50 protein-coding genes, 1 other RNA gene and 1 pseudogene (2 of these 52 only partly in view) are annotated in these 57,671 nt (G+C 64.6%); 17 read left to right on the top strand and 35 right to left on the bottom strand.

Annotation, left to right across the window (positions count from 1 at the left end; translation table 11 throughout):
- The 7 genes from LPB04_RS00920 to puuE all read right to left on the bottom strand — a co-directional run.
- Positions 1-1,144 carry the 5' portion of a TonB-dependent receptor gene (locus tag LPB04_RS00920; protein ID WP_193686954.1) on the bottom strand. The gene continues 2,261 nt to the left of window position 1, outside the view, so the window shows 1,144 of its 3,405 coding nt (coding positions 1-1,144); it begins with the start codon at positions 1,142-1,144; its stop codon lies off the left edge, out of view.
- A gap of 529 nt (positions 1,145-1,673) precedes the next feature.
- Positions 1,674-3,191, bottom strand: coding sequence for an amidohydrolase family protein (locus LPB04_RS00925; protein WP_193686955.1), 1,518 nt, complete (start codon positions 3,189-3,191; stop codon positions 1,674-1,676).
- A 218-nt stretch (positions 3,192-3,409) separates the two neighbouring features.
- Complete coding sequence (guaD, locus tag LPB04_RS00930) at positions 3,410-4,729, bottom strand: guanine deaminase (protein WP_193686956.1); 1,320 nt, start codon at positions 4,727-4,729, stop codon at positions 3,410-3,412.
- Entirely contained in the window at positions 4,729-5,841 is a 1,113-nt protein-coding gene (gene xdhC / locus LPB04_RS00935; protein ID WP_193686957.1) for a xanthine dehydrogenase accessory protein XdhC, read from the bottom strand. Before xdhC ends, guaD begins: the two co-directional genes overlap by 1 nt.
- The gene (gene xdhB, locus LPB04_RS00940; RefSeq protein ID WP_193686958.1) at positions 5,841-8,180 is read right to left on the bottom strand and encodes a xanthine dehydrogenase molybdopterin binding subunit; all 2,340 of its coding nucleotides are present in this window, start codon (positions 8,178-8,180) and stop codon (positions 5,841-5,843) included. The genes xdhC and xdhB overlap by 1 nt, the downstream gene beginning before the upstream one ends.
- A gap of 10 nt (positions 8,181-8,190) precedes the next feature.
- On the bottom strand, positions 8,191-9,669 hold the full coding sequence (xdhA, locus tag LPB04_RS00945; protein WP_193686959.1) for a xanthine dehydrogenase small subunit: 1,479 nt from the start codon (positions 9,667-9,669) through the stop codon (positions 8,191-8,193).
- An 83-nt stretch (positions 9,670-9,752) separates the two neighbouring features.
- On the bottom strand, positions 9,753-10,724 hold the full coding sequence (gene puuE / locus LPB04_RS00950) for an allantoinase PuuE (RefSeq protein WP_193686960.1): 972 nt from the start codon (positions 10,722-10,724) through the stop codon (positions 9,753-9,755).
- A 109-nt stretch (positions 10,725-10,833) separates the two neighbouring features.
- On the opposite strand from puuE, the gene uraH reads away from it, so the two are divergent.
- From uraH to LPB04_RS00975, 5 genes are all read left to right on the top strand, one after another.
- Positions 10,834-11,187 carry a hydroxyisourate hydrolase gene (gene uraH / locus LPB04_RS00955; protein ID WP_193686961.1) on the top strand — a complete coding sequence of 118 codons (354 nt, stop codon included), beginning with the start codon at positions 10,834-10,836 and terminating at the stop codon, positions 11,185-11,187.
- Between the two features lie 69 nt (positions 11,188-11,256).
- Positions 11,257-11,814: a ClpP family protease gene (locus LPB04_RS00960; RefSeq protein WP_193686962.1), complete on the top strand. Its 558-nt coding sequence runs from the start codon at positions 11,257-11,259 to the stop codon at positions 11,812-11,814.
- 338 nt (positions 11,815-12,152) lie between these two features.
- Positions 12,153-13,838: a type IV-A pilus assembly ATPase PilB gene (gene pilB, locus LPB04_RS00965; RefSeq protein ID WP_227496573.1), complete on the top strand. Its 1,686-nt coding sequence runs from the start codon at positions 12,153-12,155 to the stop codon at positions 13,836-13,838.
- 8 nt (positions 13,839-13,846) lie between these two features.
- Positions 13,847-15,082 (top strand): type II secretion system F family protein, encoded by a 1,236-nt coding sequence (locus LPB04_RS00970; RefSeq protein ID WP_193688810.1) that lies wholly within the window; start codon positions 13,847-13,849, stop codon positions 15,080-15,082.
- A gap of 68 nt (positions 15,083-15,150) precedes the next feature.
- The gene (locus LPB04_RS00975; RefSeq protein WP_193686964.1) at positions 15,151-15,849 is read left to right on the top strand and encodes a hypothetical protein; all 699 of its coding nucleotides are present in this window, start codon (positions 15,151-15,153) and stop codon (positions 15,847-15,849) included.
- Between the two features lie 63 nt (positions 15,850-15,912).
- On the opposite strand, the gene LPB04_RS00980 is transcribed toward LPB04_RS00975, so the two are convergent.
- Positions 15,913-17,091 carry a pyridoxal phosphate-dependent aminotransferase gene (locus LPB04_RS00980; RefSeq protein WP_193686965.1) on the bottom strand — a complete coding sequence of 393 codons (1,179 nt, stop codon included), beginning with the start codon at positions 17,089-17,091 and terminating at the stop codon, positions 15,913-15,915.
- Positions 17,092-17,309: 218 nt separating this feature from the next.
- Between LPB04_RS00980 and LPB04_RS00985 the strand changes: the two genes are divergently transcribed.
- The 4 genes from LPB04_RS00985 (at position 17,310) to LPB04_RS01000 (ending at position 19,850) form a co-directional block, all read left to right on the top strand.
- Positions 17,310-18,173, top strand: coding sequence for a prepilin peptidase (locus tag LPB04_RS00985; RefSeq protein WP_193686966.1), 864 nt, complete (start codon positions 17,310-17,312; stop codon positions 18,171-18,173).
- Between the two features lie 3 nt (positions 18,174-18,176).
- On the top strand, positions 18,177-18,824 hold the full coding sequence (coaE, locus tag LPB04_RS00990; RefSeq protein ID WP_193686967.1) for a dephospho-CoA kinase: 648 nt from the start codon (positions 18,177-18,179) through the stop codon (positions 18,822-18,824).
- 64 nt (positions 18,825-18,888) lie between these two features.
- Entirely contained in the window at positions 18,889-19,644 is a 756-nt protein-coding gene (zapD, locus tag LPB04_RS00995) for a cell division protein ZapD (RefSeq protein WP_193686968.1), read from the top strand.
- A gap of 17 nt (positions 19,645-19,661) precedes the next feature.
- Positions 19,662-19,850: a DNA gyrase inhibitor YacG gene (locus LPB04_RS01000; RefSeq protein WP_193686969.1), complete on the top strand. Its 189-nt coding sequence runs from the start codon at positions 19,662-19,664 to the stop codon at positions 19,848-19,850.
- A gap of 156 nt (positions 19,851-20,006) precedes the next feature.
- Here LPB04_RS01000 and LPB04_RS01005 read toward each other — a convergent pair whose 3' ends face one another.
- The 4 genes from LPB04_RS01005 to argJ all read right to left on the bottom strand — a co-directional run bounded on the left by LPB04_RS01005 (position 20,007) and on the right by argJ (position 24,064).
- On the bottom strand, positions 20,007-21,308 hold the full coding sequence (locus tag LPB04_RS01005; RefSeq protein WP_193686970.1) for a D-amino acid dehydrogenase: 1,302 nt from the start codon (positions 21,306-21,308) through the stop codon (positions 20,007-20,009).
- Positions 21,309-21,341: 33 nt separating this feature from the next.
- Positions 21,342-21,752 carry an NUDIX domain-containing protein gene (locus tag LPB04_RS01010; protein ID WP_193686971.1) on the bottom strand — a complete coding sequence of 137 codons (411 nt, stop codon included), beginning with the start codon at positions 21,750-21,752 and terminating at the stop codon, positions 21,342-21,344.
- Positions 21,753-21,935: 183 nt separating this feature from the next.
- Positions 21,936-22,814 carry an ATP-binding protein gene (locus tag LPB04_RS01015; RefSeq protein ID WP_193686972.1) on the bottom strand — a complete coding sequence of 293 codons (879 nt, stop codon included), beginning with the start codon at positions 22,812-22,814 and terminating at the stop codon, positions 21,936-21,938.
- 11 nt (positions 22,815-22,825) lie between these two features.
- Entirely contained in the window at positions 22,826-24,064 is a 1,239-nt protein-coding gene (gene argJ, locus LPB04_RS01020) for a bifunctional glutamate N-acetyltransferase/amino-acid acetyltransferase ArgJ (RefSeq protein WP_193686973.1), read from the bottom strand.
- Positions 24,065-24,334: 270 nt separating this feature from the next.
- On the opposite strand from argJ, the gene LPB04_RS01025 reads away from it, so the two are divergent.
- On the top strand, positions 24,335-25,081 hold the full coding sequence (locus tag LPB04_RS01025) for a hypothetical protein (RefSeq protein WP_193686974.1): 747 nt from the start codon (positions 24,335-24,337) through the stop codon (positions 25,079-25,081).
- A gap of 18 nt (positions 25,082-25,099) precedes the next feature.
- Positions 25,100-26,122, top strand: a complete 1,023-nt coding sequence (locus LPB04_RS01030) for a peptidoglycan recognition protein family protein (RefSeq protein ID WP_193686975.1) — start codon at positions 25,100-25,102, stop codon at positions 26,120-26,122.
- Between the two features lie 106 nt (positions 26,123-26,228).
- On the opposite strand, the gene secA is transcribed toward LPB04_RS01030, so the two are convergent.
- Positions 26,229-29,009: a preprotein translocase subunit SecA gene (gene secA, locus LPB04_RS01035; protein WP_193686976.1), complete on the bottom strand. Its 2,781-nt coding sequence runs from the start codon at positions 29,007-29,009 to the stop codon at positions 26,229-26,231.
- Between the two features lie 253 nt (positions 29,010-29,262).
- Between secA and LPB04_RS01040 the strand changes: the two genes are divergently transcribed.
- Positions 29,263-29,733, top strand: a complete 471-nt coding sequence (locus tag LPB04_RS01040) for a DciA family protein (protein WP_193688811.1) — start codon at positions 29,263-29,265, stop codon at positions 29,731-29,733.
- Between the two features lie 160 nt (positions 29,734-29,893).
- Here the strand turns inward: LPB04_RS01040 and lpxC are convergent, their stop codons facing one another.
- The 3 genes from lpxC to LPB04_RS01055 form a co-directional block, all read right to left on the bottom strand.
- A complete protein-coding gene (gene lpxC, locus LPB04_RS01045) occupies positions 29,894-30,829 on the bottom strand; it encodes a UDP-3-O-acyl-N-acetylglucosamine deacetylase (RefSeq protein ID WP_193686977.1) in 936 nt (311 codons plus the stop codon).
- Positions 30,830-30,919: 90 nt separating this feature from the next.
- Complete coding sequence (locus LPB04_RS01050; RefSeq protein ID WP_193688812.1) at positions 30,920-31,762, bottom strand: DMT family transporter; 843 nt, start codon at positions 31,760-31,762, stop codon at positions 30,920-30,922.
- A gap of 116 nt (positions 31,763-31,878) precedes the next feature.
- The gene (locus tag LPB04_RS01055) at positions 31,879-32,382 is read right to left on the bottom strand and encodes a peroxiredoxin (RefSeq protein WP_193686978.1); all 504 of its coding nucleotides are present in this window, start codon (positions 32,380-32,382) and stop codon (positions 31,879-31,881) included.
- Positions 32,383-32,522: 140 nt separating this feature from the next.
- On the opposite strand from LPB04_RS01055, the pseudogene LPB04_RS23945 reads away from it, so the two are divergent.
- A pseudogene (locus LPB04_RS23945) lies at positions 32,523-32,672 on the top strand (sigma factor); the annotation flags it as partial.
- A gap of 220 nt (positions 32,673-32,892) precedes the next feature.
- Here the strand turns inward: LPB04_RS23945 and ftsZ are convergent.
- The 15 genes from ftsZ to mraZ all read right to left on the bottom strand — a co-directional run bounded on the left by ftsZ (position 32,893) and on the right by mraZ (position 49,977).
- On the bottom strand, positions 32,893-34,089 hold the full coding sequence (gene ftsZ, locus LPB04_RS01065) for a cell division protein FtsZ (RefSeq protein ID WP_193686980.1): 1,197 nt from the start codon (positions 34,087-34,089) through the stop codon (positions 32,893-32,895).
- Between the two features lie 149 nt (positions 34,090-34,238).
- Entirely contained in the window at positions 34,239-35,471 is a 1,233-nt protein-coding gene (gene ftsA, locus LPB04_RS01070; protein ID WP_193686981.1) for a cell division protein FtsA, read from the bottom strand.
- An 11-nt stretch (positions 35,472-35,482) separates the two neighbouring features.
- Positions 35,483-36,310, bottom strand: a complete 828-nt coding sequence (locus tag LPB04_RS01075; protein WP_193686982.1) for a cell division protein FtsQ/DivIB — start codon at positions 36,308-36,310, stop codon at positions 35,483-35,485.
- Positions 36,311-36,314: 4 nt separating this feature from the next.
- A complete protein-coding gene (locus tag LPB04_RS01080; RefSeq protein WP_193688813.1) occupies positions 36,315-37,262 on the bottom strand; it encodes a D-alanine--D-alanine ligase in 948 nt (315 codons plus the stop codon).
- Between the two features lie 5 nt (positions 37,263-37,267).
- Positions 37,268-38,665, bottom strand: coding sequence for a UDP-N-acetylmuramate--L-alanine ligase (gene murC, locus LPB04_RS01085; RefSeq protein ID WP_193686983.1), 1,398 nt, complete (start codon positions 38,663-38,665; stop codon positions 37,268-37,270).
- 2 nt (positions 38,666-38,667) lie between these two features.
- A complete protein-coding gene (gene murG, locus LPB04_RS01090; RefSeq protein ID WP_193686984.1) occupies positions 38,668-39,759 on the bottom strand; it encodes an undecaprenyldiphospho-muramoylpentapeptide beta-N-acetylglucosaminyltransferase in 1,092 nt (363 codons plus the stop codon).
- Positions 39,759-40,976, bottom strand: a complete 1,218-nt coding sequence (gene ftsW / locus LPB04_RS01095; RefSeq protein WP_193686985.1) for a putative lipid II flippase FtsW — start codon at positions 40,974-40,976, stop codon at positions 39,759-39,761. The genes murG and ftsW overlap by 1 nt, the downstream gene beginning before the upstream one ends.
- Entirely contained in the window at positions 40,976-42,472 is a 1,497-nt protein-coding gene (gene murD / locus LPB04_RS01100; protein WP_193686986.1) for a UDP-N-acetylmuramoyl-L-alanine--D-glutamate ligase, read from the bottom strand. The genes ftsW and murD overlap by 1 nt, the downstream gene beginning before the upstream one ends.
- 3 nt (positions 42,473-42,475) lie before the next feature.
- Complete coding sequence (gene mraY / locus LPB04_RS01105) at positions 42,476-43,645, bottom strand: phospho-N-acetylmuramoyl-pentapeptide-transferase (RefSeq protein WP_193686987.1); 1,170 nt, start codon at positions 43,643-43,645, stop codon at positions 42,476-42,478.
- Positions 43,646-45,016 carry a UDP-N-acetylmuramoyl-tripeptide--D-alanyl-D-alanine ligase gene (locus LPB04_RS01110; protein WP_193686988.1) on the bottom strand — a complete coding sequence of 457 codons (1,371 nt, stop codon included), beginning with the start codon at positions 45,014-45,016 and terminating at the stop codon, positions 43,646-43,648.
- Position 45,017: 1 nt separating this feature from the next.
- Positions 45,018-46,538 carry a UDP-N-acetylmuramoyl-L-alanyl-D-glutamate--2,6-diaminopimelate ligase gene (locus LPB04_RS01115; protein WP_193686989.1) on the bottom strand — a complete coding sequence of 507 codons (1,521 nt, stop codon included), beginning with the start codon at positions 46,536-46,538 and terminating at the stop codon, positions 45,018-45,020.
- A complete protein-coding gene (locus tag LPB04_RS01120; RefSeq protein WP_193686990.1) occupies positions 46,538-48,313 on the bottom strand; it encodes a peptidoglycan D,D-transpeptidase FtsI family protein in 1,776 nt (591 codons plus the stop codon). The genes LPB04_RS01115 and LPB04_RS01120 overlap by 1 nt, the downstream gene beginning before the upstream one ends.
- The gene (gene ftsL, locus LPB04_RS01125; protein ID WP_193686991.1) at positions 48,310-48,582 is read right to left on the bottom strand and encodes a cell division protein FtsL; all 273 of its coding nucleotides are present in this window, start codon (positions 48,580-48,582) and stop codon (positions 48,310-48,312) included. Before ftsL ends, LPB04_RS01120 begins: the two co-directional genes overlap by 4 nt.
- On the bottom strand, positions 48,579-49,541 hold the full coding sequence (gene rsmH / locus LPB04_RS01130; RefSeq protein ID WP_193686992.1) for a 16S rRNA (cytosine(1402)-N(4))-methyltransferase RsmH: 963 nt from the start codon (positions 49,539-49,541) through the stop codon (positions 48,579-48,581). Before rsmH ends, ftsL begins: the two co-directional genes overlap by 4 nt.
- Positions 49,542-49,548: 7 nt before the next feature.
- On the bottom strand, positions 49,549-49,977 hold the full coding sequence (gene mraZ, locus LPB04_RS01135; protein WP_193686993.1) for a division/cell wall cluster transcriptional repressor MraZ: 429 nt from the start codon (positions 49,975-49,977) through the stop codon (positions 49,549-49,551).
- A 451-nt stretch (positions 49,978-50,428) separates the two neighbouring features.
- On the opposite strand from mraZ, the gene LPB04_RS01140 reads away from it, so the two are divergent.
- Positions 50,429-51,379: an AAA family ATPase gene (locus tag LPB04_RS01140; RefSeq protein ID WP_193686994.1), complete on the top strand. Its 951-nt coding sequence runs from the start codon at positions 50,429-50,431 to the stop codon at positions 51,377-51,379.
- A gap of 64 nt (positions 51,380-51,443) precedes the next feature.
- Positions 51,444-52,145 carry a fumarylacetoacetate hydrolase family protein gene (locus tag LPB04_RS01145; RefSeq protein WP_193686995.1) on the top strand — a complete coding sequence of 234 codons (702 nt, stop codon included), beginning with the start codon at positions 51,444-51,446 and terminating at the stop codon, positions 52,143-52,145.
- Between the two features lie 21 nt (positions 52,146-52,166).
- Here LPB04_RS01145 and LPB04_RS01150 read toward each other — a convergent pair whose 3' ends face one another.
- The 3 genes from LPB04_RS01150 to rnpB form a co-directional block, all read right to left on the bottom strand.
- Positions 52,167-52,691, bottom strand: a complete 525-nt coding sequence (locus tag LPB04_RS01150) for a PH domain-containing protein (protein WP_193686996.1) — start codon at positions 52,689-52,691, stop codon at positions 52,167-52,169.
- Positions 52,688-54,175, bottom strand: a complete 1,488-nt coding sequence (gene glpK / locus LPB04_RS01155) for a glycerol kinase GlpK (protein WP_193688814.1) — start codon at positions 54,173-54,175, stop codon at positions 52,688-52,690. The genes LPB04_RS01150 and glpK overlap by 4 nt, the downstream gene beginning before the upstream one ends.
- A gap of 48 nt (positions 54,176-54,223) precedes the next feature.
- An RNA gene (gene rnpB, locus LPB04_RS01160) (RNase P RNA component class A) lies at positions 54,224-54,575 on the bottom strand.
- 129 nt (positions 54,576-54,704) lie between these two features.
- Between rnpB and LPB04_RS01165 the strand changes: the two genes are divergently transcribed.
- On the top strand, positions 54,705-56,405 hold the full coding sequence (locus LPB04_RS01165) for a thiamine pyrophosphate-binding protein (RefSeq protein WP_193686997.1): 1,701 nt from the start codon (positions 54,705-54,707) through the stop codon (positions 56,403-56,405).
- Positions 56,406-56,439: 34 nt separating this feature from the next.
- Here LPB04_RS01165 and LPB04_RS01170 read toward each other — a convergent pair whose 3' ends face one another.
- Positions 56,440-57,378 carry a hypothetical protein gene (locus LPB04_RS01170; RefSeq protein WP_193686998.1) on the bottom strand — a complete coding sequence of 313 codons (939 nt, stop codon included), beginning with the start codon at positions 57,376-57,378 and terminating at the stop codon, positions 56,440-56,442.
- A 157-nt stretch (positions 57,379-57,535) separates the two neighbouring features.
- Here LPB04_RS01170 and LPB04_RS01175 point away from each other — a divergent pair, with 157 nt between their 5' ends.
- A protein-coding gene (locus tag LPB04_RS01175; RefSeq protein ID WP_193686999.1) for a DUF4261 domain-containing protein crosses the window boundary here: on the top strand, positions 57,536-57,671 show its beginning. Its footprint extends 626 nt past the window's final position; the window shows 136 of its 762 coding nt (coding positions 1-136); its start codon is at positions 57,536-57,538; the stop codon falls past the right edge of the window.

The raw sequence follows: 57,671 nt of genomic DNA on the forward strand, positions 1-57,671 counted from the left end.
GGTGGTCGTCGCTGATGTTCCAGTCGACTTTCAGCAGCTGCTCTTCCGAGGTCAGCTCGCCGCCGGTGGTGGCGATGCTGCCGACGTCGATGCCGTAGACGTCCTTGGCGATCTGCTGGGCGCTGGCGACAGCGGACGCGGTGATCGGGACGATGGTGCCGGCGCTCGAGCCGACGATGCCGAAGTCAGGAATCGCACGGGTGCTCTTCGATTTTTCGGTCAGGGCGTAGATGAAGAGCTTGTCTTCGATCAGCGGACCGCTGGCCCACAGGCCTTTGGTGTCTTCCTTGAATTTAGGAACGTCGCTATAGGTGTCGGCGACGTTGTTGTAGCGCTTGCCGGACATGCTGTCGTCGCGGTAGACGTAGTAGGCGCCGCCCTTCCAGGTGTTGGTGCCCGACTTGGTCACGGCGTTGACGTTGGCACCGGTATAGCCCTTCTGGGTAACGTCGTAGTTGGCGACGTTGACCTGCACCGACTGGATCGCTTCGATCGACAGTGGCTGGCGCGCGGTCGGGCTGCCGTTCGACTCCAGGCCGAAGGTGTCGTTGATGGCGACGCCGTCGACGGTGATCGAGTTGTAGCGCGAGTTCTGGCCGGCGACGGACATTTCGCCGCGTTCCTTGTCGGTCTGCGACACGCGTGGGTCGGAACGGGCGTAGTCCTGCAGGTTACGCTGGATCGATGCCTGGGTGGCCAGTTCGGTGGCGCCGATGCTGGTCACGGCGCCCATCGACGTGCGGTTGAAACGCTCCGAACGGTTGGCCGTGCCGGTGACGGTCACGGTCTGCATGGCGGCGGCGCCCAGGGTGGCGTCGATCGATGCGGTTTCGGCCAGCTGGACATAGACGTTTTCACGTTTTTCCGAGACGCCGTTTTTGGTGATAATGATCGTGTACGGACCGCCAACGCGCAGGCCGCGTGCGACGTAACGCCCCTGGGCGTCGGTCACCACGTTGCTGACAGAGCCCGACTCCGTGTGGACGATCGACACCTGGGCACCGGCCGCAGGCGCACCGTCCGCGCTCGAGACGCGGCCGCCGATGGCCGAGGTGGTGTTCTGTGCGAACGTCGGCACCGCCGACAACGCAATCGACAAAGCCAGCGCCAGCTTGGTCAGCCGGATCTGTTGTTGAGTGATCATTATAAAAACCCCAAAATAGACTTAATAGTTATGTGGGCGCTCGGTAAGCGCCCCTCTTTACAAGTACTGCAACCTTCGAATGCGACGCACCGCAGCGGCGTACAGCCGGCTTCTCCAGGACCGGGCGATTGTAGACAGGAAAGATGTCATCCCTGTTACGCTCACCCTTAAAAAAACTTCAAGCATATTTACTAACAACAACAAATATGCATGAGTGTCCTTGGAGGTACAAATACGTTTTTAGTTGGGGATTTAGACTATCGACCTCTTAATCGCCCAAAAAACGTGCATTTGCACACCAACCGGGGTTCCCACGAGCAAAATCACAAGGCGCGATTATACGGAAGGCATTCTTGACTGAAATATTTTGCTAAATATTTTCGACAATCCCCGGGTGGCCCCGAGAAATTTGTGGCGACTTGACCACAAACATTAAAGAAACACTAATATTTGTCTGTTCCACAACGGTGCATGCGCTGGTGCGCACACAAAAACGGCAGCGTTGCGCTGCCGTTACAGAACATCGAGATCAGCGTGCCGTACGTCGCTCCGGCACAACAGTTCTCGCCAGTTTCGCCACCTCCGCTTCGAAGCCGGCGAAGCGCGTGTCGAGCTGGCGCGTCAGGCGCGCCTTGTCGGCGGCAGGCAGGAAGGCGTAGCGGATGCTGTTGTACGAGGTCTTCTTGAGTTCCGCATAATCCGGTTTGTAGCGGCTCGCGAACAGCACGTATTCCTGCGACAGCGTGTGGCGCGTGACGCCGGCGTCGTCGGTCGAGATCACATAGGGCACGCCGTATTTGCGGTACAGGGTGACTGGGTGGTTTTCGTCCTTGATACCGCTGATAAACGCATTCGAGGTCAGGTTGATCTCGACCGGGATGTCGTCCTGGCGCATCTTGCGCAGGATGGCCGGCGCGTTTGCTTCGTGGGCCAGATCGATGCCGTGGCCGATGCGGTTGGCGCCGGCCACCGTCAATGCCTGGTCGATGTGGAACTTCAGGCCTTCCGGCGGCACGTCGCCCAGGGCCAGCTCGCCCGCGTGCAGCGCGACCTTGACGTCCGGGTAGCGCGCCTTCAGGAAGCGGAACATCTTCATGTGCAGCGCGTAGTCGCGCATCGACACCATCGTGCTTTCCTGGCCGACGATATTCACGCCGACCACCTTCCCCCCTGCGCTCGCCGATTTGAACGCGGCCAGCATCGAGGAAAACACCTGCGACGGATTTAACAGGCGCAGCACATAGGTCTGGTAGCGCATGGTGAAGCGCTCGTCGTCGATGCCCGCGGCCGCTTCGTCGATCTTCGCCACGAAATCGGCGATCGACTGCGCGAAGGCCGGGTCGTGTTCGAGCGCCTCGGTAGCGCGGCCCAGCTCGGTGGTCAGGCCGGCGTCGTCGCTCGCCAGCTGCCAGGCGCGCGCGTCGAACTCGGCGTTGGCAATCGCTGGCGCCATCTTGAACATGGTTTCGATATAGCTGACGTTCTCGGCGATCGCGCGCTTTTTCAGCTCCTGCAGGCCTTCCTTGAAATTCGCGTTCGAGACCGGGCCGAAGTAGCCGAAGGTCTGGAAGAACAGGCGATCCGGCGCCGGGTTCAGGGCGCCGTGGTTGTCGAAGTCCTTGTTCGACCAGCGCTGCACCAGCTCGCGCCAGGTGTAGTCGTCGGCATAGACCTCGGCGCTGGAGAGGCAGTTGCGCTCCCTGGCGGGCTTGGCGCGTTCAAGCGCGATGACGGCTTTGTCCTGCTCGATGCGGTAGGTCTGCTTGTTCACGCACAGGCCCTGGCGGTCGAGGAAGTCGAGGTATTGCTCGACATAGATCGCACCCGAGTAATGGTGGTGCAGGTCGCCGCCCTTGGGCATCTGCGTGAAGAACATGGTCAGCTCGGCCAGCTTGGGTTCCGCGCCCGCGATCAGGCTTGCGTAGTGACGCGCAGTGGCCGTTTCGTTGGCCTGGCGCGATGCGGCGATCGGCTCCTTTGCGATCGCGAAGCCTGGGGCGGCGACGGCCAGGGCGATCAGCAGGCTGCGGCTGAATGTGTTCTGCATGACGGGACTTTCGTATCGGGTTGACGGTGCCGCGCAACTTTAACGGCTTCGTTCGATGTTGGCAATGTCATACCTCGGCAGACGTGGGCGCTCGCCTGCGGTGCTATCGATACACATGATCCGCGTGGGCATGCCCACCCTACGGTGCACGCAAGCCCCTGGCCGTCGCTTGAAGCAGGGTCGGCATGCCCACGCGGATCTAAAACACCGATAACGGATCAGGCAAGCGCTCCACTGCGTTCGTGCACTTTCGCGCCCGCGGCATAGGTCGCGCGAATCGCGCGGTCGTCGCCCAGCAGCGCCAGCGCGAACAACTGCTCTTCCAGCGTATTGCAATGGCTGCTGCGGCGCGCCAGCAGCGGCGTCGACTGCGGGTCGAGGACAATGAAGTCCGCTTCCGCGCCGACGACGAAGCTGCCGATCGTGCCTTCCAGGTCCATCGCGCGCGCCGCGCCCAGGGTGGCGAGGTAGAACATGCGCAGCGCCGGCAGGTGGCTGCCCTTCAGGCGCGCCACTTTATACGCTTCGTTCATCGTCTGCAGCATCGAGAACGAGGTGCCGGCGCCGACGTCGGTGCCGAGCGTGACCTGCACGCCGGCGCCGTCTGCCTTTTCGAAATCGAACAGGCCGCTGCCGAGGAAGAGGTTCGAGGTCGGGCACACTGATGCGGCCGAACCGGTCGCCGCCATCCGCGCGAAGTCCTCGTCATCGAGCCAGATGCAGTGGCCGAACAGCGCGCGCGGGCGCATCAGGCCATAGCCGTCGTACACGCCGAGGTAGCTGCGCGAATCCGGAAACAGCTCGCGCACCCAGCTGCACTCGTCCTTGTTTTCCGAGACGTGGGTCTGGATGAAGGTGTCCGGAAAGGCCTTCGCCAGCTCCGCGATCGCACCCAGTTGGGCCGTGCTGGAGGTGGGCGCGAAGCGCGGCGTGATCGCGTACAGCGAGCGATTGTGCTTGTGCCACTTGTTGATCAGGGCTTCGCTCTCGCCGATCTGCCCCTCTGCGTCACGCAGGAAGTCCGGGCAATTCCGGTCCATCAGCACTTTACCCGCCACCATGCGCAGGTTGCGCGCTTCGCTGGCTTCGAAGAAGGCGTCGACCGATTCGCGGTGCACGGTGCAGTAGACGACGGCTGTGGTCGTGCCGCAGCGGGTCAGCTCGTCGAGGAAGAATTCTGCGGTCGCGCGCGCGTGCGCCGGATCGGAAAACCGGCGCTCGGTCGGGAAGGTATAGGTCTCGAGCCAGGGCAGCAGGCCTTCGCTCGGCGAGGCGATCATGTCCGTCTGCGGGTAGTGCAGGTGGGTGTCGATGAAGCCGGGCGTGATGATCTGGCCGCGGTAGTCGTGTGGAACGACGCCGTCCGGCAGGGTCGGGCCAAGCGCCGCGTAGTCGCCGGCCGCCTTGATACGGCCGTCTTCGACGATGAGCAGGCCGTCCTGGTGCCAGGAATATGCGTTCTCCGTAAAAGCCGGGTCGGCGTGAAAATGCAGCAAGCTCGCACGGTAGGCTTGCACGGTATGTGGTGCGATGGACATCAGTTGGATTCCGGAGAATGGTGCAGGTGGCTGGCGGCGTCGTGGTCAAGCGCCTCCCAGACGGTGAGCAGTTGCGCCGCCACGGAGGCGGCGATCACGGCCGGGGCCTTGCCCTCGATGCCGGGCAGGCCGATCGGGCAGACCATGGCCGCGAGGCGCTCGTCGGCAATGCCGCGCTCGCGCAGGCGGTGTTCGAACTGGCGGCGCTTGGTCTCGGAGCCGATCAGGCCGAACCAATCCCGGCCGGGACGGGACAGTATCGCGTTCGACAGGCGCAGGTCAAGTGCGTGGCTGTGGGTCATGACCAGAAAGCTGGTGCCGGGCGCGGCTTGTTCGACCAGCGCCTCGGGGATGTCGGTGGCCTCGATCGTCACATTGGTGGGGACCTCGGCGGGGAACAGGTCCTCGCGCTCGTCGACCCAGGTGACGCGGCAAGGCAGGTCGGCCAGCGCGCGTACGATGGCCGCGCCGACGTGGCCGGCGCCAAACAGCATCAAGTGGGCGCGCGGGGCGAGGACGGCGTCGGCGAGCCAGCGGTTACCGTCCACATCCGTGAAGACCTGAGTGCCGAGGCGACGATCGAAGGGTGGGACAGGATTGCCCGCGAGTTGCACACCGTCGGCGTCGAATAAAGCCCACGTAGCGTGGGCGGCTCTGCCGCCCACGCGTTCAGCGCACGCATGAATATCGGATTGCATCACAGCGCCAGCAGCGGCTGAACGCGTGGGCGCAATTCCGGCCATTGGCCGAAATTGCCCCGCCCACCCTACGGGTATGACGCGCCATGTATCGACATTGCGTCGGCCATCGAGCAAGGCCATCTGGTCGCGGTCGATCGGTTCGAACACGAGATGCGCAATCCCCCCGCAGCACTGGCCCAGGCTCGGCCCCAGCGCGAAGCGCTCCAGCTTCGGCGCTCCGCCATCGATGAGCATGGCGCGCGCGATCTCGATCGCCCGGTGCTCCAGGTGCCCACCCCCGATTGTCCCGGCAAAGCCATGGGCCGTGACGAGCATCTTCGCTCCCGGCTCGCGCGGCACGGAGCCTTCGACGATGGCGACCGTGACCAGCACGGCCGGCGCGCACTGCGCGGCTGTCAGCCAGTCGTCCATCACGCGCGTCGTGCGGCAGCCGCTTCGACAAAGGCGATGGCGTCGAGGATTTCCTCGCTCGTCGCCGGCGCATTCAGGGGCGGATTGACGCTGTGCCCCCCCACGCTGGAGATCGCGTCGCGGATCGCGAAGAACACCGAGAACGGCAGCAGCAACGGCGGCTCGCCCACCGCTTTCGAGCGGTGGATGCTGTCTTCGACGTTGCGGTTCTCGAACAGGCGCACGCGGAAGTCCTGCGGGCAGTCGGAGACGCCCGGAATTTTATAGGTCGAGGGTGCGTGCGTCATCAGCTTGCCGCCCGGGTTCCACCACAGCTCCTCGGTGGTAAGCCAGCCCATGCCCTGGATGAAGGCGCCTTCGACCTGGCCGATGTCGATCGCGGGGTTGAGCGAATTGCCGGCGTCGTAGAGCGCGTCCGCGCGCAGCAGCTTCCATTCGCCGGTGAGCGTGTCGACCACGACCTCCGAGACGGCCGCGCCATAGGCGAAGTAGGAGAACGGGCGGCCGTTCATGGTCTTCGCATCCCAGGACAGGCCGGGCGTGGCATAGAAGCCGTCGGACCACAATTGCACGCGCGCCAGGTAGGCCTTTTGCACCAGCGCCGGGAACGGCACTTCCATGCCGTTCACGAAGACGGTATCGGCCGCAAAACGGACGTCCGCCACCTCGCCGCCGTACTCGTTCGCCGCGAAGGCGGCCAGCCGCTCCCTGATCTGGCGCGCCGCATCCTGCGCCGCCTTGCCGTTCAGGTCGGCGCCGGTCGATGCCGCCGTGGCCGAGGTATTCGCCACCTTGCTGGTGTTGGTGGCGGTGGCGCGTACATGATCCATGTCCACGCCCAGTTCGTGCGCGACGACCTGCATCACCTTGGTATTGATGCCCTGCCCCATCTCGGTACCGCCATGGTTGACCATGATGGAACCGTCGACGTACACGTGCACCAGCGCGCCCGCCTGGTTCAGGTGGGTCACGTTGAAGGCGATGCCGAATTTAACGGGCGTGAGCGCCAGTCCTTTTTTCAGCACCGGACTGCCGGCGTTGAAGGCGGCAATGGCTGCGCGCCGCGCCCGGTATTCGCTCGAGGTCTCGAGTTCGGCCACCAGCTCATGGATGACGTTGTCGACCACCGCCTGGCCATAGGGCGTGACGTTGCGCTCGGTTTTACCGTAAAAATTGATCTTGCGGATGTCGAGCGCGTCGACTTGCAGGTTGCGCGCGATCTCATCTAACACGTATTCCATCGCGATCGCGCCCTGCGGGCCGCCGAAGCCGCGGAAGGCCGTGTTCGACTGGGTGTTCGTCTTGCCGCAGGCGGCGCGGATGTCGACGTCGGACAAATAGTAGGCGTTGTCGTAGTGGCAGACGGCGCGCGTGGCGACGGGACCGGACAGGTCGGCCGAAAAGCCGGCGCGCGAGACCATGTCGACTTTCGCGGCCAGGATGCGGCCGCTCGCGTCGTAGCCGACTTCGTATTCATAGTAAAAACAGTGGCGCTTTCCGGTGACGAGCATGTCGTCGTCGCGGTCGGCGCGCAGCTTCACGGGCCGCTTCAGCTTTGCGGCCGCAATCGCCGCGGCGGCGGCCCACAGGGCCGACTGCGATTCCTTGCCGCCGAAGCCGCCGCCCATGCGGCGGCACTCGACCACGACGTGGTGCGAATGCAGGCCGAGCGCATGCGCGACCACGTGCTGCATCTCGCTCGGGTGCTGGGTCGAGCACTGCACCAGCATGCCATTGTCTTCACCCGGGATGGCGTAGGCGATCTGCCCTTCCAGGTAAAACTGTTCCTGGCCGCCGACATACAGCTTGCCGGCCACCTTGTGCGGGGCGTTCGCGAACGCCGTTTCGGCGTCGCCGCGTGCCAGGCGCATCGGCGGCACGACATACGATTTGGCGGCGTGCGCTTCCTGCGGCGTGAGGATGGCCGGCAGTTCCTCGTACTCGACTTTGGCAAGACGCGCCGCACGGCGGGCGTTGTCGTGGGTGTCGGCGACGACGATGAAGATCGGCTGGCCGACATATTCCACTTTACCATCGGCGAGGATAGGATCGTCGTGGATGATCGGGCCGCAGTCGTTGGTGCCCGGGATGTCTTTCACGGTCAGCACCGAGACCACGCCGCGCGCCGCGCGCACGGGCGCCAGGTCGATGCCAAGGATGTTCGCGTGCGGCTTGGCCGACAAGCCGAGCGCCGCATGCAGCGTGCCCGCCGTTTCCGCGATGTCGTCGGTGTAGGTTGCCTGGCCGAGCACGTGCAGCGTGGCCGACTCGTGCGGCCGGGCGCGGCCGACCGCGCTCCACGCCGCCGCCTTGAATGCTGGTGCGCCTGCGTCGTTCATGATGGTCTCCTCAGGCCGTGGCGGCGAACGCGTTGACTGCACTGCGCGGCAGCGGATTGTCGCGGCGGGTTTCAAACCAGAAGCGGCGCAGCAGGTTCTGCGCCGCCTTCATGCGGTAGCTGTTTGAGGCGCGCATGTCCGACAGCGGCGCGTAATCCTGCGCCAGCGCGGCCATGGCTTCCTTTAAAACGGTTTCATCCCACACGCGGCCGGTCAGCAGCGCCTCGGCGCCTGCCGCGCGCCTGGGCGTGGCGGCCATGCCGCCGAAGGCGATGCGCGCTTCTTTGACGACATCGCCTTCGAGCGTGAGGGCGAAGGCGGCGCACACGGCCGAGATGTCCTGGTCGAAGCGCTTGGCCAGTTTATAGGTGCGGAAAGCGACCCCTGGGCGCGGCAAAGGCAGGCGCAGCGCCGCGACGAATTCATCGGCTTTCAAATCCTTCTGCTGGTAGCCCAGATAAAAATCTTCCAGCGCCAGCTCGCGCTCGCCGCCAGCACCGCGCAGCACGAGGCGCGCGCCAAGCGCGATCAGCCAGGGCATCGAATCGCCGATCGGCGAACCGTTGGCGACATTCCCACCCAGCGTGCCGGCATTCCGGATCGGCAGCGAAGCGAAGCGCTGCCACATTTCCGACAGTTCGTCCGGGTAGTGCCGGCAGACGGCCGCGTAGGCGTCCTGCAGCGTGACACCGGCGCCGATCTCGAGGAAACCGTCGGCCTGCGTCACCGATTTCAGCTCGGCCACGTTGCCGATATAAATGATGTCGTTCAGCTCGCGCATCTGCTTGGTGACCCAGAGGCCGACATCGGTCGAGCCGGCGAGGATCAACGCCTGCGGGTGTTCGGCGCGCAGCGCCACCAGCTCGGCGAGCGTACGCGGCGCGTGGAAACTGCTGCCCGCATGCGAATAGGTCGCGCCTGCGCCGCGCTGGAGGGCAAGCAGCGCATCGGCCACCGCGCCCCGGTCGAACTCGGCGCGCGGCAATTCCATCATGCGTCCGGCGGCGTCGATGATCGGCCGGTAGCCGGTGCAGCGGCACAGGTTACCGGACAGGGCGTCGTCGACCTGGCAGCGCCCAGGTGCCTGACCTTGCGCTTGCCCTTCCTGCTTCAGGTACATGCCCCACAGCGACATCGCGAATCCCGGCGTGCAGAAGCCGCATTGCGAGCCATGGCACTCGACCAGCGCCTGCTGGACCGGGTGCAGCCGTCCGTCCGGCAGTTGCAAGTCCTCCACGGTGAACAGCGCCTTGCCGTCGAGCGTGGGCGTGAACTGGATGCAGGAGTTGACCGCCTTCAGTTCCAGCTCGCCGTTCTCGAGCGAACCGACCACCACGGTGCAGGCGCCGCAATCGCCCTCGGCGCAGCCTTCCTTGGTGCCGGTGCAGCGCAGATCCTCCCGCAAGTGCTGCAGGATGGTTTGCGTCGGTGCCACGCCGCTCACTTCGTGGACGGCGTTGCGGAAATAAAAGCGGATCGGTTCGGCCATGCTTGCCTCGGATTGGTGCCAGCGTGAAGGATACCTTGTAGAAGCTGCGGCCAACTATGTCCAAAAACAGATTTTGATTATCATCAAATGGATATATCACCTGCGAACGGATGGGTAGTTTTCCAGTGCTCGGCGATATCGATGCGACGCGTGATCCATACGTTTTTGTGCTGCAACACATAGTCCAGGAACCGTGCCAGCGCGGCGGCGCGCGCCGGCCGCCCGACGATGCGGCAATGCAGGCCGATCGAGAGCATTTTAGGCGCGTTCAGGCCATTCGGGTCGCCTTCCGCGTACAACACGTCGAAGGCATCTTTCAGATAATCGAAGAACTGGGTGCCCGAGTTAAAACCCTGCATCGCGCAAAAGCGCATGTCGTTGGTGTCAAGGGTATACGGCACGACCAGGTGGGGCGTTTCAAGCGGCGCGCCATCGGGCCCGGTGTGCGCCACTTTCTCCCAGAACGGCAAATCGTCGCCGTAGTAATCGGCGTCGTAGGCAAAGCCGCCGTGCTCGACGACGAGGCGACGGGTGTTGGGCGAATCGCGGCCCGTGTACCAGCCAAGCGGCGCCTCGCCGGTGAGCTCGCGCAGGATGGCCACTGCCTCGGCCATGTGGGCGCGCTCGGTGGCTTCGTCGACATTCTGGTACGAAATCCAGCGCAGGCCATGGCAGGCAATCTCATGGCCAAGCTCGCGGAAGGCGGCCACCGCTTCCGGATTGCGCTGCAGCGCCATCGCCACGCCGAACACGGTCAGCGGCAGTTTTCTTTCCTCGAACATGCGCAGCAGGCGCCACAGGCCGGCCCGGGAACCGTATTCGTAGAGCGATTCCATGCTCATGTGGCGCATCGGGAAGGCCTGGGCGCCGATGATCTCGGATAAAAAGGTTTCCGAGGCCGGGTCGCCGTGCAGGACCGAGTTCTCGCCGCCCTCCTCGTAGTTCAGCACGAACTGCAGGGCGATGCGCGCCGCGCCGGGCCACTGGGCATGGGGTGGCGTGCGGCCGTAGCCGATCAGGTCGCGCGGATAGCCGGAAAAATGAGCAGCAGGCATCGGAAAGTCTCGAGGATGGGCGGTATATCGCCGATCATATATTGACGCAACGCCATCGGTATATGATCCGGAGAATAAATATCTTCACCACGAACATATAGGGAAATCGATGGGCAAACTCAGCACCCACGTGCTCGATACCGCGAACGGCCGTCCGGCGGCCAGCGTGGCGATTGCGCTCTACGCCGTCTCGGACGCAGGCCGCGCCCTGCTGGCGCAGGCAAGGACGAATGCCGATGGCCGCTGCGACGCCCCGCTGCTGGCGGGCGACGCCATGCGCGCCGGGCGCTACGAACTGGAATTTGCGGCGGGCGACTATTTCGCGGCGCAAGGCGTCGTATTGCCGGATCCGCCTTTCGTCGACCGCGTGACGATCGCCTTCGGCATTGCCGACCCGAGCCAGAACTACCACGTGCCGCTGGTCGTGACGCCCTGGTCGTACTCGACCTACCGCGGCAGCTGAGGCCCGGCGAAAGCGGGCGCCTGCGCACGCGAGAAATGGTTATCCTGAGCATTCATGACAGGAGCGCCAATGGCTTTGCACATCGTTCATTTCATCGGGCCGATCCACCATAACTCTGCCTGCAGCGTGCGCAACCTGTGCCTGCAGGCCTTGCAGAATGGGGCCACCGAGATCGAGCTCCATATGTCGACCGAAGGCGGCAACATGACGGCCGGCTTCGCGCTCTATTTCTTCCTGAAATCGCTGCCGATTCCGCTGACTACCTTCAACATCGGCAGCGTGGAATCGGTCGGCGTCGTCATCTTCCTCGCCGGGTCCAAGCGCTACGCCTGTCCGGGCGCGCGTTTTCTCGTCCATCCCCTGCACTGGGGCTTCGGCAACCTGGTGGCAGCCGACCATTCGCGCGTGTCCGAGTGGCGCGAATGCCTCGACTTCGACGCCGAACGCTATGCCAGCATCTTCGACGAAGCGACCCAGGGCGCGCCGGAAGCGCACGACATCCGCCCTCACCTGTTCGGCAATGCACGCATCTACACGGCCGACCAGGCCGTGCGCGCCGGCCTGATCCATGAAGCGGTCCAGGCGCGGCTGCCTGAAATGGGCGCAACCACGCACTGGTGGAATTGATCACAGACTTTGATCATGGACGAGCTGACCCGGCAGCTGGCGGGGCGCTGTGCCCACCTTAAGCCATCCGATAAGCAGTCGCCCTCCTCTCTGTTGACGTACCGCCAACACCCTTGATCGAAACGCCAACATACTCCCGTGCCAGCGACGTCATGGCATTTTGTCTACGTGGCGCGTACGCATCTGGCACCTGTTGAAACGCTTTACAAAGTTGATGCCTGTAGGCATCATCCGAGTAGCATGCCGCCTCGAAACAGCTTGGGCGGCCCTCTTGTCCTTCCTCTACTGACCCGGCTCATATGGCAGCAGTCCTCCCGCACGCGACTTCAGGCACCCCGATGTCCGGGCTCGCGCGCGCGCTGGTGCAAGCCGGGCGCCTGACGGCGCAGCAGGCTGACGCGCTGCAGAAGAAGGCCGCGGGCGACCGCAGCGCCTTCATCGACGCCATCATCGCCGACCGGGCGCTCGACGCCTCCTCCCTGGCCGCCTTCTGCGCCGAGACGTTCGGCTATCCGCTGCTCGACCTGTCGACCTTCAGCATCGAGTCGCTGCCGGAAGCTGCGATCGACGCCAAGCTGATGGCGGCCCAGCGCGTGGTCGCCCTGGCCAAGCGCGGCAACCGCCTGTCGGTCGCCATTTCCGACCCGACGAATACGCAAGCCCTGGACCAGATCAAGTTCCAGAGCGAAGCGGCGGTCGAGCCGGTGATCGTCGCCCACGACGCCCTGCTGGCACTGCTGGCCACGCTCACCAAAAGCGCCGAACAGAACTTGAACGACATGGTCGGCGACGACGCCGACATCGAGTTCGCCGAGGAAGAGCAGACGGCCGCGCCGGTCGAATCGCAGAATGAGGTCGAGGACGCGCCGATCGTGCGCTTCCTGAACAAGATCCTGATGGACGCGGTGCAGCTGGGCGCCTCGGACATCCACTTCGAGCCCTACGAAAAATACTACCGGATCCGCATGCGCGTCGACGGCGTGCTGCGTGACCACGCGATGCCGCCGCTCTCGATCCGCGACAAACTGGTCTCGCGCATCAAGGTCCTGGCCAAACTCGACATCTCGGAAAAGCGCGTGCCGCAGGATGGCCGCATGCGCCTGATCCTGTCAGCCACGCGCACCATCGACTTCCGCGTCAGCACGCTGCCGACCCTGTTCGGCGAAAAGACCGTCATGCGTATCCTGGACGCGACCCAGGCGCAGATGGGCATCGACGCCCTCGGCTACGACCCCGACCAGAAGGCGATCCTGCTCGATGCGATTTCCCGCCCCTACGGCATGGTGCTGGTGACCGGGCCGACCGGATCCGGTAAAACCGTCTCGCTGTACAGCTGCCTGAACGTGCTGAATAAACCCGGCATCAACATCTCGACCGCGGAAGACCCGGCCGAGATCAATTTGCCGGGCGTGAACCAGGTCAACGTCAACGATCGCGCCGGCCTCACCTTCCCGGTGGCCCTGAAATCCTTCCTGCGCCAGGATCCCGACATCATCATGGTCGGCGAGATCCGGGACCTGGAAACGGCCGACATCGCGATCAAGGCGGCCCAGACCGGCCACATGGTGTTTTCGACTTTGCACACCAACGACGCGCCCTCGACGCTGACGCGCCTGATGAACATGGGCGTGGCGCCGTTCAATATCGCCTCCTCGGTGATATTGATCACGGCGCAGCGCCTGGCGCGTCGCCTTTGTAACTGCAAGCAGCCGCTCGAGATGGGGCGCGAAGCGCTGCTGGCGGCCGGCTACCGCGAAGGCGACCTGCAGGACGACTGGACGCCCTATGGCCCGGTCGGCTGCGAACGCTGCCTCGGTTCCGGCTACAAGGGCCGGGTCGGCATCTACCAGCTCATGCCGATCAGCCCGGCGATCGAAGCCCTGATCCTGGCGAACGGGAATTCGATGCAGATCGCCGCCCAGGCCGAGAAGGACGGCGTCAATTCGCTGCGCCGCTCGGGCCTGATGAAAGTAAAACAGGGGCTGACCAGCCTCGAAGAAGTGCTCGGCTGTACCAACGAATAGGATTCATGATGGCTCAATCCCTCACCACCCGAAGCCGCGGCGGCGCGCAAGTCAAGGAAGCGGTCTACGCCTGGGAAGGCAAGGACAAGGCCGGCAAGACCGTGCGCGGCGAGCTGCGCGCCGGCGGCGAGGCGATCGTCAACGTGACGCTGCGCCGCCAGGGCATCATGGTCACCAAGGTCAAGAAGCGGGTCTACCGCAGCGGCAAGAAGATCACCGACAAGGACCTGACCATGTTCACGCGCCAGCTGGCGACGATGATGAAGGCCGGCGTGCCGCTCCTGCAGGCCTTCGACATCGTCGGCAAGGGCCATGCGAATCCCTCGATGGCGAAACTGATCCTCGACATCCGCGCCGACATCGAGACCGGCACCAGCCTGAACAACGCCTTCCGCAAGTACCCACGCTATTTCGACCCGCTGTTCTGCAACCTGGTCGGCGCCGGCGAACAGGCCGGCATCCTGGAAGACCTGCTGCACCGCCTGGCCGTCTACAAGGAAAAGACGCTGGCCCTGAAGTCCAAGATCAAGTCCGCCCTCACCTACCCGATCGCCATTCTCGCGGTCGCCTTCATCGTGGTCGCCGTGATCATGATCTGGGTGGTGCCGGCCTTCAAATCCGTGTTCCAGAGCTTCGGCGCCGACCTGCCCGCGCCGACCCTGATCGTGATGGGAATGTCCGAATTCTTCGTCGAATGGTGGTACCTGATCTTCGGCTCGATCTTCGGCTCGGTCTACTTCTTCTTCCAGTCCTGGCGCCGCTCGCTGAAAATGCAACAGGCCATGGACCGCCTGCTGCTGCGCATCCCGATCTTCGGCGACGTGATCCGCAAGGCGACCATCGCGCGCTGGACGCGCACCCTGGCGACCATGTTCGCGGCCGGCGTGCCGCTGGTCGAAGCCCTCGACTCGGTCGGCGGCGCCTCGGGCAACGCGGTCTACCTCGATGCCACCCGCCGCATCCAGACCGAAGTCTCCACCGGCACCAGCCTGACGATGGCGATGCAGAACGTGAACGTGTTCCCGAGCCTGGTGACGCAGATGGTCGCCATCGGCGAAGAATCGGGCGCGCTGGACGGCATGCTCGGTAAAGTCGCGGACTTCTTCGAGGACGAGGTCGACGAAGCCGTCGCCGCCCTGTCCTCGCTGATGGAGCCAATGATCATGGTCATCCTGGGTACGCTGATCGGCGGGCTGGTGGTGGCGATGTATCTGCCGATCTTCAAACTCGGTTCGGTGGTGTAAACGGTCCCTTTCGACACTGTCATCCTCCGCGGGCGCATGCCCGCACGGATTGCATGCATACTGTTCGCATGCGAAAGAACCTCGAACGGAACATGCGCGAATTCTGGATCGCACGTGGCGCCATCCTGGTCACGGCGGCGCTGAACGCCGTCCTGATCAACAACCTGACCATCTTCCCGTGGTGGCTCGCCTCCGTCGTCGAGGTGGCGCTGCTGGTGCCGCTGTCCGTCGCCACCGCCTGGAACCACGGCCAGATGCGCAAGGCCACCGGCGCGCATCACTGGATCCGCATCCACCACCACAGGCGCATCATCCGGCGCGCGGCCATCGTGCTGACCGCGATTATCACCCTCATCAACTTCCAGGCCCTGTTCGTCGTGCTCCACGCGCTGCTGTACGGTGCGAAAGGAACCACCGGGCAAAGCCTGCTGGTCGATGCGCTCAACATCTGGCTCACCAACGTGGTCGTGTTCGCCCTGTGGTTCTGGAACCTCGACCGCGGCGGCCCGGCGGGGCGCGATGCGGCAAAGGAGCCGGTGGCCGATTTCATGTTTCCGCAGATGGGCTCCGGTTGCCCGGGCGGGCAGGAATGGACGCCGGGCTTTTTCGATTATGTGTTCGTCTCTTTTACCAATGCGACGGCCTTTTCGCCGACGGACACGGTGCCGCTGACGGCGCGCGTCAAGATCCTCTTCATGGTGCAGGCAAGCGCCTCGCTGCTGACGGTCGGCCTGGTGGCGGCGCGGGCGGTCAACATCCTCGCTTGAGTCATCGACGACGAGGCCCCACGCTCCACGAACCTGCATCCGCGCCAGGCGCCCGGTAATCCCTTAGCTGCGCAGGCGATCCATGAAGGCGCCAAGGCGCCGGATCGCCTCTTGCAGGTGTTCGGCGCTGGCGGCGTAGGACAGGCGCACGTACTGGTCCGCGCCTACATTTCCGAAGTCCTTGCCCGGCGTGAGCGCCACGTGGACTTCTTCCAGGACCCGCTCGCAGAACTGCCAGGACGTCAAACCCGTCCCGCTCACGTCGAAATAGACATAGAAGGCGCCGTCCGGCGGCACCGGTACCGGCAGGCCGATCCCCGCCAGGCCCTTGAGCACCAGTTCCCGCCGCCGCGCGAACTCGACGCGCCGCTCTTCGCAGACGGCCAGCGATGCGGGCGTAAAACAGGCCAGCGCTGCCTGCTGGGACAGGTTCGAGGCGCAGATATAGTAATTCTGGGCGAGTCTCTCCATGGTCGGCACCAGCGCTTCGGGCACGACGGTCCAGCCGAGACGCCAGCCGGTCATGCCGAAATACTTGGAAAAACTGTTGATGACGATGGCGTCGTCGTCGAAGGCGAGCACCGTCTGCGGCGGGCGGCCTGCGGCGTCGCGGTCGCCCAGGTTCAGGTAGATCTCGTCGACGATGCGCCAGGCGCCGTGCTCGCGCGCCCATGCGCAGATCGCGCGCAGTTCGTCGGGCGGCACCGAGGTGCCGGTCGGGTTCGAGGGCGTGGCGACCATCAGCCCTTTCGTCTGCGGCGTCCAGTTGGCGCGCACGCTGGCGGCATCGAGCTGGAAGCGGGTGTCCGCATCGGTGCTGACGAGCTTTACTTGCGCACCGAAGCTGCTCATGAACTGGCGGTTGCACGGGTATGAGGGGTCGCCCACGATCACTTCGTCGCCCGGGTCGACCAGCGCCGCGGACACCAGCAGCAGCGCCGCCGAAGCGCCGGCGGTGACGATGATCCGGTGCGGGTTCAGGGTGACGCCATGCTCGTGCAGGTAGAAACCGGCGATCGCCTCGCGCAGGGCCGGGATGCCCAGGGCCGCGGTATAGGGCAGCGAACCGCCCTCCACGGCCTTGCCCGCCGCCTCCAGCACGGCCGGCGGCGGGCCGAAATCGGGTTCGCCCAGGCTGAGCTTGATGACTTCATGCCCTTGCGCTTCCAGGGCGGCGGCGCGTTTGCCGAATTCCATGGCGAAGAAAGGATCGACGGACTGGGCGCGTTGCGAGATTTTCATGGTGGCTTTTCGATAGAGACTGTGCGTGACGCATTTTATAGGCGTGCCGGGAAACGCGCCGGCCGGTGCGCCCCCCGGTTGGCGGTCGCGCCGTGCTGCAATGGCGCGACAGGCCGAATGCACCATTGCACTCCAACGCAAGTCTCTTCGCCAAAACACCGGAAACACCCTAAAATAGGTTGATCTACGGAACCATTTACCATTTTCGGAAGCCTGCATTGGAAACTCTTCTCTTCGCCGCCCCGGGCTCGCTCGGTCCTACCCTGGTTGCCGGCCTGCTGGGCCTCCTGATCGGCAGTTTCCTGAACGTGGTGATCCACCGCATTCCGAAGATGATGCAGCGCGAGTCCGACAATTACGTGGCCCACGAAAGCGGCAAGGAGCTTCCGCATACCGACCGCTACAACCTGATGGTGCCGCGCTCCGCCTGTCCCCACTGCGGGCACCAGATCACGGCGCTGGAAAACATTCCCGTGATCAGCTGGCTGGCGCTGCGCGGCAAGTGCCGCAAGTGCAAGGCCCCGATCTCGGCGCGTTACCCGGCCGTCGAACTGCTGACCGGCGTCCTGTCGGCCCTGCTGGTCTGGACTTTCGGATCCGGCGTGGCCGGCATGGCGACCCTGGTGTTCGCCTGGTTGCTGGTCGCGATGACCTTCATCGACGTGGACACCCAGCTGCTGCCGGACGACCTGACCTTCCCGCTGCTGTGGATGGGTCTGCTGGTCAACCTGAACGGCACCTTCGTGCCGCTGCGTGACGCCGTGATTGGCGCCGCAGCCGGCTACCTGGTGCTGTGGGCGGTGTACTGGCTGTTCAAACTGGTGACCGGCAAGGAAGGCATGGGCTATGGCGACTTCAAGCTGCTCGCCGCGCTCGGCGCCTGGCTGGGCTGGGCGATGCTGCCGACCATTATCCTGCTATCCTCGGTGGTGGGCGCGATCGTCGGCATCAGCCTGATCGTGTTCGCGCGCCGCGGCCGCGACAAGCCGATCCCGTTCGGACCGTATCTGGCCGCCGCCGGCATGATCGCCCTGCTCTACGGCGAGCAGATCGGCGGACTCTTCCAGGGCCTCCTTGCGTAAATCATGAAACCGGTACAGGCACCTTCATTTTCCGTCGGCCTGACCGGCGGCATCGGCTGCGGCAAGACGACGGTGGCCGACATGTTCGGCGCGCTCGGCGCCTCGCTGGTCGACACCGACGCCATCGCCCACGCCCTCACCGCCCCGCACGGGTCGGCCATGCCGGCCATCCTCGCCGAGTTCGGCGACGGCTTTGCAACGCCGGACGGCGCACTCGACCGCGCGAAGATGCGCGAGCTGGTGTTTACGGATCCCGGCGCCCGCGCCCGGCTGGAAGCCATTTTGCACCCGAGAATCAGGGAAGCGACGGCCGCCGCGGCCGCGATCGCCACCGGCCCCTACGTCATCTTCGTGGTGCCGCTGCTGATCGAGTCGGGCAGCTGGCGCGCGCGCGTGTCGCGCATCCTTGCGATTGATTGCAAAGAAGAGACGCAAATCGCGCGCGTGATGGCCAGAAATAATTTGTCGGAAGTCCAGGTGCGCGCCATCATGGCGGCCCAGGTCACGCGCGCGCAGCGCCTGGCGGCGGCCGACGACGTCGTCGTCAACGACGACGGACTGGAGGCATTGACGCCCCAGGTCGCACGCCTGCACGCGTTTTATATGGATCAAGCCGCCCGCATGGCCGCTTCATCCATGCAGGGTTTGTAATTTTGCTCCGCATGGTTCAGAATCACGGAGTTGCTCGCCAGCCCACATTCAGGGGAATGTCACTTTGATCGTCTACGAATATCCTTTCAACGAGCGCATTCGTACCTTGTTGCGGCTGGAAGACCTGTATGAGAAGTTCAAGTTCTTCGTACGCCAGGAACATGCGATGCAGCACCACGTCGCGCTCTCGACGATCTTCGACATGCTGGAAGTGGCCGGCCGCGCCGACCTGAAATCCGACCTGCTGCAGGAACTCGAACGCCAGAAGCAGAGCCTGCTGGCCTACCGCAGCAATCCGAACGTGGCGCCCGAGGCGCTCGACGCCATCCTGGGCGAACTCGACCAGGTCAGCAGCGCCCTCGTGGCAACCCAGGGCAAGACGGGCCAGAACGTGCGCGACAACGAGTGGCTGATGAGCATCCGCGGCCGCACCATCATCCCCGGCGGCGCCTGCGAATTCGACCTGCCCTCCTACTACGCCTGGCAGAAACGCCCGACCGAACAGCGCTACGCCGACATCATGGGCTGGTTCGGCCCGCTCGCTCCCCTGTTCGACGCGCTCGCACTGGTGCTGCGCCTCCTGCGCGATTCCGGCCGTCCGACTAAAATGATCGCGACCGCCGGCAGCTATCAGCAAATGCTGCAGGGAAAGGTCTATCACATGCTGCGCCTCGGCCTGGACGAGACGCTGGGTGCGATTCCCGAGATCTCGGCCAACAAATACATGCTGTGGGTGCGGTTTACAACCCAGGGTGGGGATTTGAAGCCGAAGTCGCTGGAAGAAGACGTGCCCTTCGAGCTGACCCTCTGTAACTTCTAAAGTAAGCAAGTATTGCCATGACCGTTGTAGCCTGCCCCACCTGCGCCAGGAAAGTCGAATGGACGCCTGAGAACAAGTTCCGCCCGTTCTGCTCCGAGCGCTGCAAACAGATCGACCTGGGCGCCTGGGCCGAAGAGAAATATACGATTCCCGCCGCTGCACCGAACGAGTTGCAGGACAATCCGCTGGACGAAGACAAGCACTAAGGTCGCCCCATCCGTAGGGTGGGCACTCCGAAGTGAGGCCGGCATTAAGGCCACCGGCCTTAATGCCCCCACGCGTTACGCACGCATCCATTTGCCTGCGGCCGCGATAAGGACACGTCCCCACCGCGTGGGCGCGGGGCGCCCACCCTACCAAACCTACGCGGTAACGCTGATCCCGCCCGGCACCAGCACCGGCTTGTTGCGGCTGCCATAGCGGTCCATGAACAGGCCTTCCAGCCCGATCTCCGGCTGGCGTCCCGACACCATGTCGGCCAGTACGCGGCCCGAGCCGCAGGCCATGGTCCAGCCCAGCGTGCCGTGGCCCGTGTTCAGGAACAGGTTGCGGTACGGGGTCGGACCGACGACCGGCGTGCCGTCCGGCGTCATCGGACGCAGGCCGCACCAGAACTCGGCTTTCGAGACATCGCCGCCGCGCGGGAACAGGTCGGTCACCGAGTGCTCCAGCGTGTCGCGGCGCGCCTGGTGCAGGCTCAGGTCGTAGCCCGCGAGTTCGGCCGTGCCGCCGACGCGGATGCGGTCGCCCAGGCGCGTGATCGCCACTTTGAACGTTTCGTCCATCACGGTCGATTCAGGCGCGCCGGCGGCGTCCGTGATCGGCACCGTGATCGAATAGCCCTTCACCGGATACACCGGGATGTGGATGCCGATCTGTTTCAGGACGAAGGGCGAATAGCTGCCCAGCGCCAGCACGAAGGAATCGGCCTTCAGCTCGCCCTGCGAGGTGACCACGCCGGTGACCTTGTCGCCTTCGACCGAGAGACGCTTGATCTCGACGCCGTGGCGGAACTTGACGCCCAGTTCCTTGGCCATCTCGGCCAGCTTCTGGGTGAACTTGAAGCAGTCGCCGGTCTCGTCGTTCGGCAGCAGCAGGCCGCCGACGAATTTCCCGCGCACGTTTTTCAGCGCCGGCTCATAGGCTTCGCAGCCGGCCGGATCGAGCACTTGATAGGGCACGCCGTATTGTTCGAGCACGGCGATGTCGGTGGCGGCGCCGTCCAGCTGCTTCTGGTTGCGGAACAGCTGCAGGGTGCCCTGGCTGCGCTCGTCGTAGGCAATGCCGGTGTCGCGGCGCAGCTGGACCAGCACGTCGCGGCTGTACTCGGCCAGGCGTACCATGCGGCCCTTGTTGATGGCGTAGCTCTTGTGGTTGCAGTTGGCCAGCATCGAGAGCATCCAGCGCCACTGGTTCGGGTCGAGTTTCGGGCGCACGACCAGGGGGCTGTGCTGCATCATCAGCCACTTGACCGCTTTCGCCGGCACGCCGGGACCGGCCCAGGGCGACGCGTAGCCGGGCGAAATTTCGCCGGCGTTGCCATAACTCGTTTCCATGCCGGCGGCCGGCTGGCGGTCGATGACCGTGACGTCGTGCCCGGCCTGGGCCAGGTAGTACGCCGTGGTGGTGCCGATGACACCACTACCCAAGACGATGATTTTCACAGGGATCCTTCAACAGATTGGTTGACTGCTTTTTTACCCGGCATAGCGCAGCTGATCGAGCCACGCGAGCAGGGGGATGGTTGCGGGCAGCAGCGGGGTGAGGCTGACTGTCCCTTGCCACGCAAAGGCCTGGCCTTCCAGGCTTTGCGGTTCGCCGCGCCAGTCGCGGCTGATATAAAAATGGAGCCGCACATGGGCGTGCTCGTAGACGTGTTCGACGCAGCACCACGCATCGGCGCTGACGATGTCGACGCCCAGTTCCTCGACGAATTCGCGCTGCAGGGCGTGAAAAATGTCCTCGCCCGCCTCGACTTTACCGCCGGGGAATTCCCAGTAGCCGGCGTAGGGCTTGCCGTCCGGGCGCTGGCCGAGCAGCACGTCGCCGTTCGGGCGCATCAGGATGCCGACCGCCACATCGATCGGCCGGTTTGTCGCTTGCTGCATCGCTGGGTCCGTCCGGAAAAGCCGATATTGTACGCCAGGCTGATGCGCAAGGCATGGGCAGTGTTGCTGTGGGCGATACAAAAACGAGGGTGGGGATAACCCCAATGCATGGGGTTCGATCGCGCTGTCGAAACGTTCAATATGGCGCAAGTTCCATTGGGTGGGCTCCGCCCACCCAATGGTTTATGGCTGATCGAGCTTGCCTGCGTAATCCTTGGCGAACTGCCAGGCCACGCGGCCCGAACGCGAGCCGCGTCCCAGGGCCCACTGCAGCGCCTCGCCACGCGCCGCCTCGATCTGCTCCGGCGTGCAGCCGAAACTGGATAGCCAGTGCGCCACGATCGCCAGGTAATCCTCCTGCCGGAACGGATAGAACGACAGCCACACGCCAAACCGCTCCGACAGCGAGATCTTCTCCTCGACCGCTTCGCCCGGATGCAGCTCGCCATCGTCGCCATGTTTGTAACCCGTGTTGTCCGACATTTTCTCGGGCATCAGGTGGCGCCGGTTCGAGGTGGCGTAGATCAGCACATTGTCCGACTGGGTCGCGACGCTGCCGTCGAGCGCCACCTTCAGCGCCTTGTAGCCGGCCTCCCCTTCCTCGAACGAGAGATCGTCGCAGAAGATGACGAAGCGCTCCGGCCGCGCCGCCACCAGGTCGACGATGTCGGGCAAATCGGCGAGGTCGGCTTTGTCCACTTCGATCAGGCGCAGGCCCTGGTCGGCGAAGCCGTTCAGGCAGGCCTTGATCAGGGACGACTTGCCGGTGCCACGTGCGCCGGTGAGCAGCACGTTGTTCGCCGGCCGGCGCGCCACGAACTGGCGCGTGTTCTGCTCGATCAGACGCTTCTGGGCGTCGACGTGCTGCAAGTCGTCGAAGGAGATGGTCGAGGCGTGCGTCACCGGCTGCAGCCAGTTGCCGCCGCCGGTCGGGCGCCGGCGCCAGCGGAAGGCAAACGCGCGCTTGAAATCCGGCTCGCGCGCCGCCGGCGGCGGCAGGATCGCCTCGACCCGCGCCAGCAAACCTTCGGCGCGGTGCAGGAACTGTTCGAGCGGCGTCATGCGCGTTCCGCTTACGAACGGTAGTCGGCGTTGATGCTGACGTAGTCGTGCGACAGGTCGCAGGTCCAGACGGTGGCGCTGGCCTCGCCGCGCGCAAGCGTGACGCGGACAAGGATTTCGGCCTGCTTCATCACGCGCTGGCCGTCCGCTTCCTGGTAATCCGGATTGCGTCCGCCCGCCTTCGCGACCCAGACGTCGTCCAGGTAGAGGTCGAGTTTCGTGACGTCGAGGTCGTCCACGCCGGCATAACCGACGGCGGCCAGGATGCGGCCCAGGTTCGGGTCCGAGGCGAAGAAGGCGGTCTTCACCAGCGGCGAGTGCGCGATCGCGTAGGCGATCTTGCGGCACTCTTCCAGACTACGGCCCTGCTCCACCGTGATGGTGATGAACTTGGTCGCGCCTTCGCCGTCGCGGATGATCTGCTGTGCCAGGTTGCGCGAGATATCGGTGACGGCCTCTTTCAATGCCTCGTAATCGGGGCCGGACGCTTCGTTCACGACCAGGCTGCCGGCGCCGGTGGCGATCAGCATGAAGGAATCGTTGGTCGAGGTGTCGCCGTCGATCGTGATGCTGTTGAAGGAGCGGTCGGCCGCGTACTTCACCAGTTCGTCCAGCACCGGCTGCGCCACTTTGGCGTCGAAGGCCAGGTAGCCGAGCATGGTCGCCATGTTCGGCTTGATCATGCCGGCCCCCTTGCTGATGCCGGTCATGGTGACCGTGTGGCCGCCGATGGTCACCGTGCGCGAGGCCGCTTTCGGCTGGGTGTCGGTGGTCATGATCGCTTCAGCGGCATTGAACCAGTTGTCGGCCGTGAGATTCGCCACGGCGGCCGGCAGGCCGGCGACGATCTTCGCGACCGGCAGCGGCTCCAGGATCACGCCGGTCGAGAACGGCAGCACCTGCTGCGCCTCGCACCCCAGAAGCTTCGCCAGTTCGGCGCAGGTGGTCTGTGCATTCGCCAGGCCCGATTCTCCGGTACCGGCATTCGCATTGCCGGTGTTGACGACCAGCGCGCGGATCGGCTTGCCGCCGTTCTGTACGGCTGCCAGGTTCGCCTTGCTGACCTGGACAGGCGCGGCGCAGAAGCGGTTCAGGGTGAACACGCCGGCGACGGTGGCGCCGTCGGCCAGGCGCATCACCAGGACGTCCTTGCGATTGGGCTTCTTGATGCCGGCTTGGGCAAAACCGATCTCGATGCCGGCAACCGGCTTCAGGTCGGCGGCGACAGGCAGGGGGGAATTCACGGCCATGGTGGTCTCAATGGAAAGATTTCGAATCCGATATTGTACTGCGCGCGGGGCAGCGGGTGCGCGCGGCGCTCCATCTCCCATTTTCCTGATGTTCAGAATGTGTGTTTGTCAACTGTGCGATTAGCCAGTTAACAAAACACGTCAATGCAATCGTGCGCGAGGGCAACATACCTATACTCGATCGGGCCTGGCGCGCTGGTGTTCGGGCTGTTGCCGGGTACCTGCCTGTGGCCTCCACGGGCTTACATAATCAGAATCAGGAGACGGAAAATGAAGTTCACCACCAAGGCGCGGCTGCTCGCTGCGCTCTGCACCGCGCTGTGCGCCGGCCTCGCAGCCACGCCCGCCGCATTTGCCGACGGCCAGCCGCGCCAGCTGACCGCGTCCGCCAAGCTGTATAAACAGTATTTCCAGGAAGCCTCGAAGGAGTTCGACGTACCGGTCGAACTGCTGGAATCGATCGCCTACGCCGAAACGCGCTGGGTCTCGCATGTGCCGAAAGGCCAGCTGAAAAAGAATGGCGAGCCGCAGCTCGAGATCGATCCCGATCCGCACCACGGCATGCCGCCCAGCTACGGCATCATGGGTCTGCGCAACGACACGTATTTTGGCACCTCGCTGACCCAGGGCGCGGCCCTGATCCGGGTCTCGCCCGAGGTCGTGATGATCGACGTGCGCAGCAACATCCGCGCCGCCGCCGCCCTGCTTTCCCAGTACGGCGCGCGGAAAACGAAAAACTTCCCGCTCGAGGATTGGGAAGGCGCCGTGGCGCGCTACAGCGGCATCCCGCAGCCCGAGATCGCCCAGATCTACACCTATGAAATCCTGACCGCGATCCGCCAGGGCCGTGAAGACAGCGGCTACAAGGTCGGCCAGCGCCACGTGGAGATGGAAAAAGTCTACGGCAAGGAGAAGCTGAAAAAGCTGTCCGCGCGCCGCATCACGATCGAGACCGGCGTGCCGGATCCGAAGATCTCGGCGCCCGATTTCGTCGATGCCCCTGCCAAGAACAAATAACGGATTCGGAGACTATCCATGAAGAAGAACATGAACGGCCTGCTGGCAGGCTTGATTCTGGTCGCCCTCGGCCTGCAGACATTGCCGGCCCGCGCCTCGACCGACTATCCGCCGGCGATCTGGAACCCGGCGGCCAGTTGCAATTATTCGGCACGTACCGCGGCGATCAGCCACGTGACCATCCACACCACCGAAGGCTCGTACGCGGGCTCGATCTCGTGGTTCCAGAACTGCAGCGCCGGCGTCAGCGCCCACTACGTGGTGCGCTCCTCGGACGGCCAGGTGACGCAGATGGTGCGCGAGGCCGATAAAGCCTGGCACGTCGGTAACTCGAACGGCTACACGATCGGCATCGAGCATGAGGGCTACACGAATGCCCCGGCCACCTGGTACACCAGCGCCATGTACAACGCCTCGGCAGCCCTCACCCGCGACATCCTCTCCTCGCGCGGCCTGGCGCAGAAGGTCTTCGACGGCAGCGGCGGCTGGAACGCGGTCCCAAGCGACTCGCTCTACAACGTCAAGGGCCACGTCAACTTCGCCAGCCAGACCCACACCGACCCGGGTTCGGGCTGGGACTGGCCGCGCTATAAAACCCTGGTCGCGGGCGGCACCAGCGGTGGCGGCGGCAGCGATGCGACGCTCACCTGGCCGCTGGTCCAATACGGGAATACGGGCGAACGCGTGCGCACCATCCAGTACCTGCTGCAGCAATGGGGCTATACGCTGACCGTCAACGGCAGCTTCGACACGGCGACGCAAACCGCGGTGAAGAACTTCCAGTCCTCGCGCGGCCTGGGCGCGGACGGCATCGTCGGCAACGCGACGTGGCCGGCGCTGACTATCGTCACCCAGCAGGGCGACTCGGGCGCCAAGGTGCGCGCGGTGCAGAGCCAGCTGAACGAAAGCGGGTATGGCCTGGTGGTGGATGGCATCTTCGGCTCGGGCACCGACAGCGCGGTACGCAGCTTCCAGTCGGCGAAAGGTCTGGGCGTTGACGGAATCGTTGGCGACAACACCTGGAGCAAAATGGCTTGGTGATCGCGAACGACCCAGCAACATGAACGCCAAGCCGTTGCAGGGTCGACCCGTATCGATCAATAAAAAAGGCGCCCCGCGGGGCGCCTTTCTCGTTACGGCTACCGGCTTACGCCAGCTTGCCGTGACACTGCTTGAACTTCTTCCCGCTGCCGCAAGGGCAAGGATCGTTGCGGCCGACCTTCACACCCAGATAGGTGCTGTGGTCTTCGGCCGTCACCGGCGTGGTGCCCGGATTGGCGACCGGCGCCAGCAGCTCTTCCGGCGCGGCCGACGGATTGAAGTCGGCGTGCTGGTAGTTGATGTTTTCCAGGTGCGCCGCCTGCGCCGCCATGGCCGCTTCCGCCGCCTCGACTTCTTCGCGCGACTGGATGCGGACCGTCATCACGGTGCGAATGACTTCGTTCTTGATCTGGTCCAGCATGCTGCCGAACAGTTCGAAGGCCTCGCGCTTGTACTCCTGCTTCGGGTTCTTCTGCGCATAGCCGCGCAGGTGGATGCCCTGGCGCAGGTGGTCCAGCGCCGACAGGTGTTCGCGCCAGTGGGTGTCGACGCTTTGCAGCATGACGTTGCGCTCGAAGCCGCCGAAGGATTCCTTGCCGACGATGTCGACCTTGGCGTTGTACGAGGCGTCGGCCGCGGCCAGCACCTTTTCCAGGATGTCGTCGTCGTTCAGGTTAGGCTCGTCGACCAGCATCTGCTCGAGCGGAACGTCGAGCGCCCACTCCGACGCCAGCACCGATTGCAGCGACTTGATGTCCCACTGCTCTTCGACCGATTCGGCCGGCACGTATTGGCGTACCACGTCGGTGAAGGTGCCCGTGCGCAGCGAAGCGATCAGTTCCGAAATGTCGGCCGCTTCCAGCAGTTCGTTACGCTGGGTGTAGATCACCTTGCGCTGGTCGTTGGCGACGTCGTCGTATTCCAGCAGCTGCTTGCGGATGTCGAAGTTGCGGGCCTCGACCTTGCGCTGGGCGGTCTCGATCGAACGGCTGACGATGCCCGCCTCGATCGGCTCGCCTTCCGGCATTTTCAGGCGCTCCATGATGGCGCGCACGCGATCTCCCGCGAAGATGCGCAGCAGCGTGTCGTCCAGGCACAGGTAGAAGCGCGAGGAGCCCGGATCGCCCTGGCGGCCCGAGCGGCCACGCAACTGGTTGTCGACGCGGCGCGACTCGTGGCGTTCGGTGCCGACGATGTGCAGGCCGCCGGCCGCGACCACGTGGTCGTGCAGCGATTGCCATTCGTCGCGCAGGGTCTGCGACTGGGCAGCCTTCTCCGCTTCCGACAGCTCGTTGTTCGCTTCGATGATCTGGATCTGCTTCTCGACGTTGCCGCCCAGGACGATGTCGGTACCGCGGCCGGCCATGTTGGTCGCGATCGTGATCATCTTCGGACGGCCCGCCTGGGCGATGATTTCCGCTTCACGGGCGTGCTGCTTGGCGTTCAGGACGTTGTGCGGCAGCTTGGCGCCCGTCAGGATGCCCGACAGCAGTTCCGAGTTCTCGATCGAGGTCGTGCCGACGAGGACCGGCTGGCCGCGCTCGTAGCAATCCTGGATGTCGATCAGCATCGCGTTGTACTTTTCCTGCGCCGATTTGTAGACCTGGTCCTGGCGGTCCTTGCGCTGCGACGGACGGTTCGGCGGAATCACGACGGTTTCCAGGCCGTAGATTTCCTGGAACTCGTAGGCTTCGGTGTCGGCCGTACCGGTCATGCCGGACAGCTTGGTGTACATGCGGAAGTAGTTCTGGAAGGTGATCGAGGCCAGGGTCTGGTTCTCGTTCTGGATGCGCACGCCTTCCTTCGCCTCCACCGCCTGGTGCAGGCCGTCCGACCAGCGGCGGCCCGTCATCAGGCGGCCGGTGAATTCGTCGACGATCACGACTTCGTTGTTCTGCACCACATAATGCGTGTCCTTGCTGTACAGGACGTGCGCGCGCAGCGCCGCATACAGGTGGTGGATCAGCGTGATGTTGGCTGCGTCGTACAGCGAAGCGCCTTCCGGCAGCAGGCCCATCCTGGTCAGGATGGCTTCGGCCTTTTCGTGGCCGGCTTCGGTCAGGAGCACGGTGTGCGCCTTCTCGTCCTTCGTGTAGTCGCCCGGGACTTCGATCTCGCCGCGGCCGTCCGGGGTTTCTTCGCCGATCTGCAGGGTCAGCTGCGGCGGCACTTCGTTCATGCGGTGGTACAGGTCGGTATGGTTCTCGGCCTGGCCCGAAATGATCAGCGGCGTGCGTGCTTCGTCGATCAGGATCGAGTCGACCTCGTCGACCACGGCGAAGTTCAGGCCGCGCTGCACGCGTTCGCGCGCCTCGTAGACCATGTTGTCGCGCAGGTAGTCGAACCCGAATTCGTTATTCGTGCCGTAGGTGATGTCGGACGCGTAGGCGGTCTGCTTGGTGTCGTGGTCCATCTGCGACAGGTTCACACCGGTCGTCAGGCCCAGCCAGCCGTACAGGCGGCCCATCGAATCGGCATCGCGCTGCGCCAGGTAATCGTTGACGGTAATGACGTGCACGCCCTTGCCCGACAAGCCGTTCAGGTAGACCGGCAGGGTTGCCATCAGGGTTTTACCTTCACCCGTGCCCATCTCGGCGATCTTGCCTTCGTGCAGGACCATGCCGCCGATCATCTGGACGTCGAAGTGGCGCATTTTCAGGACGCGCTTGGCGGCTTCGCGGCAGACGGCAAAGGCTTCCGGCAGGATGGCGTCGAGCGTCTCGCCCTTGGCGATCCGTGCCTTGAATTCAGGGGTCTTGGCCTGGAGGTCGGCATCCGACAGCGCTTCCATCTGCGGCTCGAGCGCGTTGATCTGACGCACGGTTTTTTGATACTGCTTGAGCAGCCGCTGGTTGCGGCTACCGAAAATCTGGGTCAGTAATGACATGCTAAGTTTCTTAAAAAGACGCCGCAAAAAGAGCCAGGGATGATATCAAAAAAGATACCTACCTAAGACCGACGGAGGCATAAAGCGAGTGATTTTATCATGCGATGCGGCCACACTTGGGGATGATAGGCAGGATAACAAGTGTCGTGCACGAAAGAATGTTGTCAATTTGCCTTGATCGCCATGGATTGCCGCAGCTTCGTGGCGCTTATGGTATGTTGCGCCCTTGTAGTCCACTCGATTGTCTCCCTTGATGCATATCTACGGCACCCGCAACCGCCCCACCTCGTTCGAGGCAACAAGCTTCCTGCGTCAGAACGACCGCATGGCCAGCCTGCTGCCGGCCGCGTTGCGCATGGCCGACCTGCAGCGCGATGTCGGCCAGGCCTTGCCGGCGATTGCGAACAACTGCGACGTGCTCTCGTTCCAGGAAGGCGTGCTGACCCTCGCCGTGCCGAGCTCGGCAGTGGCGGCGCGGCTGAAGCAGCAGCTGCCGAAATTGCAGAGTACTTTATTGGCACGCGGCTGGCAGGTGACGTCGACGCGTTTGAAGGTGCAGGTGACGCGGGCGATGCCGCCGCAGGTGGAAACCCGGGTGCTGGAGTTGCCGCCGACGGCGGTCGATGCCTTCGAGGAGTTGGGGGACAGTTTGCCGGATACGCCGCAGAATGCGGCGCTGGTGGCGGCGATCAAGAGATTGGCGGCTAAGCGGCGCGGCGGTTAAGGTCGTTGCCGCCGCTGTGCAGGCCGTGAACGCGTGGGCTCGGGGAGCCCACCCTACGTTACACTGCGGCCGCTGGTACACCGTACGGGGTCATTGATGCCAATGGCATCAATGACGGGTTCACCGGGCATGTCCACGCGTTACGGCGCTTGCACACCAATCACATCTGCGCCCATTCCTCGTGCATCTGCTTGACATACGAGGCCGGCGCATCGGCCGCCCCATCGAAAGACACGATCTCGTACGCATCCGGCCGCGCCAACAAAGCACGCAGCAGGTCGTTATTCAGCGCATGCCCCGATTTATGGGCCTCGTAGGCCGCCAGCAGCGGATGCCCGATCATGTACAAATCGCCGATCGCATCGAGAATCTTGTGCCGCACGAATTCGTCGTCGTAGCGCAGGCCGTCCGCATTCAGGATCCGGTATTCGTCCATCACGATCGCGTTTTCCAGCGAGCCGCCCCGTGCCAGGCCCATGCCGCGCAGGCTCTCGACGTCCTGCATGAAGCCGAAGGTGCGGGCGCGCGCCACGTCGTGCACATACGACACGTGCGCAAAATCGACCGTCGCGTTCTGCATGGTGCCGTCCACCGCCGGGTGGTTGAATTCGATGAAGAAGTCGAGTTTGAAACCGTCGTGCGGTTTCAATTTCGCCCACTTTTCGTTGTTGCCCGCGCCGTGGCGCACTTCGACTTCCTTCAGCACGCGAATAAATTTCTTCGGCGCGGCCTGGTCCTGCACGCCGGCCTGCTGCAACAGGAACACGAAGGAGGACGCGGAGCCGTCCATGATCGGGATTTCCTCGGCCGTCACTTCGATGTACAGGTTGTCGATGCCGAGGCCGGCGCAGGCCGACATCAGGTGTTCGACGGTCGAGACGCGCGCGTCGCCCTTGACCAGGACCGAGGCCATGCGCGTATCGCCGACGACCTCGGCGCTCGACGGGAATTCGACGACCGGGTCGAGGTCGACGCGGCGGAATACGATGCCGGTATCGACCGCGGCCGGGCGCAGCGTCAGTTCGACCTTGCGGCCCGAGTGCAGCCCGACGCCGGTCGTACGCACGAGTTCTTTGATGGTTCGTTGTTTGAGCATGAGCCGATTATATCGTCGCTGGCAAATCGCTGCCGGACTCGACCCTTGCAGCGAGGCAATGGATGAGCTAACCGATGCGCAAAGGCGACACTACGGATGCTCGCTCTCCGCATGTGTTTTCTCGTGTCGAATCAGATAGATACCGCTGCCGATGATGATCGCTGCCCCGACCAGGGTGTACTCGTCGGGCAGGGTCTGCCACAGCAGCCAGTCGATCGCCACGCCCCAGGCCAGGGCCGAATACTCGAAGGGTGCGACCACCGAGGCCTCGCCGTGGCTGAAGGCCTCCGTGATCGCCAGCTGGCCGAAGAAGCCGGAAATCGCCAGTCCGAGCAGCAGCCAGACGTGGGCCGGGTCGAGCGCCACCCAGTTCGGCGCGGCCAGCGTACTCGCGCCGATCGCCATCAGCAGCATCAGCCAGAACATCATCTGGCGCGTGGAATTGGTGCGCGCCTGCACGCGCGCCGCGATTGCGGAAATGGCGTAGCAGACGGCCGAGGCCAGGATGGCGAGACCGCCCAGGGTCAGCATGCCCTCGCCTTCCGGTCGCAGCACGACCAGCACGCCGCCGAGGCCCACGAAAATGGCGATCCAGCGTGCCAGGTCGACGGTCTCTTTCAGGAAGAACACCGACATCGCCGTGATCAGCGCGGGCGCGATGAAGAAGATCGAATAGGCTTCCGCCAGGCTGAGTTTTTTCAGCCCGAATGCGAACAGCGCCAGCATGCCGATGCCGAGCGCGCCGCGCAGCAGGTGCAGGCCCGGCTTCACCTGCAGCATGGTCGAGAAGCCGCCGCGCCAGGCGACATAGGCGCAGACCAGCGGCAGCGAGGACAGCGAACGCAGGGCCGCGACCTGCATCGCCGGATAGTGGGCGGCGAGCAGTTTCATCGCCGTGTCCATCAATGAGAACATGACGACCGCGATCAGCATCGCGTAGATGCTGCGCAGGTTGCCGCTTACTTTGCTTTGTGCGTGGGCTTGCATGGGCTACGGAATAAAATGAAAACGGCGCCGCAGCGCCGTCGGGTGATGCGGGGGAGCCGGAATCAGCCCAGTTGCGACAGCATCGTTTCGGCGCTCGAGACGTCGAAGCCGCCCTGCTCCACGTTCAGCTGTTTCACCACGCCGTCTTCCACCAGCATCGAGTAGCGCTGCGAACGCGTGCCCATGTTGTGCTTCGAGAAGTCCGCGTCCAGGCCGAGGGCCTTGGTGAAGGAAGCGTTACCGTCGGCCATCATGCGCACGATGCCGGTCGATTTCTGGTCGCGGCCCCAGGCGCCCATGACGAAGGCGTCGTTGACCGAGATGCACCAGATTTCGTCCACGCCTTTGGCCTTCAGGGCGGCGGCGTTCTGGACATAGCCAGGCACGTGCTTGGCCGAGCAGGTCGGCGTGAAGGCGCCCGGCAGGCCGAAGATCGCGATCTTCTTGCCTTTTACCAGGTCGGCGACCTGGAACACGTTCGGGCCGAGCGAGCAGCCTTCGGTTTCGGTCTCGATGAATTCAGCCAGGGTGCCTTCCGGCAGGCGCTCGCCAATCTTGATGGTCATGGATTAATCCTCAGGTGTTATTTTGAAAACCTTGCCAGTATGCCTGATGCGCACAAGGCTTGCACGGCGCGGCTTCGCCCGCCCTGCTGTCACAACACCCGGTGCCCGCGCGTCTTGTCCTCATCCCTGCTCTACACTGGCTCGAGGACGCCTGGCTGCGCTGGCACGGCAGTGCCCGGGCGAATGCGAAAAATCGCGTGCAGTCGCCCGAAGCCTGGCTGGTCACGGTCACGACGCGCCTGGCGATCGAGCGCCTGCGCAGCCGCAAGAGCGAGCGCGAGACCTATATCGATAAATCCTGGGACGTAGGGTGGGCGGGTCTCCCGCCCACGCGGCCATAGTCAGCGGCGAGATCGTCCGGCACGATACCGGAACCGTTATCGATCAGCGCGTGGGCGGGAAACCCGCCCACCCTACCGGTATTGCCGGACGCAATCGATGAACGCATAAAAAAACCGGGACCGGAGCGCGAGCTCCGATCCCGGTTGTATTTAACTAAACGATTTACGCTCAGTCGGCTTGCTTACGCAGGAAAGCCGGAATGTCGTAGGTCTCGACGCCATTGCGCTGCATCGCCTGCACCTGCTCCGATGCCTGCTCGCGGCGCCACACGGCCGGCTGCTTCATGCCGGCGTCGCCGCCGGTCGCTGCGTGGCCCATGGTGACGCCGGCGGTGACCGATGCCGTGCCGGCCATCATCGGCGCATTGTAGGTACCGGTGCGCAGCACCTGCTGCGGCTGCACCAGCTGCATCTTCTTGGCTTTGCCCAGACCCGTGGCAACCACGGTCACGCGGATCTCGTCGCCCATCTCGTCGTCGTAGGCGATGCCTTGTGCGATCGATGCGTCCGGAGCGGCAAAGGCGCGCACGGCAGCCATGACTTCCTTGATCTCCTTACCTTTCAGGCCACGCGAAGCGGTGACGTTCACCAGCACGCCCTTGGCGCCCGACAGGTCGATACCGTCCAGCAGCGGCGAAGCGACGGCCTGCTCGGCGGCGATGCGCGCGCGGTCCACGCCGGAAGCGGTGGCGGTGCCCATCATGGCCTTGCCCTGCTCGCTCATGATCGTCTTGACGTCGTTGAAGTCGACGTTGATGTGACCCGGCACGTTGATGATCTCGGCGATACCGGCAACGGCGTTGTTGAGCACGTCGTCGGCATGCTTCATCCACTCGAGCATCGATTCGTCTTCGTAGATGTCTTCCAGCTTTTCGTTGAGGATGATGATCAGCGAGTCGACATGCTTCGACAGTTCTTCGAGGCCCGCCTCGGCGACGTCCATGCACTTCTGGCCTTCGTACGAGAACGGCTTCGAGACCACGGCCACCGTCAGGGCGCCCATGGTTTTCGCCACTTCGGCCACGATCGGTGCGGCGCCGGTACCGGTGCCGCCGCCCATGCCGGCAGCGATGAAGACCATGTGCGCGCCGCGCAGCGAATCTTCGATGCGGCTACGGGTCTGCTCGGCCAGCTGGCGGCCGATTTCCGGGCGCATGCCGGCACCCAGGCCGGACTCGCCGATCTGGATGATGTTGTTCGCGCTCGACGCAGCCAGCGCCTGGGCATCGGTGTTGGCGGCGATGAACTCGACGCCCGACACACCTTTGTTGATCATGTGCTGCACCGCGTTGCCGCCTGCACCACCCACGCCGACGACCTTGATCACCGTTCCCAGTGCTGCGTTATCGACCATATCGAACTCCATGATGTCACTCCTAATTTTCAAAGTGCACTATCCATGCACCAAACCTCATAAGGGTATCAGGCCTAGCGCTTGGATACTGCTTAGTATTATAAAAAAATATGTGTTTTGTATCGAATCAAATACGCTTGGCTGACTGCGCCGATTGCTGCTTAGAAATTCCCCAAGAACCATTCCTTCATACGTTGCCACACCGCCTTTACCGAGCCATCCTGACGCGTAACGATGTGGCCCCGCAAATACTGTTTTTTCGCTTCCATCAACAGGCCCAGCACCGTCGCGTAGCGCGGGCTGCGGACCACGTCGGCCAGCTGGCCGCGGTAGTCCGGCGTGCCCAGGCGCGTCGGTTTCAGGAACATGTCTTCGGCCATCTCGATCATCCCCGGCATCATCGAGGTGCCACCGGTGAGCACGATGCCCGACGACAGCACGCCCTCGTAGCCGGACTCGCGCACCACCTGGTGCACCATCGCGAACAGCTCTTCGACACGCGGTTCGATGACGGCGGCCAGCGCCTGGCGCGAGAGCGAACGCGGACCGCGGTCGCCCAGGCCCGGCACTTCCAGGGTCTCGCCCGGATCGGCCAGCACCTGCTTGGCGACGCCGTAGCGCAGCTTGATTTCTTCGGCTTCGCCGGTCGGCGTGCGCAGCGCCATCGCGATGTCGCTGGTGATCTGGTCGCCGGCGATGGGGATCACGGCCGTGTGGCGGATTGCGCCGTCGGAAAACACCGCGATGTCGGTGGTGCCGCCGCCGATGTCGATGATGACGACGCCGAGTTCCTTCTCGTCGTTCGTCAGCACCGCGTCGGCCGAGGCCATCGGCTGCAGGATCAGGTCCGACACTTCCAGGCCGCAGCGGCGCACGCACTTGACGATGTTCTGCACCGCCGACACCGCGCCGGTGACGATGTGCACGCGCACTTCCAGGCGGATGCCGCTCATGCCGATCGGCTCGCGCACGTCTTCCTGGTTGTCGACGATGAATTCCTGCGGCACCGTGTGCAGCAGCTGCTGGTCGGTCGGGATGTTGACCGCTTTCGCCGTCTCGATCACGCGCGCGACGTCGGTCTGCGTGACTTCCTTGTCCTTGATCGCAACCATGCCGCTCGAATTGAAGGAGCGGATATGGCTGCCGGCGATGCCTGCGTAGACATTGCGGATCTTGCAGTCGGCCATCAGCTCGGCCTCCTCGAGCGCGCGCTGGATCGATTCGACGGTGGCCTCGATGTTGACCACAACGCCCTTCTTCAATCCCTTCGACTCGTGCTGACCGAGGCCGATGACCTCGTGGCGTCCGTCGGACATCACCTCGGCCACCACCGCCACCACCTTCGAGGTGCCGATGTCGAGGCCGACGATCAGGTTTTTCGCGTCTTTTGTCATTGCTCGCCTGCTTAGATTTGCTTTGTTGGCTTGTTAGTCGGAGTTTTTGTTTTCTTCTTCGCCGCGGCCTTCACAGGCTTGGTGGCATCCGTCGGCACAGTCAAGGCCGCGGAGGACAGCGCCAGCCCGTTCGGGTAGCGCATGTCGATCGTATCGATGCGGCCTTCCTGCAGCCGGGCGACCAGCTGCGGGTAGACCCCGACCAGGCGCTGCACGCGCGCCTTGACGGTGTTCTTGTCCTGCTCGCGGCCGAGCTCCACGCTCATGCCGTTGTCCAGCTTGACGGTCCAGGCGTAACGCGAGGACAGCGCCAGTTCCTGCGGCACCAGTTTCACCGGCGCGAACCACGAGCGCAATTCGGAGAAGCGCGCCAGCACATCCTTCTCGCTGCCGGCGGGTCCGACAAAGGCCGGCAGTTCGTGGTCGTCGTCGGCCTCGGCGATATTGGCGGTAAATACATCGCCCTTCACCGACAGCAGGCGGCCTTCGCCCCAGGTGCCGAGCGCTTCGTGCTCTTCCACTTCCACGATGAGGCCGTTCGGCCACTCGCGGCGCACCGTTGCGCGGCGTACCCAGGGCACCGCCTCGAAGGTCGTGCGCACCTGCTCCAGGTCCGTCGTGAAGAAATTCCCGCGGATCTTGCCAAGGACGCTGTTCCGTACCGTCAGTTCGTTCACGTGCTTCAGGTCGATCTTGTACAAGCTCTCGATGCGCACTTCGCGCAAGGTGAACATCGGCCGCTGCGACAGCCACCACACGCCGCTCGCGATACCGGCGAGCAGCGTCGCCGCCAGCAGCGTGCTGGCGGTGGCGTTGAGGGCGCGTACGTCATGCCACATTCTTTTAGCCTTGTGCCTTTACCATCTTGCAGCGCGCCGAACGCAGGATCTCGACGCACAGGTCTTCATAGCTGATACCCACCGCGCGCGCCGCCATCGGCACCAGCGAGTGGCCCGTCATGCCCGGCGAAGTATTGACTTCCAACAGGAACGGACGCATGTCGCTTTCGCGTACCAGCACGTCGACCCGGGCCCAGCCTTCGCAGCCGAGGGCGCGGTAGGCGTCCACGGCGTGCTTCTGGATCTCGGCAGTCAGTGCATCCGGCAGCTGCGCCGGGCAGTGGTACTGGACGTCGTCCGTGAAATACTTGTTCTGGTAGTCGTAGTTGCCCTGCGGAGCCACGATCTCGACGATCGGCAGCGCGCGCGCATGCTTGCCGGTGCCGAGCACGGCGACCGTGAACTCGCGGCCGGTGACGAATTCCTCGGCGAGGATGACTTCGTCGAAACCCGCGGCCAGGGCCACGGCAGCTTCGAACTCTTCGGCCTTTTCCACTTTCGTGATGCCGATGGTCGAGCCTTCGAGCGGCGGCTTGACGATCAGCGGCAGGCCCAGTTCGGCGACGACTTTATCCAGGTCGTCGCCCGGGGCGACGGTCGCGTAGCGCGGGGTCGGGATGTTTTTCGACAGCCAGATGATCTTGGTGGTGATCTTGTCCATGCCGACGGAGGACGCCATGACGCCGCTGCCGGTGTAGGGAATGCCGAGCTGTTCGAGGGCGCCCTGCAGGCTGCCGTCTTCGCCGTAGCGGCCGTGCAGCGCGATGAAGACGCAGTCGAATTTTTCCGCGGCCAGTTCGGCCAGCGTCCGCTCGGCCGGGTCGAAGCCGTGGGCGTCGATGCCGCGGCTCTGCAGGGCCTGCAGCACGCCGGTGCCGGACAGGATGGAAATTTCGCGCTCGGCCGAACGGCCGCCGTACAGGACGCCGACCTTGCCGAAGTTGGTGATGATGTCGCTCACGATGCTACCTTTTGTTCAGAAGTCAGTATGTTGGGAACGCCGCTGATCGAGCCCGCCCCCATGGTCAGCACGACGTCGCCGTCCTTGACTGCCTGGAGGATCGCGGCCGGCATCTCGGCGATGGTTTCCACGAAAATCGGTTCGATCTTGCCGCCGGCGCGCAGCGAGCGCGCCAGGGCGCGGCCGTCGGCCGCCACGATCGGGGCTTCCCCTGCCGGATACACTTCCGACAGCAGCAGCACGTCAGGGGCGCTCAGCACCTTGACGAAGTCCTCGAACAGGTCGCGCGTGCGGCTGTAGCGGTGCGGCTGGAAAGCCAGCACCAGGCGCCGGCCCGGATAGGCGGCGCGCGCGGCGGCCAGGGTCACCTCGGTCTCGACCGGATGGTGGCCGAAGTCGTCGACCAGGGTAAAACTGCCGCCGCCTTCGAGCGCCACTTCGCCGTAACGGGTGAAGCGGCGGCCGACGCCGCGGAATTCCAGCAGGCCCTGCGCGGTCGCGGTATCGTCGATGCCGATCTCGCGTGCGATGGCAATCGCCGAGCAGGCGTTCAGGACGTTGTGCATGCCCGGCTGGTTCAGCACGAACCTGGTGTCAGGGTACCCGTCCTGGCGCACCGTGAAATGCATGTGCACGCCTTCCGCATGGGCGTCCATTGCGCGCACCTGCGCGTCTTCGGCGAAGCCGTAGGTCGTCACGGGCTTCGTCACCTGCGGCAGGATCGAGCGCACGTGCTTGTCGTCGATGCACATCATCACGCGGCCGTAGAACGGCAGGCGATGGGTAAAATTCACGAACGCGGCCTTCAGCTTCTCGAAGTCGTGTTCGTAGGTTTCCATGTGGTCGGCATCGATGTTGGTGATCACCTCGATCATCGGCGTCAGGTTCAGGAAGGACGCGTCCGATTCGTCGGCTTCGGCCACGATGTAGTCGCCGGTACCCAGCTTCGCATTCGCACCTGCACTGTTCAATTTGCCGCCGATGACGAAAGTCGGATCGAGTCCGCCCTGCGCCAGTACGGATGCAACCAGGCTGGTCGTCGTCGTCTTGCCGTGGGTACCGGCGATCGCGATGCCGCGCTTCAGGCGCATCAGTTCGCCCAGCATGATCGCGCGCGGCACCACCGGAATCTGCGCGGCGCGCGCGGCCATCACTTCCGGGTTGGCTTCGTTCACCGCGGTCGAGGTGACGACGGCGTCGGCCCCGATGATGTTGTCTTCCGCGTGGCCGAGGTAGACGCGCGCGCCCAGGTCCTTCAGGCGGGCGCTGGCCGCGTTGCTGCCCAGGTCCGAGCCCGAGACTTTATAGCCGAGGTTCAGCAGGACTTCGGCGATGCCGCTCATGCCGCTACCGCCGATGCCGACGAAATGAATGTGTTTGATCTTGTGTTTCATTCTTATTTTTTATTCTTTACCAGTTGTTCGAGCACGTCCGCAATTTCCTCGTTTGCATGGCGCTTGCCGACACCGTGCGCCGCCTGGGCCATCGCCAGGCAGTCGGCACGCGTGGTCGACATCAGGAGCTGCGCCAGGCTCGTCGCCGACAGCTCTCCCTGCGCCAGGTGGATCGCCGCTTTTTGTTTGGCCATCCAGACCGCGTTGTCGCGCTGGTGGCTGGTGGTGCTGGCGACAAACGGCACCAGCACGCTGGCCACGCCGGCCGCCGTCAGTTCCGACACGGTGATCGCGCCGGCGCGGCAGATCACCAGATCCGCCTGCGCGTAGGCGGCCGCCATGTCGTCGATGAAGTCGACCACGTTCGCTTCCACTCCCGCCTGCGCATAGGCTGCGCGCAGGGCGTCGATATTCTTCTTGCCCGACTGGTGGGTCACGATCGGGCGCACATTCGCGTCGATCCGGGCCAGCGCCGCCGGCACGCTGTCGTTCAGCACCTTCGCGCCCAGGCTGCCGCCGACCACCAGCACGCGCAAGGGGCCGCTGCGGCCGTCGAAGCGCGTGGCCGGCAGCGGCAGCGCGAGGATCGCCTGGCGCACCGGATTGCCGGTGACGACAGCCTTGCCCGCGGCATTGCCGAAATCGGCCGGGAAGCCGAACAGCACGCGCTGGGCGATCGGGCTGAGGGTCTTGTTCGACAACAGCAGGGCCGCGTCGGCATTCACCAGGGCCAGCGGAATACCGCGCGCGCGCGCCATCAGGCCGCCCGGCACGGTGACATAGCCGCCCATGCCCAGCACCACGTCCGGCTTGCGCTTGCCGAGGTAACGCAGGCAGGCGCCGAAGCTGGCCGCCATTTTCACGGCGCCGGTGAGGGTATGCCGGATGCCCTTGCCGCGCAGGCCGGCGAAGTCGATGGTGTCCATCTCGATGCCGTGCTTCGGCACGAACTCGCGCTCCATGCCGTGCGCGGTGCCGAGCCAGCTGACGTTCCAGCCGCGCTCGCGCATGGTCTGGGCGATCGCCACGCCGGGGAAGATGTGGCCGCCGGTGCCGGCTGCCATGATCATGAGCTGCTTCACAGGCTTATTCATCACAGGCGCCCTCCCCGCATCAGGACGCGGTTCTCGTAGTCGATGCGCAGCAGGATCGCGAGACCGATGCAGTTGATGACGACGCCCGAACCGCCATAGCTCATCAGCGGCAAGGTCAGGCCTTTGGTCGGCAGCAGGCCCAGGTTCACACCCATGTTGATGAAGGTCTGCACGCCGATCCAGATGCCGATGCCTTTCGCAGCCAGGCCCGCGAAGAACTGGTCGAGGGCGATCGCCTGGCGGCCGATGTCGAAGGCGCGCTTGACGATCCAGTAAAACAGCGCCAGCGTCACCAGCACGCCGACCAGGCCCAGCTCTTCGCCGATCACGGCCATGATGAAGTCGGTGTGCGCTTCCGGCAGGTAGTGCAGCTTCTCGACGCTGTTGCCGAGGCCGACGCCGCCGATCTCGCCGCGCCCGAAGGCGATCAGCGAGTGGGTCAATTGATAGGCCTTGTCCAGCGCATTGTCTTCCTGCCACGGGTCGAGGTAGGCGAACATGCGCGCGCGGCGGAATGGCGACAGCGCGATGATGGACGTAAAAATGATCACCAGGATGGCGCCGATACCGCCGAACCAGATCATGTTGAAGCCGCCCAGGAACAGGATGCCCATGGCGATGCAGACGATGACGCCGAAGGCGCCGAGGTCGGGCTCGAGCAGCAGCAGCATGCCGACCACGCCGATCGCAAAGGCCATCGGCATGAAACCCTTGGTCAGCTTGTGCATGTACTGCTGCTTGCGCACCGTGAAGTCGGCGGCGTACAGCACGGCGACGATCTTCATCATCTCGGACGGCTGCAGGTTGAAGACTTTCAGCGACAGCCAGCGCCGCGCGCCGTTCACCACCACGCCGACGCCTGGAATCAGGACCAGCATCAACAGCACCAGGGTGCCGACGAACATCAGCGGCGCCAGCTTTTGCAGGGAGGCGATGGGGATGCGGAAGGTGATATAGCCGAACAGGAGCGCCGCCGCGATGAAGGCCATCTGGCGGAACAGGAAGTATTCATGGCGCCCGGTCAGGTAGGCGAACTTGGGCGAGTCCGGCAGCGCGATCGAGGCCGAATACACCATCACCATCCCGAACAGCATCAGGATCACGGTGACCCAGACCAGCGGCTGGTCGTAGTCCATCATCTTCGACGGGCGCGAGCGCTCGGCGATGGCCGCGTCGCTGGCGGAACCGGAGAATTTGAAGGGAATCTGGAAAGCCATCAGATCTCCTGCCCCTTCTCGAGCGCGATCTCGCGCACGGCGTCGACGAACACCTGTGCGCGGTGCGCATAGTTCGTGAACATGTCGAGGCTGGCGCAGGCCGGGGACAGCAGCACGCTGTCGCCTGCGCGCGCCAGGCCGGCGGCGCGGCGCACCGCCTGCGGCAGGTCGTCGAGGTCGAAGCACGGCACGCCGGAAGGTTCGATCGCGGCCTTCACGGCAGGCGCGTCCTTCCCGATCAGCAGCACGGCGCGCACGTAGCGCGAGACGGGCTCGGCCAGCGGACTGAAATCCTGGCCCTTGCCGTCGCCGCCGGCGATCAGGAGGATCTGCTGGTCTTCGCCGGTAAAGGCCTTGCCGAGGCCGAGCAAGGCGGCGACGGTGGCGCCGACATTCGTGCCCTTGCTGTCGTCGTAGTAGTCGACGTTGTCGATGGAAGCGACCAGCTCGACGCGGTGCGGCTCGCCCGCGTATTCCCGCAGGCCGTGCAGCAAGGGCGCCAGCGGCAGGCCGGCGGCGCGGCACAGGGCCAGGGCGGCGAGCGCGTTCGAGGCGTTATGCAGGCCGCGGATTTTCAGGGCGTCGGCCGGCATCAGGCGGCTCACCGTCGTTTCGACCGGCTCGGCGACCTCGCCTTTTTTTAATTTTTTCTCACTCGCCTCGCCGGCCAGCGCGGTGGCCAGCCACAGCACGCCGCGCTCGTTGACGATGCCGAAGCTGCCCGCTTCCTGCGGTTCGCCGGTGCCGAAGGTAATCTGCGGCACATTCGGTGCGCCCATGCCCATCACGATGGCGTCGTCGCGGTTCAGCACGCGGGTGGTGTCGGCGCCGAAGATGCGGGCTTTATCGGCGGCGTAGGCGGCCATGTCGCCGTGCCAGTCGAGGTGGTCCTGGGTGATGTTCAGCACCGTCGCCGCATCGGCGTTCAAGGAGTAAGTGGTGTGCAGCTGGAAGCTGGACAGTTCGAGCACCCAGGCCTGCGGCAGCTTGTCCTCATGAAGGGCTTCGCGCAGCACGTCCAGCGCGGCCGGGCTGATATTGCCGGCCACGCGGGTCTCGAAACCGGCGCGGCGGCACAGCAGGCCGGTCAGGCTCGTGACGGTCGTCTTGCCGTTGGTGCCGGTGATCGCGATGACTTTCGGCGCGTACGCACGCTCCGCCTTCAGGGCGGCCAGCGCTTGCGCGAACAGCTCGATCTCGCCCCAGACGGGGATGTTCTTCTCTTGCGCGGCAGGCGTGATCTCGGCCAGTTCCTTGTTCGGCGCCAGGCCGGGGCTGACGGCCACGAAATCGACGCCGTCGAGCAGCGCGGCCGTGAACTCGCCGTGGACGAATTCGGCATCGGCCACGGCTTCGCGCAGCGCAGGCAGGCGTTGCGGCTCGGCGCGCGTGTCGGCCACGCGCACGCGCGCGCCGCAACGGGCGAGCCATTGCGCCATCGCGAGCCCGGATTCCCCGAGCCCCAATACCAGTGCGAGTTTGCCTTCGTAGTTCATCGATCAGCGCAGTTTCAAGGTAGAGAGGCCGACGAGGACCAGGACCATCGTCACGATCCAGAAGCGGACCACGACCTTGGTCTCCTTCCAGCCCTTTTGTTCGAAATGGTGGTGCAGCGGCGCCATCAGGAAGACGCGGCGGCCGGTGCCGTAACGTTTTTTCGTGTACTTGAACCAGCTGACCTGGATGATCACCGACAGCGTCTCGGCCACGAACACGCCGCCCATGATGAACAGGACGATTTCCTGGCGCACGATGACGGCGATCGTGCCGAGCGCACCGCCCAGCGCCAGTGCGCCGACGTCGCCCATGAACATCTGCGCCGGGTGCGCGTTATACCAGAGGAAGGCCAGCCCTGCCCCTGCCATCGCACCGCAGAAGATCAGCAGTTCGCCGGCGCCGGCGATGTGCGGAATGAACAGGTATTTCGAGTAGGTGACGTTACCGGTGAGATAAGCGAACAGTCCCAGCGCGCCGCCGACCATCACGGTCGGCATGATGGCCAGGCCATCGAGGCCGTCGGTGAAGTTGACCGCGTTCGAGGAGCCGACGATCACGCAATAGGTCAGCGCAATGAAACCCCAGACGCCCAGCGGATAGCTGATGGTCTTGAAGAAGGGGACGATCAGGTCGGCCTTGGGCGGCAGGTCCATCGAGAAGCCCGACTGTACCCAGGCCACGAACAGCTGGGCCACGCCCCACGGGGTCTTGGCCGACACCGAGAACGCGAGATACAGCGAGGCAGTCAGGCCGACCAGCGACATCCAGAAGTATTTTTCGCGCGAGCGCATGCCTTCCGGGTCCTGGTACACGACCTTGCGGTAGTCGTCGACCCAGCCGACGGCGCCGAAGCCGAGCGTGACGATCAGCACCGGCCAGATCAGCCGGTTCGACAGGTCGCACCACAGCAGCGTGGAGATGGCGATCGAGATCAGGATCAGCACGCCGCCCATGGTCGGGGTGCCGTGTTTTTTCAGGTGGGTCTGCGGACCCTGGGTGCGCACGGCCTGGCCGACCTTCATCTCGGTCAGCTTGCGGATCACGGCCGGGCCGGTAAACAGGCCGAGCGCGATCGCGGTGATCGTGGCGAACACCGCGCGGAAGGTGATGAAGTTAAAGACACGCATCGGACCGATGTAGTCCTGCAGGTATTGGGCGAGCCAGAGAAGCATTTAGTGGGCGTCCTTGCCAGTGTGTGTGGATCCAGTCAGGTGATTGACCACGCGTTCCATCTTCATGAAACGCGAGCCCTTCACCAACACAGTTGCATCAGAATTGCCGCCCAGTTCCTTGTCCAGTGCTGCCAAAACATCCTCAAACTGCTCGAAATAATGGGCGCCGCTCGCCGCCAGATGGCGCGAGAGCTCACCCGTCGCCAGCACCGTCTCGATGCCGCGGCTTTGCGCATACGCGCCGATCTCTTCGGTGAATTCGCGGCCCTGCGTGCCCACCTCGCCCATGTCGCCGATGACCAGGATGCGCGGTGCCGGATAGGCTGCCAGCACATCGATCGCGGCGCGCATCGAGTCGGGGTTGGCGTTGTAGGTGTCGTCGATCACCAGCGCGCCGTTCGCGGCGCGCTTTTGCTGCAGGCGCCCGCCGACCGGGGTAAAACCTTCCAGGCCGCGCACGATGACGCTTTGTTCGATGCCGCCCGCCAGCGCGCAGGCAATCGCCGCCAGCGCGTTGCGTACATTGTGCTCGCCCGCGGCTGCCAGTTTCAGTTCAAACGCGCCGCCCGGCGTCGTTACTTTCAAATTGTTACCGAATCCCGTGCTGGCGTAGCTCGCGCGCACGTCGCAGGCGTCGGAAAGGCCGAAAGTCATGCTCCGGCAGTGCGCCGCCAGGCCCTGCCAGAGGGACGTATAGACGTCGTCGCCCGGATAGACGGCCACGCCGTCCGCCGGCAAGGCGGCCAGTACGGAGCCGTTTTCCTGCGCCACCGCTTCCACCGTGTGCATGAATTCCTGGTGCTCGCGCTGGGCGTTGTTCACCAGTCCCACGGTCGGCTGGGCGATCGCGGCGAGGCGACCGATCTCGCCCGGATGGTTCATGCCGAGTTCGACGACGGCCGCGCGGTGCGAGGCTTCCAGGCGCATCAGGGTCAGCGGCACGCCGATCTCGTTGTTCAGGTTTCCCTGCGTGGCCAGGCGTGCGGCTTCGCCGAACGCGGCGGCGAGGATCGCGGCGATCATTTCCTTGACCGTCGTCTTGCCGTTGCTGCCGGTGACGCCGATCAGGGGAATGCTGTACTGGCGGCGCCATTGATTCGCGATCTGGCCGAGCGCCGCCAGGGTGTTCGGCACGAGGATGGCCGGCAGGGTCCAGCCTTCCGGCAGGCGTTCCGCGACGACCGCGGCGGCGCCGTTGGCGGCGACCTGCGGCAGGAAGTCATGGGCATCGAAGGTTTCGCCGCGCAATGCGACGAACAGCGCGCCGGCATTCGCCGTGCGGCTGTCGGTCGAGACGCTGTCGAAGCTGGCGTCAGCAATCAGCTGAGAACCAGGCATCGATGCGATCAGATGTGCGAGCGAACCGCGCATGCTAGTTATTCCTCATCATGGTGAGCCGCGCACTGAGCGCCAGCGCGGCGTGGTCGGCGTCGGAAAACGGCAGCTTCTTGCCCTTGATTTCCTGGTAGGGCTCGTGGCCCTTCCCGGCCAGCAGGATCACGTCCTGTTTATTCGCCTGCTTGACGGCGGCCAGGATCGCGGTGGCGCGGTCCTCGATCGCCTGATGTTCTTTATCCATACCCGCGACGATCTGGGCGATGATCGCGCCCGGTTCTTCGCTGCGCGGGTTGTCGCTGGTGACGATGACCTGGTCGGCAGCTTGCGCGACGGCGCCCATCTGCGGACGCTTGCCCGGGTCGCGGTCGCCGCCGCAGCCGAACACGCACCACAGCTGGCCGCCACGCTCGTCCGCAACCTGGCGCAGCGCGTGCAGGGTTTTTTCCAGCGCGTCCGGCGTGTGGGCGTAATCGATCACGACCAGCGGCGCATCCTGGCCGCCGACCTGCTGCATGCGGCCCGGGGCCGGCAGCAAGGCTTCGATCGCCTCGACCGCGCGCGGCAGCTCGACGCCCTTGGCCAGCAGCGCGCCCAGCACGGCCAGCGCATTGCTGATGTTGAAGCGGCCGACCAGCTGGGTTTTCACCAGCTGGCTACCCTGGGGCGCCTCGAGCTGGAATTCGGCTCCCGTCGGACGGCTGCGTTTATTGGACGCGCGCAGGATGGTCACGCCCTCGATCGCCGGCTGGGTGGCCGCGTCGTGCAGCGTGTAGCCGGTGATCGCCAGCCCGGGATTGGTCGCACGCAGGTGTGCCACCAGGCGCTGGCCGGCCGGATCGTCGAGGTTGACGACGGCGGTCTGCAGGCCGGGCCATTCGAACAGCTTGAGCTTGGCCGCCTCGTAGGTCTCCATGTCGCCGTGGTAGTCGAGGTGGTCGCGCGTCAGGTTGGTGAAGATCGCGACGTCGAAATGCAGGCCGGCCAGGCGTCCTTCGACCAGGCCGATGGACGAGACTTCGATCGCCAGCGAGCGTGCCTTCGCTTCGCGCACGGCAGCCAGGCGGCTCGCGAGCAGCACGGCGTCCGGCGTGGTGTAGCCGGTCACGTCGAACTCGGGTTCGCCGCGCCCTTTGTACATGGCCACGCCGAGGGTGCCGATGACGGCGGCCGTCTCGCCGAGCCTTGCGAAGGCCTGGCCGAGCCAGACGGCGCACGAGGTTTTTCCATTGGTGCCGGTCACGCCGACGGTGAACATGTCGGCGTCGGGCTGGCCGAGGACGGCGTGCGCGATCAGGCCGGCCTGCGGTTTCAGGTCCGGCACGGCCAGGTGCGGCACCACGATTGCCTCGTCCCAGGCGAAGTCGCGCGCTTCGAAGACGACGGCGGCGGCGCCGTTCGCGACTGCCGAAGCGATGAAGCGGCGCCCGTCGGCGGTTTCGCCCGGATAGGCGAAGAAGACGTCGCCCGGTACAACCTGGCGCGAGTCGGAAACGAGTTTGCCGCCCGGTGCGGCGGCAGTGATCCACTTGCAGATATCGTGCAGGCTACGCGTCATCACCAACTCTCCTCGAGTGGCTCTTCCGGAATGATGATGTCGGTGACCGACGAATCCGGAGGAATGTTATGGGCCCGCAGGGCGTTCGCTGCCAGGTCGGCGAAGGTCGGCGCTGCGACGCTGCCGCCGGTGCGCAGCGCGCCGCGCGGGTTGTCGACCATGACGGCGATGATGAAACGCGGCTTCGACATCGGCGCGATGCCGACGAAATAGCCGATGTTGTCGGTGCGCGAGTAATGGCCGTTGACGATCTTTTCGGCGGTACCGGTCTTGCCGCCCACGCGGTAGCCCGGCACCTGCGCCTTCGAGGCCGTGCCTTCCGGGCTGACGACCGATTCGAGCATGGTGCGCACCTGGGCCGCGGTCTTCGGCGAAATGACCTGCTGGCCGACCGGCCGTTCGTCCATCTTGACGAACGACAGCGGGATGATGTCGCCGTTGCGCGCGAAGATCATGTAGGAGCGCGCCATCTGCAGCAGCGACACCGACAGGCCGTGGCCGAAGGCCATGTTCGCGTATTCGATCGGCTTCCAGGACTTCCATGGACGCACGCGGCCGGCGGTCGGGCCGGGGAAGCCGAAGCGCGGGGCCTGGCCGTAACCGAGCTTGGTGTACATCTCCCACATTTCCTGCGGCGGGATCAGCTGCGAGATTTTCACCACGCCGATGTTCGACGACTTCTGGATGATGCCGCCCACGGTACGCACGCCGTAGTTGTGGGTATCGCGGATGGTCTTCCCCGTGATCGTGATGCGGCCGGGCGAGGTGTCGAACACGGTGTTCGGCGTGATGCGCTTGGTTTCCAGGCCGAGCGCCACGGTCACCGGCTTGATCGTCGAGCCGGGCTCGAAGGTGTCGGTGATGACGCGGTTGCGCAGCTGCTCGCCGGTGAGCTTGGAGCGGTCGTTCGGGTTGTAGCTCGGGTAGTTGGCCATGGCCAGCACTTCGCCCGTCTGCACGTCGAGCACGACGGCGCCGCCGGCCTGGGCGTTGAACTTCTCGACCGCATTCTTGACGCTGGTGAAGGCGATGTACTGGAGTTTACTGTCGACCGACAGCGTCAAGTCCTTGCCGTCGTGCGGCTCGCGCGAGAAGCCCAGGTCTTCGACGATGCGGCCCAGGCGGTCCTTGATCACGCGGCGGCTGCCCACCGCGCCGACCAGGGATTTTTGCTGCGCCAGCTCCATGCCTTCCTGGCCCACGTCTTCGACGTTGGTGAAGCCGACCATGTGGGTCATGACTTCGCCCTGCGGATAAAAACGCTTGTATTCCTTGCGCGTGTCGAGGCCCGAGATTTTAAGTTTTTCGATTTTCGCGATGACGTCCATCTCGACCTGGCGCTTCAGGTAGACGAAGGTGCGGTCGGAGTCGAGCTTCTTGCGCAGTTCCGATTCCGGCATCTCGAGCAGGCGCGCCAGTTCCCTCAGTTTTTCCGGCGGCGAGGCCAGCACGTCTTCCGGGATCGCCCAGACGGCCTTCACCGGCAGGGACGAGGCCAGCACCTCGCCGTTACGGTCCATGATCTTGCCGCGCGTGGCGGGCAGCTCGAGCGTGCGCTCGTAGCGGCTCTTGCCCTGCTTTTGCAGGAACTGGGTCGACATGCCCTGCAGCCAGAGCGCGCGCAGGCCGAGCGCGGCAAAGGCCGCGAACAGCACGAACAGCATCACGCGCGAGCGCCAGTCGGGCAGGCGCACGGCCAGCACGGGGCTCTTCGAGAAGGCCATGCCTTTGGCCGCGGCGACGCGGCCGGTGGTGAAGGGCTTGTCGCGCTTCATCGCGCGCCCTCCGTCAGGTACTGGGTGCGCGCCGGGGTCAGCGGGGTCATGTTCAGGTTGGTGCGGGCGATCTGCTCGATGCGCTCGTTCTTGCCGAGCGTGGACTGGTCCAGCTGCAGCTGGGCCCAGTCGATGTCGAGCTGGCGCGACTGCTGCTGCAGGCGCTCGAGTTCGATAAACAGGTGGCGCGCCTGGTAGCGCGCGTTAACCAGGGTCAGGCCGCAGGCGATCAGGCCGGCCGCCAGCAGGATGTTGAGCTTGTTGCTCATCGTGCCGCATCCTCCAGCCGCTCGGCCACGCGCAGCACCGCCGAACGGGCGCGCGGGTTGGCGGAGACTTCCTCGCCGGATGGCTTGATCTTGGCAATCAGCTTCATCTGCGGCTGCGGCAGGTCGACGGCGCGGATCGGCAGGCGCCGGTCCGGCTGCGGCACCTTGGCCTTGCTGGCCAGGAATTGCTTGACCATGCGGTCTTCGAGCGAGTGGAAGCTGATCACGGACATGCGGGCGCCGGGCGCGAGCATGGCGTAGGCAGCCGTCAGCCCTGCCTCGAGGTCCTCAAGCTCTTTATTGATGAAAATCCGGATAGCCTGAAAGGTACGGGTGGCCGGATCCTTGCCTTTTTCCCGAGTCTTGACCGCGTCTGCCACGATTGCGGCAAGCTGGCGTGTGCCTGAAATTGGCTCGATTGCCCGGCGAGCAACAACCGCCTTTGCAATCTGAAAAGCAAACCGTTCTTCCCCATAATCACGTATAACCTTTTCCAGTTGTTGTTCGGTCGCCGTGGCTATCCATTCGGCGGCCGAGAGTCCGCGTGTCGTGTCCATCCGCATGTCGAGCGGGCCGTCGTTGCGGAAGCTGAAGCCCCGCGTGGCGTCGTCGACCTGGGGCGAGGAGATGCCCAGGTCGAGCAGGATGCCGTCCACTTGCGTCACACCCTGGGCGGCGAGTGCCGTGCCCATGGTCGCGAAGCTGTCGTGGACAATCGAAAAGCGTGGGTCGGCGATCTGCTGCGCGGTGGCGATCGCCTGCAGGTCCTTGTCGAAGGCAACCAGGCGACCGTCCGGTGCCAGGCGCGACAGGATCAGGCGGCTGTGGCCGCCGCGGCCGAAGGTGCCATCTATATAGAGACCCGAGGCACGAGCGCCCGTCAGGTCGAGCGCATCGACCGCTTCATCAAGCAGCACCGTGCGATGCTGCAATTCGGGCACCGGAGTGGCAATCGTCATCCGTGCCTCAGAAAGAGAAATTGGAAAGTACATCGGGCATGCCGCCGGCAACGGCGGATGCTTCATCGGCGGCCAGCTTGGCGGCGTCCCAGATCTCGAAGTGGCTGCCCATGCCGAGCATCATCACTTCTTTTTCCAGGCCGACGGCGGCACGCAGTTCGGGGGAAATCAGGGCGCGGCCGGCGCTGTCCATCTCGACATCGCAGGCGTTACCGAGGAAAATGCGCTGCCACGCGCGTGCCGACATGGGCCAGGCGGCGATCTGGTCGCGGTGGGTTTCCCAGACGGGACGCGGGAACAGCAACAGGCAGCCGTGCGGGTGGCGGGTCAGCGTGAGGCGGCCTTCGCATTGCAGCGCGAGGGCGTCACGATGCTTTGCCGGAATCGACATCCGGCCTTTCGCATCGAGATTGATCGCTGACGCGCCTTGAAACACGTAGGTACCTAGCTTTGGAGAGTTATCAGTTTAGTTGTTTTGCGCGCCGGGAGACCTGAACTTCTCCCACAAAACTGCACTTTTTCACACTGTTTCCCACTTTAGAGGAAGCGTTGTTACTGGTCAAGCGAATTCCGGTAGGAAAAATCTGGATTTTGCTAATGAAATGAAGGACTTAGCACGCATCGCTCAAGCAGTCTCACGACAAAATCTCTCGGAAAATTAAGCACTTAGGCTCAAGTGTGAATGTCTTACCTCATCTGGATAATTACGCGACATTTTTTCCTTGTAGAAAAAATATTCATTTTCCGCGACGAGATCGTAGCTGTGGCCGGCTCGCACGCGACATCCGGGAAATTGCGGATTCATGCTGGAAGGATTAGGATTTCTCCATCGCCCAACAGTTCGGCCCAGGCCGGGGGCGAGTTGCCGTAACAGCAAGGAGATTGCCGTGAGCCTGACCATTGCGCGCACCCGCGCCGTGTACGACCTGCTCGACGTACAGGATGCCCTGGATCGCAGCCGGGGCCGCTCGCCCGAGCTCGAAGCGTTCTATGAACGCATGCTCGATACCGGCCCCGAGCGCTTCGTGACCACGCCCTCTTCCCTCGACGCCCTGTCCCCGCTCTTTGAAGAATGCCCGAACTTCGACGCCGTGCTGGACGACCTGGCGCGCTACCTGCGCCTGGCCCACGCCGGCAACAAGGGGTTCAATGTGATGCCGATCCTGCTGCTGGGCGGGCCGGGCGTCGGCAAGACCCATTTCGCCAAGCGCCTGGCGCGCGCCATGGGCACCGACTGCGAACTGATCAGCATGAACGCCCTCTCGGCCGGCTTCGTCATCACCGGCAGCTCGGCCAGCTGGCGCGGCGCGAAATGCGGCAAGGTCGCCGAGCGCCTCGTGCGCGGCCAGTACGCGAATCCGGTCGTGGTGCTCGATGAAGTGGAAAAGGCGAGCGGTTCCTCGCAGTCCGACCCGCTGGCCGCCTTGTACCAACTGCTGGAGCCGGAAACCTCGCGCGCCTTCCGCGACGAATTCATCGACGTCGAGATCGACGCCAGCCAGATCTTCTGGGTACTCACCGCCAATTCCACCGAAGGCATCCCGGCGCCCCTGTTGAACCGGATGGCCGTGTACGAGGTGCCGGCGCCGACGGCGAGCCAGGCGGCCGGGATCGCCCAGCGCATGGTCGCGGCGCTGCTGGTGGAACTGAACTTGCCCGGGTTCGACGCGCGCCTGCCCGATGCGGTGCTCGACAAGCTGGCCCCGGTCGCCCCGCGCGACCTGCGCAAGACCCTGCTCGACAGCCTGGGTTATGCGGTGGCCGACGGGCGTGCCCATGTGACCGTGGCCGACGTGCGCCTGCGCGGCGTGCCGGGACGGGCGCGGATCGGGTTTTAACTTGGCGTTCCGCTGATCCTCCGGCGGCGCTAGAATAAGGTCATATCGTCAACCAGAGAGCCCCATGACCGAGTTCGCCATCACGCCACCTGCCACGCCTTCGCTCGCCATCTTCGGCAGCAGCGCCCGCTTCCCGATCCGCCGCGTCTTCTGCGTCGGCCGCAATTATGCGACCCACGCGCGCGAAATGGGCAGCGATCCGGACCGTGAACCGCCCTTCTTCTTCACCAAGCCGGCCGACGCCGTGGTGCCCGCCGAAGGCGCCATTCCCTATCCGCCGGCGACAAAGGACCTGCACCACGAGATCGAACTGGTCGTCGCCCTGCGTTCGGGCGGCGCCGACATTCCGGCGGACGAGGCGCTGGCCAAGGTGTGGGGTTACGGCGTCGGCCTCGACCTGACGCGGCGCGACATGCAGGCGGTGGCGAAGGACACCGGCCGTCCGTGGGACATGGCCAAGGGTTTCGATGCCTCCGCCCCGTGCAGCCCGCTGCGTCCGGTGAGCGCCTTCGGCCATCCGGCAGACGATGCCTGCATCCGCTTTTCCGTGAACGGCGAGGTGCGCCAGGACGGCGCCTTGAACGAGATGATCTGGCCGATCGCCGACATCATCAGCCACCTGTCGCGCCTGGTGACGCTGGCGCCGGGCGACCTGATCTTCACCGGTACGCCGGGCGGCGTCGGTGCGCTGCAGCCGGGTGACCGGGTGCATGGCGAAGTGGCGGGCGTCGACGAGTTCGATCTCGAGATCGTCGAGAAATCGTAAGCGGGTAGTGGCCGCGCGTCCTCACCTGGCCGGCGTTGCGCGCAGCGCAGCCAGGAAGCGCTCCGGCTGCTGCACGCTGATCAATAACGAAGGTCCAGTTCTGGCCGGCAGGTAGACCACCCGGCCGCGGTCGGTCAGCAACGCAAACACCTGTCCGCCCTGCCCCGTAAAACGCCCCGCCGCATAACCCGGCAGGCTGATGCCATTGCTGCGCACGCCGAGCCGGGCCTCCGGGATGGCGTCGAGACTACCGGCCCGCGCCCGCGCCAGGTCGAACTCGCCCAGCGGACGCTCGTGCTGGTAGAAGTGGGCCGCGTGCAGCACGAGCTTGCCGTTTTCAAGACGCAACTCGTTGTCCGACATGGTAAAACCGAGGGCCGACATCAACGGCACGATCAGGATCGCCGCCAGTCCCACGTTGCGCAGGGTACGCGCCGGCCCGTCGCGGTGCAGCACCAGCAAGGGCGCGCCGCAGGCCAGCAGCGCGATGGCGAACAAGGCCGCATACACCCAGGCGGCAGGCGCCGGGATCGCGAACGCCGTCAATGCTCGACCCAGCCCTTGGCATGCTCGACCGCACGCGCCCAGCGCGTCCGCAGTTCGGCACGACGCTCGGCCGGCATGTCCGGCTCGAAGCGGCGCTCGGCGCGCCACAGGGCCTGGATTTCCTCGCGCGAGCTCCAGAAGCCCTCGGCCAGGCCAGCCAGGTAGGCCGCGCCCAGCGCCGTGGTTTCCGTCACCGCCGGGCGCACCACCGGCACGCCGAGCAGGTCGGCCTGGAATTGCATGAGTAAATCGTTGCGGGCGGCGCCGCCGTCGGCGCGTACTTCCATTACCGGGCAGGCGGCATCCTTCTGCATCGCCGCCAGCAATTCCGCGCTCTGGTAGGCGATTGCCTCGATCGCCGCGCGTGCAATGTGCGCCTTTGTCGTGCCGCGCGTCATGCCGACGATGGTGCCGCGCGCGTACGGGTCCCAGTGCGGCGCGCCGAGGCCGACAAAGGCCGGCACCAGCATCACGCCGCCGGAATCCGGCACCGAGGTCGCCAGCGCTTCGACCTCGTTCGAATCCTTGATGATGCCGAGGCCATCGCGCAGCCACTGGACGGTGGCGCCGCCCATGAAGACGCTGCCCTCCAACATGTAGTCGGTGCGGCCGTCGATCTTCCAGCCGATGGTCGCCAGCAGGCGGTTGCGCGAGACCGGCGGCACATAGCCCGAGTGCATCAGCATGAAACAACCGGTGCCATAGGTATTTTTCACCATGCCCTTGTCGTAGCAGGCCTGGCCGAAGGTGGCGGCCTGCTGGTCGCCGGCGATGCCCGACAGGGGGATCGGCCTGCCGAACCATTCCTCGCGCGCGAGGCCGACCTGGCCCGAGCTGCGCACCACTTCCGGCAACATCGATTCCGGCACGCCGAACAGGTCGAGCAGAAACGGATCCCAACGCATCGTATGGATGTTGTAGAGCATCGTGCGCGAAGCGTTGCTGACGTCGGTGACATGGCGCCCGCATAATTGATAGGCGAGCCAGCTGTCGATCGTGCCGAAACAGAGTTCGCCGGCCAGGGCCCGTTCGCGCGCGCCGGGCACGTTCTCGAGCAGCCATTGCAGTTTGGTGGCGGAAAAATAGGCGTCCAGTTCGAGTCCGGTGCTGCGGCTGATCTGGCGCGCGTAGCCCGCCTCGCGCAGGCGGTCGCAGGCACCGGCCGTTCTCCGGTCCTGCCAGACGATGGCGGGCGCGATCGGCTCGCCGCTGGCGCGGTCCCAGACGACGGTGGTCTCGCGTTGATTGGCGATGCCGATGGCGGCGATCTGGGAAGCCGGCACGCGGCTGTCGGACATCACCTTGCGCGCGCAGGCGAGCTGGCTGTTCCAGATGTCGAGCGCGTCGTGCTCGACCCAGCCGGGCTGCGGGAAATGCTGGGGAAACTCCTGCTGGGCGCAGGCGAAGACCTGTCCCTGGCGATCGAACAGGATGGCGCGGGAACTGGTCGTTCCCTGGTCCAGGGCCAGGACGTACTGCGGCACGTACTGAGGCAGATGTTGAGGCACGAGTCCCCCTGCGCTGTGAATTAAGTGTAAAGCAGGCCGATAGGCCGGATTCTGTGTAGTGGTCTCCCTTGCGGGACGCCCCTATGACAGCCATTCCTCTAGGCGCCGAATTACTCCGGCGCTCAAGCTTCCTACCCGCACGCTCCGCGAGCAACATCAACGCGTGCCTATTTGGAATTGCTCCGAGTGGAGGTTACCGCGTTTCACCGTAACTGAATACGCTCGTCTCTGTGGCCCTATTCCTCGCCTTATACCCCTGGCTTGCGCCAGCGGCTTTCGGCGGACGGCCGTTAACCGTCACCCCGCTCTGTGGAGTCCGGACCTTCCTCCCGCCGGCACCTTGAGAGTGCCAGCCAGCGGCTGTCTGGCCTGCTTCACGGGGTGCATTGTAACCGATGGGGGTAAGCGCCGCCATTTTTGAAAATCGGTGTCGCCATTTGAAAAGCCCGCCGCCAGGCGATTGCATAGAATGCCACGATGCCTACCTTTCAAGGATGACCGACACATGACGCACCCTTCCCGCACCGGCGGCCAGATCCTGGTCGATGCACTGCACGTTCACGGCGTCGACACCGCCTTCGGCGTGCCCGGCGAAAGCTATCTCGACGTGCTCGACGCCCTGCATGACTCCGAGATCCGCTTCGTCATCAACCGCCAGGAAGGGGGCGCGGCCTTCATGGCCGAGGCCTACGGCAAGCTGACCGGCAAGCCCGGCATCTGTTTCGTCACCCGCGGCCCCGGCGCGACGAACGCCTCGATCGGCGTGCACACGGCCTACCAGGATTCCACGCCCATGATCCTGTTCATCGGCCAGGTCGGCAACGATTTCGTCGACCGCGAAGCCTTCCAGGAAATCGACTACCGCCGCATGTACGGCGAGATGGCGAAATGGGTGGCGCAGATCGACCGCGCCGACCGCATCCCCGAATACATCGCGCGCGCGTTCCAGATTGCGACCAGCGGCCGTCCGGGCCCGGTGGTGCTGGCCCTGCCCGAGGACATGCTGATCGATACGGCAGAAGTGGCCGACACCCGCCGCTACCAGCCGGTGCAGGCGGCGCCAAGCGCTGCGCAAATCGATACCCTGCGTTCGATGCTGGCCGAAGCGCAGCGCCCGATCGTGCTGCTCGGCGGCGGCACCTGGAATGCGCAGGCCTGCGCCGACCTGCAACGCTTCGCCGAAGCGAACGCACTTCCCGTCGCCTGCACCTTCCGCTTCCAGGACCTGCTCGATAACGCCCACCCGAATTACATCGGCGACGTCGGCATCGGCATCAACCCGAAACTGGCCGCGCGCGTCAAGGACGCGGATCTCGTCATTGCGATCGGCCCGCGCCTGGGCGAGATGACGACCGGCGGCTACACCCTGCTCGCCTCGCCGGTGCCGGCCCAGCGCCTGGTCCACATCCACGCCGACCCCGAGGAACTGGGCAGCGTCTATCAGGCCGAATTGATGATCGCCAGCGGCGCGCCGCAAGTCACCGCCATGCTGGCCGCGATGGAACCGGTCGATGCCAGCGCCTGGCGCCATACCGTCGCCGAGGCGAAGGCCGATCTCGCCGCTTACCAGGAGCAGCCGCCAATCTTCAGGAACGGCGAAGCGCCGCTGGACCTGTGGCAAGTGGTGCAGGACCTGATGGCGACGCTCCCACGCGACACCATCATCACCAACGGCGCCGGCAACTACGCCTCCTGGGCGCACCGCTTCTGGCGCTATGGCGGCATGCGCACGCAGCTGGCGCCGACCAACGGCGCGATGGGCTATGCGGTGCCCTCGGGTGTCGCGGCAAAAATCGTCGACCCGCAGCGCACCGTCGTCACCTTTGCGGGAGACGGCGAATTCATGATGACGGGCCAGGAACTGGCGACCGCCGTGCAGTACGGGGCCGGCGTGATCATCATCGTCTTCAACAACAGCATGTTCGGCACCATCCGCATGCACCAGGAAAAAACCTATCCGGGCCGCGTCTCGGGTACGACCCTGCACAACCCGGACTTCGCGGCGCTGGCGCGGGCCTACGGCGGGCATGGGGAAATCGTCGAGAAGACGGCCGACTTCGCGCCGGCCCTGGCGCGCGCACTGGAACACGCGAACGGCAAGAACCTGCCGGCCCTGATCGAATTACGTTACGACGGCAACCTGATTACGCCAAACCTCACGCTGGAGGCGATGCGCAAGGCGGCGCAGGCGGCACAGGCGGGCTAAGGCCCGCTTGCACCGCAAACGGCGACGGCAGGTGCTACAAGCGCCGTTCCAGCGTCAGCTCGGCGCTGAATGCCAGCGGCCCGTCGCTGTCGGTGGTCAGGCTGCCGTTGAAGGTGTATGCGCCATTGGCGAGAACACCGACCGTGATCTTGCCCCCTGTGATCGTCAGGCTGTCGCGGCCTTTCGACGCCGTGAATGCGGCCGAGCGCACTTGCACGTGGGCGGCGCTGTCCAGATGTTGAACGAAGTACGTGCTGTCGCCGACCACGAACTCACCCGTGCGCAGGTAATCGCTCAAGGGCACATAAGCTGCGGGAAGGCTGACGCCACTCTTGCGCGGGGGTGCGAAGTTGAGGTCGATCCGCACATGGCTGCCCTGGTAGGGGGCGGTTATCATGATGCCGGCCGAACTGATATCGGTCCCGTTCACGTCCTTGTACGTCGCGCTCGCCCTGGCAGCGCAGACATCCTGGCTCGCCTGCAAGGGCGTCAGGGATGCTCCCTGGAATGACACCCGCCCCGAGTCGAAGACGGGGGAATTTGAAAACCGCCGCCACTCGACGCCGCCGCTCGCGCCAAGCTTACCGATGATCGCGTTGTCGCCCGCGATGTGCCAATTCGCAGGTGCCCCATTCGTTTCGAGCAGTGTGCTCCCCTGCAGCTTCCAGCCCGAGGTGGAGCGGTCGCAATGCTTGACGACGATGTCGGCCCCATTCTGGACCAGGACATAAGGCAGCAGGAATTCGGAAAATGCGTATGGATTGATTTGATACCAGAGTCCCTGCGTATTGACTGGTGCCGGTTCGGGCTGCGAACTGCCTCCGCCGCACGCGGCCAGCGCGAGAAGCGCGGCAAAGCCCGTAATTATTCTAAGGTGCATCAGGGGCCGTCCTTTTTTGGTTAAAACGCGAATCACGCCGCCACGCGAGCAGATCCCGTTTCGCGAATAGTTTACCGAATTAAGATGGTCCAATTCTCACCTTTTATCACCTCGCACGAACGCTCCAGCACGGTCCTCGACCCTGGTTCGATTGCCAAACGCAGCATTGCGCCGAACGCGCTATGCTGCTCGACGGCAGCATGCACAACGGGCCTGCGCGCCAGGCAAAACGATAAGGAGACGAAACACCGTGAGCACCACCCCAGAACTGGTCTTGTGCATTCCCGGTCCATGGGACAACAGCAGCATCCTGGCCGACGAGATCGCCGTCAGCGCCATCGGTTATTCCCTGACGGGCACCGTGCTGCGCGACGCCGAGACCGGCT

It is taken from the genome of Massilia litorea (genome assembly GCF_015101885.1).
GTDB lineage: Bacteria > Pseudomonadota > Gammaproteobacteria > Burkholderiales > Burkholderiaceae_D > Telluria > Telluria litorea.

Coding starts and splice junctions, on each gene's coding strand:
- lpxC (WP_193686977.1), bottom strand. CDS start 30,829: ATGCTCAAACAACGAACCATCAAAGAACTCGTGCGTACGACCGGCGTC.
- LPB04_RS01075 (WP_193686982.1), bottom strand. CDS start 36,310: ATGTGGCATGACGTACGCGCCCTCAACGCCACCGCCAGCACGCTGCTG.
- LPB04_RS01040 (WP_193688811.1), top strand. CDS start 29,263: ATGCATATCTACGGCACCCGCAACCGCCCCACCTCGTTCGAGGCAACA.
- ftsA (WP_193686981.1), bottom strand. CDS start 35,471: ATGACAAAAGACGCGAAAAACCTGATCGTCGGCCTCGACATCGGCACC.
- LPB04_RS01000 (WP_193686969.1), top strand. CDS start 19,662: ATGACCGTTGTAGCCTGCCCCACCTGCGCCAGGAAAGTCGAATGGACG.
- LPB04_RS01030 (WP_193686975.1), top strand. CDS start 25,100: ATGAAGAAGAACATGAACGGCCTGCTGGCAGGCTTGATTCTGGTCGCC.
- LPB04_RS01010 (WP_193686971.1), bottom strand. CDS start 21,752: ATGCAGCAAGCGACAAACCGGCCGATCGATGTGGCGGTCGGCATCCTG.
- rsmH (WP_193686992.1), bottom strand. CDS start 49,541: ATGACGATTGCCACTCCGGTGCCCGAATTGCAGCATCGCACGGTGCTG.
- LPB04_RS01055 (WP_193686978.1), bottom strand. CDS start 32,382: ATGACCATCAAGATTGGCGAGCGCCTGCCGGAAGGCACCCTGGCTGAA.
- pilB (WP_227496573.1), top strand. CDS start 12,153: ATGTCCGGGCTCGCGCGCGCGCTGGTGCAAGCCGGGCGCCTGACGGCG.
- LPB04_RS00970 (WP_193688810.1), top strand. CDS start 13,847: ATGGCTCAATCCCTCACCACCCGAAGCCGCGGCGGCGCGCAAGTCAAG.
- secA (WP_193686976.1), bottom strand. CDS start 29,009: ATGTCATTACTGACCCAGATTTTCGGTAGCCGCAACCAGCGGCTGCTC.
- LPB04_RS01165 (WP_193686997.1), top strand. CDS start 54,705: ATGACGCACCCTTCCCGCACCGGCGGCCAGATCCTGGTCGATGCACTG.
- guaD (WP_193686956.1), bottom strand. CDS start 4,729: ATGTCCATCGCACCACATACCGTGCAAGCCTACCGTGCGAGCTTGCTG.
- LPB04_RS01050 (WP_193688812.1), bottom strand. CDS start 31,762: ATGCTGATCGCGGTCGTCATGTTCTCATTGATGGACACGGCGATGAAA.
- coaE (WP_193686967.1), top strand. CDS start 18,177: ATGAAACCGGTACAGGCACCTTCATTTTCCGTCGGCCTGACCGGCGGC.
- uraH (WP_193686961.1), top strand. CDS start 10,834: ATGGGCAAACTCAGCACCCACGTGCTCGATACCGCGAACGGCCGTCCG.
- LPB04_RS01145 (WP_193686995.1), top strand. CDS start 51,444: ATGACCGAGTTCGCCATCACGCCACCTGCCACGCCTTCGCTCGCCATC.
- puuE (WP_193686960.1), bottom strand. CDS start 10,724: ATGCCTGCTGCTCATTTTTCCGGCTATCCGCGCGACCTGATCGGCTAC.
- murG (WP_193686984.1), bottom strand. CDS start 39,759: ATGAATAAGCCTGTGAAGCAGCTCATGATCATGGCAGCCGGCACCGGC.
- LPB04_RS01115 (WP_193686989.1), bottom strand. CDS start 46,538: ATGACGCGTAGCCTGCACGATATCTGCAAGTGGATCACTGCCGCCGCA.
- LPB04_RS00975 (WP_193686964.1), top strand. CDS start 15,151: ATGCGAAAGAACCTCGAACGGAACATGCGCGAATTCTGGATCGCACGT.
- ftsL (WP_193686991.1), bottom strand. CDS start 48,582: ATGAGCAACAAGCTCAACATCCTGCTGGCGGCCGGCCTGATCGCCTGC.
- xdhC (WP_193686957.1), bottom strand. CDS start 5,841: ATGGACGACTGGCTGACAGCCGCGCAGTGCGCGCCGGCCGTGCTGGTC.
- murD (WP_193686986.1), bottom strand. CDS start 42,472: ATGAACTACGAAGGCAAACTCGCACTGGTATTGGGGCTCGGGGAATCC.
- LPB04_RS01110 (WP_193686988.1), bottom strand. CDS start 45,016: ATGCGCGGTTCGCTCGCACATCTGATCGCATCGATGCCTGGTTCTCAG.
- ftsW (WP_193686985.1), bottom strand. CDS start 40,976: ATGGCTTTCCAGATTCCCTTCAAATTCTCCGGTTCCGCCAGCGACGCG.
- xdhA (WP_193686959.1), bottom strand. CDS start 9,669: ATGGCCGAACCGATCCGCTTTTATTTCCGCAACGCCGTCCACGAAGTG.
- LPB04_RS01025 (WP_193686974.1), top strand. CDS start 24,335: ATGAAGTTCACCACCAAGGCGCGGCTGCTCGCTGCGCTCTGCACCGCG.
- LPB04_RS01120 (WP_193686990.1), bottom strand. CDS start 48,313: ATGAAGCGCGACAAGCCCTTCACCACCGGCCGCGTCGCCGCGGCCAAA.
- LPB04_RS00960 (WP_193686962.1), top strand. CDS start 11,257: ATGGCTTTGCACATCGTTCATTTCATCGGGCCGATCCACCATAACTCT.
- murC (WP_193686983.1), bottom strand. CDS start 38,665: ATGAAACACAAGATCAAACACATTCATTTCGTCGGCATCGGCGGTAGC.
- mraY (WP_193686987.1), bottom strand. CDS start 43,645: ATGCTTCTCTGGCTCGCCCAATACCTGCAGGACTACATCGGTCCGATG.
- argJ (WP_193686973.1), bottom strand. CDS start 24,064: ATGGCCGTGAATTCCCCCCTGCCTGTCGCCGCCGACCTGAAGCCGGTT.
- LPB04_RS00980 (WP_193686965.1), bottom strand. CDS start 17,091: ATGAAAATCTCGCAACGCGCCCAGTCCGTCGATCCTTTCTTCGCCATG.
- ftsZ (WP_193686980.1), bottom strand. CDS start 34,089: ATGGAGTTCGATATGGTCGATAACGCAGCACTGGGAACGGTGATCAAG.
- LPB04_RS00925 (WP_193686955.1), bottom strand. CDS start 3,191: ATGCAGAACACATTCAGCCGCAGCCTGCTGATCGCCCTGGCCGTCGCC.
- LPB04_RS01015 (WP_193686972.1), bottom strand. CDS start 22,814: ATGACGCCGCTCGAACAGTTCCTGCACCGCGCCGAAGGTTTGCTGGCG.
- xdhB (WP_193686958.1), bottom strand. CDS start 8,180: ATGAACGACGCAGGCGCACCAGCATTCAAGGCGGCGGCGTGGAGCGCG.